A 54641-nucleotide genomic window follows, 5' to 3' on the forward strand; every position below is an offset into this window, starting at 1 on the left:
CGACCAGCAGCACGATCAGCACGATCTCGGGATGGTTGTGCGCGATCGCCTTGGCGATCGCCTGCAGCATCATCGTCTTGCCCGTGAACGGCGCCGCGACGATAAGTCCGCGCTGGCCTTTGCCGATAGGCGCGACCAAATCGATGATCCGGGTGGTCAGATCCTCGTGATTGTATTCGAGCTTGATGCGCTCCTCGGGATAGAGCGGCGTCAGGTTGTCGAACAGGATCTTGTCGCGCGCCTTTTCAGGATCCTCGTAGTTGATCGATTCAACCTTGAGCAGCGCGAAGTAGCGCTCGCCTTCTTTCGGCGGGCGAATCAGCCCGGAAACCACGTCGCCGGTGCGCAAATTGAACTTGCGAATCTGGCTCGGCGAAATATATATGTCGTCGGGGCCGGGCAGGTAGTTGTAGTCCGGCGCGCGCAGGAAGCCGAAGCCGTCGGGCAGAATTTCCAGCACGCCCTCGCCCAGGATCGAGCCGTTCTTGGCGGCTTGCGCCTGCAGAACCGCAAAGATCATCTCCTGCTTGCGCATGTTGGTGGCGCCATCGACGTTGAAGTCGCGCGCCATCTGCGCCAGTTCGGTTATCTTCGCGCGCTTGAGCGACTTGAGGTTGAGCACCCCTTCGTCGCTGATCACCGGCGCCGGTGGCGGAAGATTCGGATTGCCATCCAGATTTACCTGGCGCGGCGCCCCGTTTGTCGAACGCGAGTCGTCGAAGCGCCCCTCGTCGTTCTTCGCAGCCCCTCTGCCCTTGCCCATATGCCTTCCCCGCAACCTGAATCTCCATCACGTGCTTGACTGCTGCAACTCGCCGCCGTTTAAGCGTGCGCGCCGCAGGCTATGGACGTTTGCTTGTAAATGGCCTCCCACGACCGGAGATACCATTATAGATTCATGAGTTCTCGAGCGGCCGGGATTCGGAACAACTAACGCCTTGAGTTCAGGTTCGGAATTACGGACCGCGGGAAAACGGGACTCAGCACCCCACCCGTCTCAGCGTCCTCAGTGCGGAAGCTCTGCCAAAACGCTACCCAAGCAATGCCGCCGTGTCAACGGGGTTCGAGTCCGGGGTAAGCGGTTCGCACTTAGCTGCGCGCCCAAGGATCGATCAGCTCGATCCTCAGATCCATGAAGTGGCGAGCGTTACGGGTAGCGAGCGTCGCCCGCCTTGCGGAGACGATGCCGGCGATTTCGATCTCGCGGAAGTCCACGGGCTTCCCCGCTGCCCGCCGCTGTGCCGCGCGGCTTGCCGCTTCCCCGGCCGCCTCCTGGTCGAAGGCGAGAATTCGCCCCTGAAAATCTTCATCGACGACGCGACTGAACGCGTCCTCCAGCTGCCGTCTGCGGCGTCCGGGCGCGAGCAACTCCAGACCGAAGCGGATCTCGAAGACGGTCACTGCTGTAGTCCAGACTGATTCGGACGGCTGGAGATCGAGCCAGGCAACCACGGAAGGATCAGCCTCGCGTTGCATCAGTGCCGACAGGACGTTGGTGTCGAGAACGATCATCTACCGAAGACTATCGGACTTGCCTTCTGCCCACGGAGCTCCGGGAGGTCTTCGTTCAAGCCGATGCGCGCGAAGCGAGTCCGGATGCGGCTGCCAAGCGGCGCGGCTGCCCGTTCCTCAGTCCTCACGGCGTTACGGAGAATGTCACGCACTTCTTCCTCCATGCTGTGGCCATGACGGCTTGCCTGACGTTGGAGTCGCGCCTTGACGCCTTCTTCGAGATTTCTGACGACCAGTTGTGCCATGAGAATTCGCTACCTTTGATATCACGATATCATCTCGCAGGCCGCGCCTCAACATAAAATGAATGAACGGAGCGCCTTTGAAAGGTGAAGCGACGGATACGCTGTGTTTGCTTGCCGACATTGTGCGGATCGTGGACGATTGGGAGGGCGGAGCGGTTTGAGTTCTCCGGCGCTGTCCCAATGGCAGCGAGTGTTCCAAGTCCATCGCCAACTAGACACTACAGTAGCAATTCGCTACTAAAAAGAAGAGGCTGCTGTCGATGAACCGGGCAACAACATCAAAGTGGCTCTCCTACGTGATCGCCGGTTTTGCGATCGGATACTTGTGGGTGCACTTCGATCGGCTCAGCGCCGTGTACCCAGGGCTGAACGCAGCCGCGAGCAAATTGCTGAACATCGCCTGGTGGCACTGAACCGCGCGATACTTTTTCCAAACTGACCCACTACCCGCGCCCGCGCGTCCACCTGTATCAGTTCAGTTCGATCCATCGCCGCAGCTCGCGCGCATCGGGCCCCAATGACTTCTGCGCGAGAAATTCGACGAAATCAGTTGGCAACGGCGCGATGAATTCCAGCGGCGCGCCCGACCTCGGATGCGTGATCGAAAGCGCAATCGCATGCAGCGCCTGTCGATGAAAGAATCCATCGCATCCCGCCTTGCCGCCATATAGAGGATCGCCCAGGCACGGATGACCAATCGACGCGAGATGCACGCGAATCTGATGCATCCTGCCCGTGTCGGGTTTTACCCGCACCAACGATGCGCCCGCGTCGCCCGCTTGCGCGGGATCGAAGCGCGCGAGCACCGTCAGATGGCTGACCGCGTCGCGCGGCGCATGCGACCGCACCGACATCCGCTTGCGCTCCACGGGATGGCGCCCGACGGGCCGCTCGATCGTCTGCCGATCGCGCGCGACCTTGCCCTTGACGATCGCGAGATAGGTCTTTCTCACGCTGCGTTCCTTGAACTGCCGCGAAAGCGCGGTGCGCGAAAATGGCGTCCGCGCCACGATCATCACGCCCGAAGTGTCTTTGTCGAGGCGATGCACGATGCCGGGACGCAGCACGCCGTCGGGCTCGGCCATCGCGGCAAGCTCGGGAAACCGCGCCAGGAGAGCGTCCACCAGCGTGCCTGCGGGATGCCCTGGGGCGGGATGCACCGTCATGCCGGCGGGTTTGTTCACGACGATTATTTCGTCGTCGGCGAAAATTACCGAAATCTCCGGCGCGTCACCTTCTTTGTAATTTGAAGGATCGTACAGCGCACCGGCAGGCGCCGCGGCGACCTCGATCCTGTCTCCGGTCCGCACCGCGCCGGACGCGCGCGCGACCGCCCCGTTGACCGTCACCAGTCCCGCCTTAATCATCCGCGCCACCTGCGAGCGCGAGTACTCCGGCGCAAGCCGCATCGACACGAACACGTCCAGCCGCATGCGCTCGTGCTCGGCGCCCGCGGTGATCGTCCTATATGGCTCTTGAGTACCTATTAACCCTCGCCCGCTTGCGGGAGAGGGAACGGCGTCCCCGCCGGCGGTGAGGGTGCTGTTCCAGCGCGCCATCTCGATCTTCTACATTGGCCTCCCGTGCGAACGTACAGACTAACATCCAGATGAGCACAAGCGTGCAAAGAGCCTGCGCTACCGCCGCGACCCACGAATCACGGCATCGAGGGCGGGGGTAGCGGCGGTACGGTCGGCGGTGTCGGAGCGCTGGCCTCGGAGGGAGGGCAGTTCTCGCTGCTGGTCGAGGCTATCGCGACGCCATAGGTGGTCTTCTGACAGCCTGACGCCGTGTCAGGCCTCGAATAGAACCAGCATCCAGCCAGCGCCGTCGAGCACAGCGCGACGATTGTCATCGAGAAGATTGGTTTCATGCGATTTGGCACCTGCGATGAGTTTCCCCCCGCGGCGCGCGCGGCGCCAGCCTTTTTTTCAGGGGCTTTCCACTACCGTTGCCCCATTTCGCCCCCGCGATCCTTCTCACCGCCACGCGAACGTAAAGACTAACGTCGAGATGAGCACAAGTGTGCAAAGAGCCTGTGCCGCCGTCGCAACGGCTCTACTCGAAGCGATGCGGTAGTGGATGCGCTTTTTCGTACGCAAGGATCCGGTCCTCGTGCGCGAGCGTCAGCGCCACGTCGTCGAGACCCTCGAGCAGGCACTTCTTCTGGAACGGCTCGATCTCGAAATGCGCCGTCCATCCGAAATCGTCGGACACTGTCTGCTTTTCGAGATCGATCGTGAGCCGGTACGCCTCGTAGTCGCCGGTGGCGCGAAAAATATGCTCGACCTCGTTGGCCGGCAGCGTGATCGGAAGAAAGCCGTTCTTCAAACAGTTGTTGTGGAAGATATCGGCGAACTCCGGCGCGATCACCGCGCGGAAGCCCGCGTCATCGAGCGCCCACACCGCATGCTCGCGCGAACTGCCGCATCCAAAATTGTTGCGCGCCACCAGAATCGACGCGCCCTGGTAGCGCGGCTTGTTCAGCGCGAAATCCTGGTTCTCGGTGCCGTCGGGATTTAGCCGCCAGTCGATGAACAGCCCCTTCTTTAGCCCGGTGCGCACTACAGCCTTCAGAAACTGCTTGGGGATGATCTGATCGGTATCGACGTTGGCCCGATCGAGCGGCGCGACCATCCCGGTAAAACTCTTGAATGCCTGCATCTGTGTCTCCTAAGAACGACGCCCGCGACGTACCATCCTTCCTACCTTACTAACTTCCAACCGGGACGAAGTCCCGCATCTTTTCTTAACATCGAGTGGCAGGGCTCACCCCTGGCCATTGGCTCTTCCATCGTGTACTCGCGAAAAGATGCGCTGCGCAGATTTTCGCGTCTTCTCACTACCGGGTGCAGGGGTCACCCCTGCCGCCCACCGCGCAGGTGATTCTTCCTTCATGCCGCGCCCGCCAACGGCGGGCGGCCTTAATATTGAGTGCAGGGGTCACCCCTGCCACTCGCGCACATCGACGAAGTGTCCTGCTATCGCCGCCGCCGCCGCCATCGCGGGGCTAACCAGATGCGTGCGCCCGCCCTTGCCTTGACGCCCCTCGAAGTTGCGATTCGACGTGCTGGCGCATCGCTCGCCCGGCTGCAGCACGTCGGGATTCATCGCCAGGCACATGCTGCATCCCGATTCGCGCCACTCGAAGCCCGCTTGCGTGAAAATTCTGTCCAGCCCGAGGCTCTCCGCCTCCGCCTTGATCTCCTGCGATCCCGGCACCACCATTGCCCGCACGGTCGGCGCGACTTTGCGTCCCTTGACGACGGCGGCGGCGGCCTTGAGATCGCTCAGCCGCGAGTTCGTGCACGATCCGATGAACACGCGATCGATCTTGATGTCCTCGATTCTCGTGCCGGGCCGCAGCGCCATGTAGGTCAGCGCCCGCTCGACCGTCTCGCGCTGCTCCTTGTCGCCGATCTCCGCGGGATTCGGCACGCTTCCCCCAACCTCGGTGACCATCCCGGGATTCGTGCCCCACGTCACTTGTGGCGCGAACGTCGCGGCGTCGAACACTACGCTGCGATCGAACTTCGCGCCGTCGTCGCTGCGGCATTGGAGCCATCGCGCCGCCAGTTCGTCGAATTCCTTGCCGATGGGGATATACCGGCGCCCGCGCAGATACTCGACGGTGGTCTTGTCCGCCGCGACCATCCCGGCGCGCGCGCCGCCTTCGATCGACATGTTGCACACCGTCATGCGCTCTTCCATCGACAGCGCCTCGACGGCCGCGCCGCGGTACTCGATCACGTGCCCGGTTGCGCCGTTGGTCTTGATCCTGCCGATGATGCCGAGGATTAAATCCTTGGCGCCGACTCCCGCGCCGAGCTTTCCGTCGACGCGGATTTCAAACGTCTGCGGACGCGCTTCCCACAGGCATTGCGTCGCCAGCACGTGCTCGACCTCGCTGGTGCCGATGCCGAACGCCAGCGCCCCGAACGCGCCGTGAGTAGCGGTATGGCTGTCGCCGCAAACGATCGTCATGCCCGGCTGCGTCAGCCCGAGCTCCGGCCCGATGACGTGCACGATTCCCTGCTCGCGCGAGCCGATGTCGAATAGCCGCAGCCCGAACTCCGCGCAGTTGCGCCTCAGCGTCTCGATCTGCAGTTTCGAATCGGGATCGGCAATCGGCTTGCTCCGATCCGTCGTCGGCACGTTGTGATCCTGCGTGGCGTAGGTGCGATGCGGCGCGCGGACCTTGCGCCCGCTGCGGCGCAGGCCCTCGAACGCCTGCGGCGACGTGACTTCGTGAACCAGGTGCAGGTCGATGTAGAGCAGGGAAGGCTCATGTTGCTTTTCGCGGACCACGTGCGCTTCCCAGATTTTTTCGAACAGGGTTTTTGTGGCCATTGCGTTCAACTCCCGCCGCATCGGATCTGCATCCGGCGGCGCAACAATTTCTAAATCGGTAAAAGAGCGCCGTTGAAGTTCATCGCACCGCCGCCACGCGCCGCGCCATTTTCCTGCGCGAATAGCGGTCGATCCGATCGGACAGCTTGACCGCGAAACCGCTGAATGCGGCCAGCTCGTCGCGCGAAAATCCCGTCCAGATCGCCTCGATCGCCGCCTGGCGTGACGCGCGCAGCTCGCCCAGCACCCGCTTGCCCTTCGCGGTCAGCTTGTAGCGCCGGTTCCTGCGGTCGGCCCGCCCAATCGCGGCCGAGACCATGCCGCCGTCGAGCAGTTGGCGCAATATTTTCGATACCGCCGCCGCCGAACTGTCGCGGCTGCGCGCGAACATCGACGGAATAAAATGTTCGGTCGAGATTTCCTCGAGCACCCGCCACTGCTCGATCGTGATACCCGCGTCGCGGGCCAGCACCTCGCGCCGGCGCTCGAAGATCTCCGTCAGCGCGGTCATCGCTTCGATCGCGCGGAAGATTGGGTCGCGGCGTACAACTGCTTGCATCAGGCAAGATATTAACTATAGTTAAGTAATCTTTGCAAGCGGGGTTAAGGGTCATGTCCAAATTCTTCGACCGGCTCACTCCCGAATTGACCGGGTTCATCGGCGCGCAACCGGTCTTCTTCGTCGCCACCGCGGCGCCGCAGGGCCGCATCAATCTGTCGCCCAAGGGCATGGATACCTTCCGCGTGCTGGATGAAAAACGCGTCGCCTACCTGGACCTGACCGGCAGCGGCAACGAAACCGCCGCCCATCTGCTTCGCGACGGCCGCATCACGATAATGTTCTGCTCATTCGGCAACCACGCGGAGATCGCGCGCATCTACGGACGCGGCACCGTCATTGGTCCGGACCACGCCCGCTGGCCGGAACTGGCCGCCAGCTTTCCCGAGCTTCCCGGAGTGCGCCAGATAATGGAGATCGGCGTCGAATCGGCGATGACCTCGTGCGGTTACGCGGTGCCCCGGATGGGCGAGATGACCGGGCGCGACACGCTGGAAAAGTACTGGCTTAAACGCACCGAAGAAGAAAAGCGGGATTACTGGCAGACGCATAACCTGCGCAGCATCGACGGCCTGCCAACGGGAATCGCCGAGACCACGACTCCGGGCTCCGGCAGCTCATCGCGGAACCGCCGCTGACGCCCGCGTCATTTGATCCGCCGCGTCGGCGCGGCGCGCTCCGCGCGCGCCAGCCCGCGCGTCACTGCCTCATCGCCGAACTTCTTCGCGACGGCATCCAGCGCCCGGTTGAGCCGGTCCCGCTTGCGATCCTCCGCGGGCGCTGACTCGAACAGCCCCAGCTGCGCACCGTCGGCGCGCTCCAGCTGATGCACCTGCACGCCGGCCAGACGAATTTTGTCGCGCGTGCCGGCCTTCGACAGCAAACCCGTCGCGACGCGCGAGATTTCCGGCCCGTCATTGGTCGCGGCGTCGATCGAGAAGCTGCGCGTGATCAGCGGATAGCGCCCGCCGCCCAGTGGACGCGCCAGTTTCAGCTTCAGCGTGATCGTTCGCGCGCGCACCCCGTCGGCGCGAAGCCGCCGCGCCAGTGCGTCGCCATGCGCGATCAGAACGCGGCGGATTTCATCCGAGTCGAGCGCGACGTCCTGCGCGAAAGTATTTTCCTCGCCGTATGACTTGCGCTGCCAGTCGGCGATTACCGGTCGCGTATCGTTACCCGACGCCAGTTCATGCAGATGCGGTCCCATCGCGCCGAACAGGCTCTTGAGCTCTGCCGGATCGCACCGCGCCAGCTCGCCGACCGTCTTGATTCCGCATTCATGCATCCGCGCGAGCGTCACCCGTCCCACTCCCCACAGCCTTTCGACCGGCAGCGGGGTCAGAAATTCGCGCATTTTTTCGGGCGCCACCGCGAGCAATCCGTCGGGCTTCGACATGTCGCTCAGAATCTTTGCCGCCATTTTTGTTGGCGCGACGCCCACCGATGCGACCAGCCCGGTTTCTTCGAGCACCCGGCGCTTGAGATTGCGCGCCGCGTCAAGTGGCGGCCCGAGCAGGCGCTCGGTGCCGGTCAGATCGATAAACGCCTCGTCGAGCGAGAGCGGCTCGACGATCGGACTGAAGCTCTCGAACACGCGGCGCACCACCCGCGAGATTTCCACGTAGCGCTCCATCCGGCCCGGCACGAAGATCGCCTGCGGACACAGTTTGCGCGCCTGCCCGGTCGGCATCGCGGAACGCACGCCGAATTTGCGCGCCTCGTATGACGCCGACGTCACCACCCCGCGCGCGCTGCGCCCGCCCACTATAACCGGCAGGCCGCGCAGCGCGGGATTGTCGAGCACTTCGACCGAGGCGTAGAACGCGTCCATGTCCGCGTGCGCGATCACTCGCGGCCAATGCGCCGCCGAGCCGGCTCCGGCAGCCTTCTCGATGCTCACGGGCGCGCCATCATCGGAGTCTTATTTCGGCGTCGAGAGTTTGGCGAAGATCGTATCCGCCGCAGCTTCGCCGCTGCGCACGCAATCGGGACTCCCCACGCCGCGATAGGCCGCGCCCGCGATTGCGAAGCCGGGAATCGGGGCGATCAGCCGCTCGATCTCGGCGACCCGCGCCAGATGCCCGACGTCGTACTGCGGCATCGCGTCGGGCCATCGCCTGACGACCGTGATTCCCGGCGCCGCCTTCACGCCGAGCAATACGCGAAACTCGTCGCGCACGGCGGCGACCATCTCGTCGTCGCTGAGATTCATCATTTCGCGATGCAGCTCGCCGCCGATGAACGCGCGCGCCAGGATTGCGCCCGCGGGCGCGCGTCCCTCGAACTTGAAGCTCGAAAAGCTGGCCGCGATTATGCGCCGATGCTCGACTGCCGGCACCACGAAGCCGAATGCGCGCGGAGGACCCTCGAAGTCGCTCTCGCGAAAGGTCAGGTTGACCGTCGCCGCCGACGCGTAAGTGATCGCGCCGAGCAGCTTCGCAGCCGCCGGCTCATGCGGCGACACGATGCGCGCGGCCGCGTACGCCGGCGCCGCGCAGATTACCGCGTCGGCATCGATCGAGCCCGAGCCGCCGTCGGCCAGACCCAGCCGCCATCCGTCCGCGGTCGGCGTCATCCCGATAACTTCCGTCTCCGTGCGAATCGACTCGCCCAGCCGCCTCGCAATCGTCTCGGGCAGCGTCGCCATCCCGTTCCTGAAACTCTGGAACAGGCTCCATCGCGCGCCGCTGACCTCCGGACTCTTCGAGGCCCGCGCCCGTTCTGCCGCGCGCATTCCCTTGAACAGGCTGCCGTAGCGCCGCTCCATCTCGACAAAGCGCGGTATCGTCGCCGTGGTGCTGAGGTGTTTCGGATCCGCGGTGTAGATACCGCCGGCGAGCGCCTGCGCAACGCGATCGAGCACCTCGCGCCCCAGTCGCCGCGTCACGAATGAATCCAGGCTCTCGTCGTCGCCGCTGGTGCGCGTCGCGATGAACGGTTCCAGCGCCATCCGCAATTTTCCGAGCGGCGAAAAAAGCGAACTTCGGAAAACCGGCCCGAAGTGCGCCGTCGCCAGCATCATGAATCCCGCCGGAACCTCGACCAGGCGCCCCGCGCGCACCACGAACGTCTTGCCGTAGATCTCGCGGGTCGGAACCAGTTCCGCGCCCAGGCCAAGCCGCCGCGCGAGCTCGGCGGCCGAGGTTTTTTCCGACAAAAATGAATCGGCGCCGGTCTCGATCACAAATCCGTCGCGGCGAATCGTCTCCAGCGCGCCTCCACATCGCGCGCTGCGTTCCAGCAATTCCACTTCGAGCGGAAACTCCCGCGCCGCCGCCAGCTCGCGCAGCCGATACGCCGCGGCCAGCCCGCTGATGCCCCCGCCGATTACCGCAACCCGTTTGATATGTGTGCCGGAGTCCGTTTGAGCTTCTCCCTCGATCGATCCGTCACCCGCCCGCGTACGGGGTCAGTTTGAAATCTCCCGCCGTTGATTCGGCGATGCGTCTGCGCTGGCTCTGTGCAATACTCTTGGCATGGCGGACAGGCAAAGAAAACGTCCGCGCGATCCGTTAGCGTTAGCGAAAATGATCGGGGACATCGCCACGGGCCAAGCGTCAGACACCGAGCCGGACAAGCGCAATCCCGCTGCGGTCGAGATGGGGCGCTTGGGCGGACAGAAGGGCGGTCGAGCGCGCGCGGAACGATTGACGCCGGAACAGCGTCGGGAAATCGCCCAGAAAGCGGCACAAAAACGCTGGTCGAAGTGATCCAACTTGATTTACGTCTGACTCTAGTGCAAGTGTTTGGGACGGGGGCGGTGCGATTCGAACGCACGGGCCTGTGTCAGCAGGCCAACGGTTTTTAAGACCGTCGCGATAAGCCAGACTCCGCCACGCCCCCGTATTTTTCATTTCTTCATTAACAGTTTCTCCAACTCATTCAGCAGAGCTATGTGATCGGCAGTTCGCAAAGGCGCCTGCGAGTAATACCGGTTTTCTTCGTAACCCGCCCCTGCGCGCCGATCTACGAGGAAAGAACCCGCAAATGTGGGCGGATTTGTGAACTTACTGTTGTCAAAGAAGAGAATAAAAGAACTTGGTTCGTAGTCGGGACAAGCGGTAAATCCATAGCCTCGCACCAGCCCTGTGACAAGTTCAGCCAGGGGTTTCAGAATCATCAGCTGTTCCGAGATAGGTCGGTCCACAATGAATTCTAGTTGGCTGACGTAGTTCGTTGGAAATACCTGCTTCGCATTTACTTTGAAATCCGCAACGACCCATTGTTGCAAGTCTGCGAGCACTAAGTCTGAGTCGTCGGTTGAAGTCCGAGTTGTCACACTAACGCTCGTTGCGAGCGCAGCGTAATTTTGAACTTGCAAGCTCTCCACTGTGATAGTGCGCCCGCCTATGTGACACTTCCCCCAAAGAAAGTTTGTAGGTTGATTTGGCGGCGGATTGATCAACTCTTGACCCGTTGGAATGTGACGAAACCCGTAACGCGCCTTGAGTCCATCAACCAGATCAAAGACGGGCACGGTGGCGAAGATACTAGGCGGCATAGCATAGACGGATTGCGCGCGAGCGATGGCGGTTATTTTCATGGCGTCACCTGATGGGCGGGGTCATCGCCCAAACCCAAAAGCGGGGGATTCCAATTTTGCTGCGATTCTAGAGCGCTGGCTGATTGCGCTGCTGGTGGCGGATTGAGCTGTGGTAGCTGCGGCGGTGGCGGAGACGCTTTTTCTTCTTCCTCGATGTCATTTGCTGTCTGCATGATTAAATTGGCAAGCCGAGTAACCGACAATTCGTCTAGATCAACTCCCAATCCAAGGAGAAGATCGCTGATCGTCTCCAAAGTTAGGTTACTAGCGATGCTCAGCCACTGATTTACTTTGGATTTGTCTTTGTCGATGCGCTCGGCAAATTCCTTCTGAGTGAGTCCGGTTCTCTTTTGTTCGTCGCGAAATGCTTTGCGAAGTAGTCTCTGAACTCGGTTCTGTAATCGCCGCCGATACAGCAATCTTGTTCGTAGTGAGATAGGCTTTCCGTGCGCAATCTCATGCAGGATCGACGTTTGAAAGGTAGGCATTAATTTCATCTCCACCGGTCAAGGGATCAAAGCTGAAAATGCTTTGCCAAGTGCTGATACACGTTCGCTTAATAGGGTTGTGTCTGATTCTCCTACGAAAGAATCGCGACTTTTCGACGGGACCATATAGGATAATAAAGATATTTCGTTTTGCGAACCGTCCGTAGAATCTTAACTGGGGTTCAATATCCCAAATTCGCATTTCCCAGACTTCTTCCCGGGCTTCATCTAGTCGAGACATGCGGCAATAGAATTCATGCTCCGAGTGAAGAGAGACTTCGAAAGGCTCGCCAAAAACGAAGTCAGTAAAATCTGCGGATGCTGCTGGTGCTAGCGAATGGTCGCTCATCAGGAATTCATTAATCTCCGGTGTCACATAGAGGCTTCTAGGTTCGAAGGCTTCAGCGCCACGAGGACGGGGATAACTCTGCTCAACTTTGATTAAGCGCCCGTCTTCGCACAGCGCTTCTATTTCATCCATAATTGACATATAAGTCAATCGCAACGCATCGTGTTCATACTATAAAGACAATATCGGCTAAGTGACAGAAACTGACCCATATACTTGATAGTACAAGCATATGGGTCTATTATCAGATGCATGAACAAGTCATCCCCCGAACGGCGCGCTCAGATACTCGGCATGATGGTTGAGGGCGTTTCTATCCGCGCGATCTCCCGAATGACTAACGCTAGTAAGAACACGATTGTCAAGTTGTTAGCAGACGCTGGCAATGCGTGTTCCGAATATCAGGATCGCGCGCTCAGAAATCTATCCTGCAAGCGCATTCAGGCCGATGAGATTTGGAGTTTCGTTTACGCCAAAGCGATGGACGTTCCTGAAAAGTTGCGCGGTCAGTTTGGCGTCGGCGACGTATGGACGTGGACTACACTTTGCGCGGATACGAAACTCGTTCCGTCGTGGTATGTCGGGCCGCGCGATGCGGAATCGGCGCATCACATCATACAGGACGTGGCGAGTAGGCTAACGAGTCGAGTCCAGCTAACCACCGACGGATTTCATTGCTATTTGAACGCGGTGGACGCAGCCTTCCCGCATGGAATCGACTACGCGATGTTAGTCAAAATGTACGGCACCGATCCTCAAAACGAGACCCGATACAGCCCGTCAATCTGTTGGAGCGCGGAGAGTAAAATCATTCGCGGAAACCCTGATCGCGAGCACATCAACACCAGCTACGTCGAGCGCCAGAATCTTTCGATGCGAATGGGAACCCGTCGATTTACGCGCTTAACAAATGCATTCAGCAAGAAGCTGGAGAACCATATCCACGCGCTTTCGATCTACTTCATGCACTATAATTTCGTGCGCATTCATCAAACGCTCAGGGTCACGCCTGCGATGCAGGCTGGAGTCACGGATCGTCTCTCGTCGCTTGAAGACATGGTGCGAATCGTGGACGAATGGGAAGCCAAGCAGAAGGAAAAATCAAACTGACCCACTACCGCCGCGCGCGTACGCCGCGATTATCGACGCCATCATCTCGATAAACAACGGATCGTCCCCGACCGTCGGCGCCCGCTCCATCCTGATTCCCGCCTCGCGCGCGATTTGCGCCGCCTCGATATCGAGATCGTACAGCACTTCGACGTGATCGCACAAAAAACCGATCGGCACGACCACCGCCGCCTTCGCGTCCAGGCTGCGAAGCGTATCCTTGATGTCGGGTTCGAGCCACGCCTCGCGCGGACTGCCGCTGCGGCTTTGATAGGCAAGCTTCCAGCCGCCGATTCCAAGCTTGGCCGCCGTCATCCACGCCGACTGCGCAAGCTGCTTGACGTACGGCCCGGCCTGCGCCATCGCCAGCGGGATACTGTGCGCGGTGAAGATCAGCCGCGCGCCCGCTGCATCCTGCTCGCCGAGGCGCGCGTACGCCTCGCGCGTGCGCGCCGCAATCGCCCCGATGAACAGCGGATGGTCGTGCCAGGGCTCGGGATACACGACCTCGGGCGCCCCGTCGCCGATCGCAGCGCGCGCGTCGTTGACGATTGCCTGGTAACGCTCGAAGCTGGCTTCGCTGCGATGCGCCGCCATGATGAAGCCGAGCACGCGCCGCGCTCCACCGTCGGCGAGCGCGCGAAGCGAGTCGGCAACATACGGTTCCCACTTGGCCATCCCGACCGCGACCGGCACGCGCGCGCCTTTTTTCGCAAGCTCCTCGCGCAGCGCGGCCGCCTGGCGCATCGTGAGATCATTGTACGGCGAGCGCCCGCCGAGAAGATCGTAATGATGCACCACCTCTTCGTAGCGCTCGGGCGGGATTGGCCGTCCGCGCACAACATTGTCGAGAAACGGCCGCACCTGGTCGGCGCGCGTCGGTCCGCCGAATCCAATCATCAACACCGCGTCACAGGTTGCTTTCGTGGTCATGGCGTCACCGCGCGCTCATCTCGTGAACCATATCGACCAGCGCGATTGCGTGATCGACCGGCGTATCCGGAAGTATTCCGTGGCCGAGATTGAAGATATGTCCGGGGCGTCCGCCCGCCTGATCGAGAATCGCGCGCGCGCGGGTGCGGATTTCGGCAACGTCCGCGAACAGCGCGATCGGATCGAGATTGCCCTGCACCGCCACGCTGTAGTTGAGCCGCGCCCACGCGTCGGCGAGATCGACGCGCCAGTCGAGCCCTAAGACGTCGCCGCCCGCCTCGCGCATCTGCCCGAGCAGGTTTCCCGTCAGGGTCCCGAAATGGATTACGGGCACGTCGGCGGGAATCGCCGCGATTACCGACGCGGTATGCGGCAGCACGAAGCGCCGATAGTCGTCCGGGCCAAGGCTGCCGACCCAGCTGTCGAAAATCTGCACGATGTCGGCGCCCGCCGCGATTTGCATCTTCAGATAATCCGCCGTGATGCGCGCCAGCATCTCCATCAGGCGATGCCACGTTTCGGGCTGCATGTACATGAAAGTTTTGGTCGCCTGGTATTGCCGCGACGAGCCGCCTTCGATCAGGTACGACGCGAGCGTGAACGGCGCCCCGGCAAATCCGATCAGCGGAGTCGTCGCGCCGATCGCGCGATTCACCAACTTGATCGCGTCGCCAACGAAGCCGAGCGACGCCACGTCGACGGCCGGAATCCGTTCCAGGTCGGCCTCGGTGCGCACCGGGCGATCGATCACCGGCCCGTCGCCTTTTTCGAAATGCAGCCCGACTTCCATCGGGATCAGGGGCAGCAGGATATCGGCGAAAATGATCGCTGCATCCACCTTGAGCCGCTCGACCGCCGTGACCGTGACTTCGGCGGCCAAATCGGGCCGCTTGCACATCTCGAGAAAACCATGACGCTCGCGCACCCGCCGATACTCCGGCATGTAGCGGCCCGCCTGGCGCATCAGCCAGATAGGAGTGTAGGGGGCCGCTTCGCGCCGGCACGCCTTGAGCATCGGATGGTCGGCGAGCCGGGATCGCGGCGCGTTCGAAACTGCCGGCCGCCGCGGATTTGGCGCCGCGCCCGCTTCAATTCGATGCGTGTCAGCGCGGTTCGCGATTAAAATCGAAGCCGCTTGCGCCGCCGCCGCCTTGACCAGGTGGCCGAGCTTCGAATGCTCCGGCTCGAAGTCCACGCGCAGCCCGTAGTTGCGAATCTGCTCCGAGCATACCGGCCCGATCGAGCCAACCGCCATGCGCGCCAGTCCGCGCTTGACGCCGTCGCCGATTCCCTCGGCCTCCGCGAGCGCAATGACGTTCGTGACCTGGTTCGAGCTGGTGAAAATAGCCACGTCCGCCGCGCCCGCCGCGATCGCATTCAACGCCGCGCGCAGCGGCGCGCGATCGGCCGGCAGCGTCCATCTATAGACCGGAACAATCGTGACCCAGGCGCCGCGCGCCTCGAGTCCCGCGGTCAGCTCGTGATTGGAAACTCCGTATTCCTGGATCGCGACGCGCTTGCCCTTGAGCTCGACCTGCGACGCAAGCGCGCTGAGCACCTCGCGCCAGGTATTCGGCTCGGGCGCGACTATCGAGGGTTCGACGCCAAGATCACGCATCGCGCGAATCGCTTTCGGGCCGCGCGCCACGGTGGTGATTGCGGCCAGCGCCGCCGCTATCGGCGCCCGCTGATGGCGCGTTTCCATCGCCTGGAACAGCGCGCGCGTCCCGACCCCGGTCATGAAGATGACCACTTCGAATTCGTTCTTGCCGGCCAGCAGGCGATCGGCAAAATCCAGCGCCGCGTGATTGTCCTCGAGCGGCACCTCGCGCATCGCCGGCGCGATAATCGCGACGCCGCCGCGCCGCTCGATCATCGTCGCTACTTCAGCCGCCATGCGGCTCTCGAAGGCGACGACGCGAAGTCCGCCGAAGCCGGGCGTACTGTCCGAGGAATTGGATTGCGTCTCTTGGTTCATCTGAAGCTGGGGGTGTCTCGAGAATTGGACTCCGTTTCCGGGTTCATCGCGAGCGGCCCCGCCGCGTGGTTAATCTTGCCGTGAGCACGAGGCCCGCGTCCACTCCCCCGCCCGCTGCCTTTTCGCCTTGCGGGGGGCGGGTGCACGCCGGGCGGGAGCAACCGCATTGCCCGTTTTGCGATCGGTGTGTTAGCTCTCGATCGTGGCAGATGAATCAAACGTTACGCGGAGAATCGAGATGACTATGAGAATGCGGATTGGAGCCTGCCGGTTGGTCATGTCAATGATAGTCGCACTCGCCGCATTCGCGTGGATCTCGCCGCCGGCGCGCGCGCAGGTTGCGCTGGTCGCGGCACGCGTGGCTGAAAGCGCACCGATTCCCGCCGCGCAGATTCCCAAGGTGATCACCGACGCGATCAACTCGCCCGACCGGCCGGCCGCGGACAAGGCGCTCGACGCGGGACGCAGGCCCGATCAGATGATGGCGTTTTACGGAATCAAGCCCGGGATGAAGATTGCCGATATATTCGCGGGCGGCGGCTACATGACCGAGCTGTATGCGCGAATCGTCGGATCGACCGGCACGGTTTACTCGCAAAACGGTCCGTTTCCCGAGCAATTCAAGAAAAGCGAAGATACATGGAACGAACGGCTGAAAGAGCCGGCGCTCAAGAACGTCGTCAAGGTCAGCAAACCCTTCGATGCGCCCGACGTGCTGCCGGTGCCGCCGGACTCGCTCGACGCCGTGATCATCCATCTCAACTACCACGACATGGTCGGCTTCAAGCTCAATCGCGAGAACGTGAACGCGGCGGTGTTCAAGGCGCTCAAGCCGGGCGGGATGTACGGGATCGTCGATCACAGCGCGCAGCCGGGCACCAACGATACGGTGACCACCACGCTCCACCGAATCGACGAGAATTTTCTAATCAAGGATGTGGAGAAGGCGGGCTTCAGGCTGTCGGGAGCGTCGAGCGCGCTGCGCCACCCGGAAGACGATCGCACCTGGGTTGTGTTCAAGCATCTCGGTCAGACCGATCGCTTCATGCTCAAGTTCACGAAGGCGCCGGCAATCGCGGCGGGCAGAAATAGCTCGCGCCCGGGCCAATGAAAATCGGCCTGTTCGCGCTGGGCATCGGCACTGGCGCGCGTCCCGGCGCGATTGTGAAGACGGCCGAGGCGGCAGAGCGTTGTGGAGTTTCAACGCTCTGGGCGGCAGAGCACGTCGTGCTCTTCGACCGCCAGGATTCCAGGTATCCCTACGCGGAGAGCGGCGAGTTCCCCTTGCCGGGTGGTGCGGACTGGCTCGATCCATTTATCACGCTGACGTTTGCGGCTGCGGTCACCAAAACGATTCGGCTGGCGACGGGAATCTGCCTGGTGCCGGAGCACAACCCTGTCGTGCTGGCCAAGGAAGTCGCGAGCCTGGACCGGCTGTCTAAGGGACGATTCGCGCTGGGGGTGGGGATCGGATGGTCAGCGGAGGAATTTGCAGCGCTGGGGATTCCGTTCGAGCGGCGTGCGCAGCGGACGCGTGAGTACATCGAAGTGATGCGGCGGCTGTGGTCCGAGGAGGTGACGACCTTCCACGGCGAATTCGTGAACTTCGATGCGGCGAGAAGCTTTCCGAAGCCTGCGCGCGGCGCGAAGCTGCCGATAATCTTCGGCGGCGAAAGCGCGCCCGCGTTGAAACGCTCGGCAGACATCGGCAACGGATGGTTCGGCTTCAGCGTTGGACCGGACGAGGCGGCGCCGCTGGCGGACAAGCTTCGCGCGATGCTGAAAGCCAACGGACGCGACGCGAGCGAAGTCGAAATCATCGTGTGCCCGTACACCAAGCAGATCAACTCCGATGATTTGAAGAAGTACGGCGCGGCCGGCGTCAATGAACTGGTGATACCCTTCTATCCGCCCGACAACGAGTCGGATATCGGCCGATGGATCGAGCAGCTCGCGCGCGACTGGATCGAACCCGCCGCCAAAATCCGCTAGCGCCTAGGCCGCGGAGAGGATCTCGCGCACCTTGCTCAGGTCCAGAGCGATCTGCGCCTTGAGCGCATCGGCGTTGTCGAACTTGCGCTCGGCGCGGATTCGTTCGATCAACTCGAGCTTGATGCGCGTGCCGTAAAGGTCGCGCGTGAAATCGAAGATATGCGCCTCGATCGATCGCTCGGTCTCCGAAAATGTCGGACGCATGCCGATGTTGGTGATCGCCGGGTAGGCGCCGTCGTCGAGGATGACGCGGGTGGCGTAAACGCCGTCGGGCGGGATGCATTCCGTCTCGCTGGCGAGATTCGCGGTGGGAAATCCGATGGTCCGTCCGCGCTCGCGTCCGCGGACCACGGGGCCGCGTAAAAAGTGGTAACGGCCCAGCAGCCGGGCGGCGCCGCGCAGGTCGCCGGCGGCGATTGCCTCGCGCACCTTGGTTGAACTGACTTCGAGGCCGTCGATTTTGATCGGTCCGACCACCTCCGTATCGAAACCGAATTCGCGGCCGAGTTCGACCATCATGGCCGCGTTCCCCGCGCGATTGTGGCCGAAGCTTACGCTGTGCCCGACGACCACTTCGCGCACGCCGATCTTTGCGCGCAGGTAGTCGCGCACGAAATCGCGCGGCGAGAGCCGGCTCAGCTCGCGGGTGAAATCGAGCACGATGACGCCGTCGGTGCCCGACAGCCGCAGCATTTCGAGTTTGTCATCCGGGGTCAGGATCAACCGCGGAGCGCGGGCGGGAGCCAGCACTTTGGCCGGCAGCGGATCGAAGGTGAGCGCGAACGCGGTGCCGCCGGCGGCGCGAGCGTGATCGATGGCGGCCTTCAGGATCGCGCGATGACCGAGGTGGACGCCGTCGAAATTGCCGATTGCGGTGACCGGGTAGGTATGGCGCGCGAGCGCCCCGAGGTCGCGAATTATTTCCATTCAATCGTGCGCGAAGGCGACGCTTTAATCGCTCGCGAGGTCCTTCATCATCGTGTTTGCGGCATCCGCTTCCGGAGTCCCCGCGTGATCGGCGACCAGCTTCTGCAGTGTCAGGCGCGCGTCGATTCGATCGTTGAGCTTCACAAATGCCTGCGCCTCGCGCAGCAAGGCGGCGCTGGCGTATTTGCCCTTGGGAAAGCGCATCACGAGATCATTGAATTGCAAAATCGCCTGGTCGTAACTGCCGGTTTCAAACAGCGCGTTGGCGGCGAAGTATTCGGCGGGCTCGCTCAGCGCCGATTTCGGGTACGCATGCTGCAGCTTGGTGAACCTGGCAACCGCGAGCGGATACTTGGCGGCCTTCATCGCGTCGAGGCCTTCGCGGTAGATCTTCACGCCCGGCTCGCTCGAAGTCGCGGCGTCCGCAATTTCCTGATCGAGTTCGTTCGGCCAGGTAGGAGCGATCGCGGCGGGCGCGACGGGCGGAGCCGGACCGCCAGACGGCGCTCCCGGCGGCGGGATTGCCGGCGCGGGCGCCTCGCCTGCCGAGTCTTCCGGCGCGCCGGGAGGAGGAATCGCGCCGGGCGTCGCCGCCATGCCGGCCTGCAATGCTTTCACTTCGGCCTCGAGGCTCGCGACTCGATTGTTCATCGAGGACGCATCGCCGCCAGCGCCGGCGGCGCCGTGCTTGAGCTCCTCGATCTGATCGTTCTGACGTTGAATCTGCTGCTTCAGGGCATTGATTTCCTGGCGGTCGCTCGCGATCATCCCGCGCAGCGTGAACTCGTTTTGATTGAGTTGCTGCACGTCGCCCTGCTCGGCGCATCCCGCCAGCGCGAACGCCGCGGCAAGCGCGGCGGCGGCGCCGATCATCCAGTTCGTTTTTCGCACGCTTCTAATCCTTATTCGCTTACCGCAAAGTGATCGCGGCGGTTCTGCGACCAGCAGCTTTCGTCGTGCTCGGTGCAAAGCGGAAGCTCCTTGCCGTAGCTGATTGTCGAGATTCGGCTGCCGCTGATTCCGAGTGTCATCAGGTAATCCTTGGCGGCCTGCGCGCGCTTGGCGCCCAGCGCGATATTGTATTCCTCGGAGCCGCGCTCATCGCAATGACCCTCGACCTGTACCCGGGTCTGCGGATGCGCTTGCAGCCAGCTGGCATCGGATTTCAGCACGGAGCCATCCTGCTCCTGAATCGTGTACTCGTTGTACGCGAAGTGAATGTCGCTGAGCGGACCTTGCGCGCCGAATTTTCCGTTCTTCCAGTCCTCGAGCGAGTTGCCGCCGCCCTTGCCGACCCCATTTTCACCAATCTGACTTCCGTTGGGATTGTTTTCGCCGCCATTTATCGGCGCCGTCTTCTTCGACGAGCACCCGGCCATCGCCAGCATCACCCCAACACCCACAATCGCCATCGCCCTGGCCAATGTCGAACGACTACTCACCCAACCACCCCGACCATGCTGGACAGGAATCATTACCATTACCCTCCTTCAAAGCGGAAATAATTTTCCGGTTGCCGACCATCATTATATAGATTCGCGAGTTGTAGCCGCGTGTCGAGCTGAACGCGAGATAGCGTCCGTCGGGCGACCAGCTTGGATACTCGTTGGAGCCGTTGCCATCGGTCACTTGCACGGGTTCACCGCCGCCGGCGGGAATCGTCCAGATGTCGAAACGTCCGTTGTTGCGGCTCTGATATGCGAGCGTGTCGCCCTGGGGCGAAAACACGGGGGTGGTGTTGTAATCGCCGCGATAGGTCAATCGCTTCGGCGCACCGCCGGCCAGGCTCATCACGTAAATTTGCGGTGTGCCCGAGCGATCCGAGGTGAAGGCGAGCGTGGCGCCGTCGAGTGAAATCGCGGGACTGACGTTGATTCCATTGGTGTCGGTGAGCGGGCGAATCTCCCCGCCCTCGCGCGTGATCAGATACAGATTGGTGGCGCCGTCACGCTCGATCGCGGCGACGATGCGCTCGCCGTCGGGCGAGATCGTGCCGCCGATCACGCGGCCGCGGGGGCTGGTGATCTTCACTTCGCTCTGCGCCTTGAGATCCACCAGGTAAAGCGCCGGCGCCATGCTCTTGTACGAGAGATACAGCAGGTGGTTGGCGCTGCGATCGAAACTCGGGAACAGGTTGATGGTCGGATTGCCGGTCAGCTTGAACAGGTCCTGGCCGTCGATCGACTGCGTGTAGATTTCCTTGAAGCGACCGCCGCGCGTCGAAACCAGCGCGAGCCTGGAATCGAACGGGCCGCGCTGGCCGGTCGCAGCTTCAAGGATCGCGTCGGCGAATCGGCGCGCCATCCGCGCCACGTCACCGGCGTCGCCGTTGTAATTCTTGCCCATCATGCGCCGCTGCTGCGCCACGTCGTAGAGAAAAGCCGTCAGCTTCACGCCCGCGGCGCCGGCGGAAACCGAACCCTTGACGACAAAGTCGGCGTTGATCGATCGCCAATCGGCGAAATTGAACTGGCCGAGCTCGAAGCCCGACGCTTGCGGGTCCTCGATGTACGCGTGCGGATCGATAATTCTGAAGTAGCCCGAAAGCTCGAGGTCGCGCCGCAGCGTGCCGACAAACGTGCTGCCAACGCGATGGTCGTCGTCGCCGCCGAGATTTTTGAGCCCCGACACCGCGATCGTCGAGAGCTGCGAGCCGGGGCCCGCGATCGTGATGGTGATCGGCCCCCCACCAGCGGGCTGCGCGACGGCCCGGCCCGGTATCGACGCCAGCACAATCGCGCACAGAAGCGCGCAAGCTTGAATTATCCGCTTCATGCTTTGACACTGGAAAAACTGAAAGAGAAAAAGTTCATCCGCACCTCCTGCGCCATCACAACCTCAGGACTTCAGTTCGCCGAGCTGAAACAATGCTTTGATCCCGGAGGAAAACTGGTCGCGAAACTTTTCCGGCGGCGCGGGAAACGGCGCCGCCCGGCGAATCGCGCGGATCACGGAATCATCGAACGCCGAGTCGTTCGAGCTCGTGCCTATCTTCACGGCGCTCAGCGCACCGTCGGGGCCGATCGCGAAATCGACGGTCGCGGTCAGGTCGTTGGATCCGCCGGTAAACGTCCACGACTTTTTAATCTGTTCCTGCACGGTTTTATAGTACAGGATAAATTCCGGGTCCTGTAGAATCCCGACGCTGCCCTTGCCGCCGCCGACTCCGTAGCCCGAACCTTCACTCGCCTTGCTTGCGACGACGGGTCCTCCCCCTGCCGGACCGGTGGTAGCGCTGTCCGGTGCGGCGGAATCGTCGTCGTCATCTTCGTCTTCAGGCGGCGGGTTTTTCGCCAGCTCCTTGACGTGCTCCGCGAGCAACCGGCGCTTGAGCATCGCGAACCGCTGATCGACGCTTGGCGTCGATGCGATCTTTGCCTTGGCTACCGTCGATTCAGACTTGGGCGGATTGCGCGACGCCTTGTCGGGCGTGGGCTTTGGCTTCGCGTGTTTCGCCGGCGCCGCATTGGGCTGCGGGGTTGGCGCAATCGTCGGCGCGACCGTGGGCGCTATTGTCGGCGCGACAGTCGGCGCGACAGTCGGCTCGACAGTCGGCGCGATAGTCGGCGCGACAGTCGGCGCGACAGTCGCTTCAACAGTTGGCTCGGGCGTGGGAGTCGCGGTTGGAGCGTCGGTCGGCTTCACATTTATTTTGAGCGCGTTCTTATCGTCGTTGAGCGCGAGTTCTGTTTTGGGCGGCTCGATCTTGACCTTCGATTCTTCAGGCTTGGGCGCCGCCTCCTTCGCTTCGTCCGCCGGGTGCCGATTGATGCGCGGCAGATGCGTTCCGAGGTCGCCGGCCGGAATGTTATCGACGATTTTCACCGTGTATGCGGGCGGCGGGGCTTCTTCGGGATGCAAAAAGCGCGGCGCGATGAAGAACACCGTCGCGAACAGCGCAGCGTGCCCGAGTGCGGAGACGAAGATCGCCGCGAAATATCCGATTCGCGACGGCTGCTCGTCACCGTTATGGTCGCGCGATGCCACGCTCAGCGCTCACTTCGCGCCCGCGTCGGTGCCGCTGGCCGCCGGCATCTCCGTCACCATCCCGACGTTTTCGATTCCCGCGGCCTTAATCGCCGCCATCGTGCGGATCACCTCGCCGTACGGCACCCGGTCGTCGGCGCGGATGAAGACCTGCCGGTCGGGACGCTCATTGGCAATCGCCTTGAGTTTGCCGGTCAAGTCATCGGCCGAGAGCTTCGCGTCGTTGAGATAAATCTGGCTGTCGCGCGTGATCGACACGACGAACTGCTCTTCCTTGCCGGGCAGCGCCTCGGCCTTGACGCTGGGCAGCGTGACCTCGACGCCCTGCTGAATAATCGGCGCCGTGATCATGAAGATGACCAGCAGCACCAGCATCACGTCCACCAGCGGCGTGACGTTGATCTGGGAAACCATCTGGCCGCGCTGTCCTGGGTCGAATGCCATTGCGATGCCGCCTACGAAAGGAAATGACGCTCGGCGATGTTTAAAAATTCGGCGGTGAAATTATCCATCTCGGTCGCCAGCACGCGCACCCGCGCGATGAAGTAGTTGTAGAACATCTGCGCCGGGATCGCGGCGACCAGGCCGACCGCGGTCGTGATCAGCGCCTCGGCGATTCCGGGCGCGACCGCCTGGATACTCGACGTATGAGACGCCGACAGGCCCAGGAACGCCGTCATTATCCCCCACACCGTGCCGAACAGTCCGATGAACGGGCACGACGAACCAGTGGTGGCCAGGAAGGTGATGCCGGATTCGAGCTTGGTCAGCTCGACGTTTTCCTGGCGCTTCATCGCGCGCATCACGTTGGCGATTCCGCCGAGATCGGTCGAGAAGCCGCCTTCCGCTCCGACCGCCTGGCGCTTGGCGCGGGTGAGTTGCAGGAGCTCCTGGTAGCCGGCGCGGAAAACCTGCGCGACCGGGCTGAGCTTGAGGCCGACGCTGGCGGTATGAATCGCGGCGAGGTTCTTCGATTCCCAGAAGATCGCGATGAAGCCTTCGGACTGGCGCCGCGCTCGCGAAATCTGAATCAGTTTGTAAAGGATGATACCCCAGCTGCCGATCGAAAAGGCCACCAGCAGCCACAACACGACTGCGACCACCGGGCCCGTGCCCAGCACCAGTTCCACCACACCCAATCCGCCTGCACCACTCACCTGATGGAGCATAAAACCGCCATTCGGCCGAATAATCCGTTTATTATAAGGATATCGACGCGCCCAAAACCAGCACGGTCATCTGTCCGCTGGCGCGCCCGCGATTTATCCGGACTTCATGACCCGGGCCGAACCAAGGCTCGTGCGGCCTGCAACTCGGCCAGCGCCCGCTCGAACATCGCGTCGCTGACTTGGGTGAGGGCCGCCGCCGAGTCCTTAAGTTCCGCATGCTCGACGGTGCGCGAAAGGGTCTCAGCCGCCGTCGGTCCGCTACGCTGGCCGAGGAAGGGCTTGAGAATCAGGTGAACCACGTCGCGTATCGGCATGAAGCGCGTGAAACGGCGCAGGAGCCGAATGGTCTGCAGCGGATAATGAAGCAGCTTGTAACGGAATATTCTGCGGAAACCGGCGCTGCGCTCGCGGTTGATCACCTCGCCCGGCAGGCAGGAAGAATCGATCTCGGAGCACTTGAAAAACTTGAACCAGTCCCGGTCCTCGTCGACCAGGTTGCGGCGGATGTATTCATTCCACAACGGAGTGCCGCGATAGACGCATAGGCGGTTGAAGTTGAACGTGTCGAGCGGAAGCCTTGCGGCAAAATCAAAAGTCGCCCGCAGGTCGGCCACGGTCTCGCCGGGGCTGCCCACCACGAAGAAGCCGTGCACGATTTCGATTCCCGCCCGCTTGGCATTGGTGACCGCGGTTTCAACTTCCTTGAGGGTCTGATCCTTCTCGATCCGGTCGAGGACCTTCTGACTGCCGCTCTCGATTCCGAACATCACCGTGCGGCAATTGGCCTTGGCCATCAACGGATACAAATGCGCGGCGACCGAATCGACCCTGCCCTCGCAACCCCAGTGGATGGTCGGGCCGCTGTCGATCAGCCCGTTGCAGATGGCTTCGATGCGCTTGGGTTGCAGCAGGAAATGATCGTCGACAAAGTACACCGCACCGTAGCCTTGCTCCTTGAGATGTTTGAATTCCGCGAGCACGTGCTGGTGGCTGCGCGAGCGCCATTTGCCCTGGTTGAAGCTCGGTATGTCGCAGAAAACGCAGTGCTGCGGGCATCCGCGCGACGCCTGCATCGTGGTGAAACGGTCCATCGACAGAACCGCGGGCACATCCAGCGGCATCGACTCGATGAAGTCCAGCGCCAGGCTCTCGCGGTCGGGAAAAGGCCACTGGTCGAGGTTGCGCTCGATAGCGCGGTCCGGATTGGTTACCACCTGGCCGTCTCGCGTCCAGGTCAGCCCGGCGACGGCCGCGGGATTGTCGAGCTGCTCGAGCAGGTCGAGAATCAACTGCTCGCCGTCACCGCGGCAGACAAAATCCACTTCGCTGCATTGCATTTTCACCAGCTGCGCGTTCAGCGTCGCGAAGGCGCCGCCGACGGCGACTTTGACCTTGGAATCGACGGCGCGGATCTGGCGGGCGAGAATCTTGGCGTACGGATAGCTGGTCGTGCTCAGAAAACTCAACCCGACCAGTTGGGGCCGCCGGATGCGAATCTGCTCGATGATGACCTGGTTCGGAGTCTCGAGGTTGGCCTGATCGAACATCACGCATTCATGGCCGGCACGCTTGAGCACCGCGGAGAGCGACATGATCCCGATCGGCGGGAACCCCATGATGCGCAGGTTGCCGTTTTTCGCGCGTCCGTCGGCCGGCACGGCGTAAAATTGCGGATCGCGAATATGGATTAGAAATACCAGCATGGCCACCTCTGGTCGTTGCCAACGCTCCGAGCCCGTGCTGTGCCCGCGTTGCCCCTCGCCAGCAGGTGAGCTTACTCGCCGGAATCATTCGGCTGGGAATCGACCAATTATAACGCTATCAGCGCGACCAAAACCATCACGGCAGGAAGCCGGTCCATGCGCCCGCATCGGCCTTGGCCCGCCGATGAGCCCACTTGCCGGAATACGTGCTATAAGAGCGGACGTGGTCACGTTCGATCCCCTGAAAAACCTGCCGCTTCACCGGGTTTGTTTTGCGCTTGCAGCGGTTGGACTAATCACAATCTTAGTCCAGCTCTTTTACCCAAACGCTTATCTACCCCTGATGCGCCAATGGCCTTACGTTCTCGGGATCGTTCCATTAATCCTGTTGACGGTCTTTTACTGTCTCATTGGGATCTCCGCGCGGCGATTTGCAAAGAGCCAATATCCGCCGCCGGCTCCAGACCGACACAACAGCCTGCTAAATTGAACCAGTGCCCAACTCCGACTTGAACCCACGCAACTGGCAGACCTCAGCAGTGTCGATCGCCACCCCTGAGCCGGCCGGCCTGCCTCATGCGAGGAGTCTCGCATGGCAGATCGTGCGCGATCTCGGCCTGGTTGCGATCCTCGCGATCGTCTCGCTGGCGGCTGGACTCGTGATTAACCGGTCTTCGGCCCATCCACTTCCTGTCGTCTATCAAACGCCGGAGCAGCGGTTCGATGCCGAGCTGACGACGCTGGTTGCGGCGCCGCCGTTTAAGATCGCGCCGGCCGCAACTGTCGGGCTTGACCAGTTCCGTTCAGCCGTCGAGAGCAAAAGCGCGCTCATCCTCGATGCCCGGCCGTCCCTGTTCTTCGAACAGGGGCACGTGCCGGGAGCGCTTAATCTCGCGCGAGACGACTTCGCGCACGACTATCGGGACCTGGCCGGCGTGCTGCAGGCCGCGATCGACAAGCCGATCATCGTGTACTGCTCCGGCGGTGAGTGTCATGACAGCCGGCTCGTAGCGAACGCGTTGCTGAGTCTCGGCTTCGGCAACGTCAGCGTCTTCACGGGAGGGTGGGATGCGTGGTCGGCGGCGGGGCTGCCTGCCTCCAAAGGGAGCGTACGATAATGCCTAACGATAATTCGCGCCGGAACTATGCGGTGCTTGCGGTCAGCATAGCCGTGGCTGCCGTATTCATGTATGCGGGCCTCGGCAAGGTCCGCGAGCCGCTGCAGTTCGCCGATAGCACTGCCGCGTTCGCGATCCTGCCTGCGGTGTTCATCAACCTGTTCGTGATGGGTTTGCCGCCATTCGAGTTCGCGTGCGGCGTCCTGCTGCTTGTGCCGCCGACCAGGCGGGTCGGAGCGCTCGCGGTCGCCGTCGTTTCTCTGATGTTTTTCACGGCGTTGGCGTCCGCACTGCTTCGAGGTCTCACGCTCGACTGCGGATGCTTCGGGGTGGGCGCGCCGTCGCGACCGAGAATGTGGATAGAGCTCGTGGTGGACACGGTGCTGTTCGCGGGCGCGATCTTCGTGTATTTGCGCTCGATTACCCGCACGCCGTCGCCCGCGCCGGCACCGTGAATTCTCCCCTTCACCCCTTCTAACCGGCCGTCAGGCCGCATCTTTTCTCAATACTAAGGAATACTAAGGTGGGCAGGGGCCGCGCGCGACAACGGAGCGCGGCCTTAATACTGGGTGCAGGGGTCACCCCTGCCCCTGCCCCCTGCCCACTGCATTCGCGACCCTTCTCGGCGTAGAATTGACAGTTGAAGGCGCCCTTGCACATCGGACCCGGACTTATTTAAGGTTCGGGTCGTTGTATTTCACGGGTTCACGGTTTGAATTGTACGCAACGCACTCTCGGGAGGATTGATCGGTGGCGATAAAAGTCGGGATAAACGGATTCGGCCGGATCGGCAGAATGTTCCTGCGCGCGGCCCTGGCCAAAAAGGAACTCGAGATCGTGGCCGTCAACGACATCACCGACGCGGCCACGCTCGCGCATCTGCTCAAATACGATTCCATTCACGGCACGCTGCGCCATGAGGTCAGGGCCGAAGGCGGGGTTATTTTCCTCGATGGCAAGCCGCTCCAGGTGCTGGCGGAACGCGATCCCGGCAAATTGCCGTGGAGCAAACTCGGCGTGCAGGTGGTCGTCGAATCCACCGGCCTGTTCACCGCGCGCGACAAGGCCGCGATGCATCTTTCCGCAGGCGCCAAAAAAGTCGTAATCAGCGCGCCCGCCGACGGCGCCGACGTCACGCTATGCCTGGGCGTCAACCAGAATGCTTACGACGCGAAAAAGCACGACGTGATATCCAATGCCTCATGCACGACCAACTGCCTTGCGCCGGTTGGCAAGGTCCTGCATGACAGTTTCGGAATCGTCCACGGCCTGATGACCACCGTGCATAGTTACACCTCGGATCAGAACCTGCAGGACGGGCCGCACAAGGATCTGCGGCGCGCGCGTGCCGCGGCGCTCTCGATGATCCCGACCTCGACCGGCGCCGCGAAAGCGATCGGCCTGGTGCTGCCCGCACTCAAGGGCAAGCTCGACGGACTCGCGATTCGAGTGCCGACGGCGAACGTCTCGCTGGTTGATCTGACCGTGACGGTTGACAAGGACGCTGACGTAAAATCCGTCAACGCCGCGATGAAAGCGGCGGCCGATGGGCCGCTCAAGGGGATTCTCGCCTACAGCGAGGCGCCGATCGTCTCGGTCGATCTCAACGGCGATCCGCATTCGTCGATCTTCGACGCGCCGTTGACCAAGGTGATTGGAAACAGGCTGGTGAAAGTATTTTCGTGGTACGACAACGAATGGGGCTACTCGAACCGGCTCGCGGATGTCGCTGCGTTCGTCGCGGCCCAGCTTTAGCCGCGCGGGCAACCGAGCTGAACCGGGAGTGAGTGGCTGCGATGCCTGTGTTACCGATCACGCGCCTTGAGTTTAAGGACAAGAAGGTGCTCGTGCGATGCGATTTCAACGTGCCGATCCACGAGGGGAAGATCCAGGATCCGGCGCGAATCGACGCGAGCCTCGACACTATTCGCTACATCCTCGAGCATGGCGGGTCGGCCGTGCTCTGCTCGCATCTGGGGCGTCCCAAAGAGCGCAGCGCCGAGCTCAGCCTCAAGCCCGTGGCCGAGTATCTATCCAAGGCGCTCGGGCAGAAGGTCGCGCTTGCGCCTGACTGCATTGGCGATCACACCGGCAAAATGATCGAGGCGCTCAAGCCGGGCGACGCGATTCTGCTCGAAAATCTGCGCTTCCACAAAGAAGAGGAAGCCAACGATCGCGACTTCTCGCACGAACTGGCGCGCCACAAACAGGTCTATGTGAACGACGGCTTCGGCTCCGCACATCGCGCGCACGCCTCGACGGTCGGAGTCACACGATTCATCTCGGAGCGCGCGGCCGGATTCCTGATGATGCGCGAGCTCGAAGCGTTGCGCGCGGTCACCGAGAATCCGCAGCGCCCGTCGGTCGCGATCCTGGGCGGCGCAAAAGTCTCCGACAAGATCGGCCTCATCAGAAATCTGCTGACCAAGGTCGATGCGATCCTGATTGGCGGCGCGATGGCGTACACGTTTCTCAAGGCTCAGGGCGTCGCCGTCGGCCGCTCGCGCGTCGAAGACGACAAGCTCGAGCTGGCAAAGGAATTGCTCGCCGAGGCCGCGCGCAAAGGCGTCAAAATCGTGCTGCCGTCGGATCATATTGTCGCATCCGCTCCCGAAGCCGGCGCGACGCCTCATACGGTCAGCGAAATTCCCTCCGAGATGATCGGGCTCGACATCGGACCGGATACCGCGGCGGCGTTTATCGCGGAAATCGCGCGTGCCAAAACCGTCATATGGAATGGCCCGCTCGGACTCTTCGAAATCCCGGCGTTCGCGGGCGGCACGATGCGAGTCGGTGAAGCACTCGCCAATCAACCGGGCGTCATTTCGATAATCGGCGGCGGCGACACGGCTGCGGCCTTCGCGCATGCGCCGTGGGCCAGCAAGTTCACCCATATCTCGACCGGTGGCGGAGCCACGCTCGAATATCTGGAAGGCCGCGAGCTGCCCGGCGTAAAGGCGCTCGAAGTTTGACATCGTACCGACAGGAAGGACGCGCGTGCGCAGGAAACTAATCGCCGGAAACTGGAAGATGCATCTTGGGCCGGCCGAGGCCCGCGCGCTTATCGCGGCAATCCGCGCCGAGATCGATCGCGACGCCGCGACGCTGGCCAAAGATCGCGACGTGATGGTCGCGCCGCCCGCGATTCTCATCCCGGCCGTGGCGCAGGCGCTGGCAGGCTCGTCGATCCTGCTGGGCGCGCAAAATATGCACTACGAGGACAAAGGCGCGTTCACCGGCGAGGTGTCGCCGCCGATGCTGAAGGCCTATGGCGTGACCCACGTCATCGCCGGCCATTCCGAGCGCCGCCACGTTTTCCATGAAACCGACGAACTGATTAACCGCAAAGTGCTCGCCGCGCTCAAGCACCGGATGGCGCCGATTTTGTGCGTCGGCGAAACCCAGGACGAGCACGACAGTGGCCGTGCGCTGGATGTCGTCCTGCACCAGCTCCAGCGCGGCCTTGAGAGCGTTGGCGACGATCATATGACCGCGGTGGCGATTGCGTACGAGCCGGTGTGGGCGATCGGCACCGGGCGCAACGCGACGCCCGAACAGGCCGAATCGGTGCACGGCGCGATCCGCGGCGCGATCCTCGAACGATACGGCTCCGAGCGCGCGGCGGCGGTGCGGATAATTTACGGCGGCAGCGTAAACGCCGACAATGTTGACTCGCTCGTCTCCAAGCCCGATATTGACGGGGCTCTGGTCGGCGGGGCAAGCTTAAAGGCTGACTCGTTCGCGCGCATCGTCAGGGCGCGGACTCGCTGAAGAAGACAAAATGGTTTCAATCGTTGTTTCGATTCACGTGATCGTTTGCGTGGCTATGTGCATCATTATCCTGCTGCAGCAGGGCAAGGGCGCGGAGGTCGGCGCCGTTTTCGGCGGTTCGAGCCAGACCGTCTTTGGCGCCAGCGGAGCGGGCAACGCGCTGACCAAGGCGACGTGGACACTGGCGATTATTTTTTTCGCGAGCTCGATCTTTCTGGCACTGGCTTCTGCGCGGCGCGTGACCGGCAGTATCTTCGATCGGCCGTTCTCCTCGGCGCCGTCGAGCGTGATGCCGGCGTCGAAGCAGGCGCCCAAGAACGCGCTTCCCGCGGCGCCGGCCCCGGCCGCTCAAAATCCGGCCGGACCCGCGACGCCGTCGTCGGCGAAGTAATAGAAGCAGTAGCTGTACTTTCGGATTTGCGCCGGAGCGCTCAGACCCTCAACCTGGCTCCGGCCGTTACGCATGATGCGCGGGTGGTGGAATGGCAGACACGCCAGTTTGAGGGGCTGGTGGTAGCAATACCGTGCGGGTTCAAGTCCCGCTCCGCGCACCACCAGGGGTGACCCCTGGACCCAATGTTAAGGCCGCCCGCCGTTGGCGCGCGGCAGGGGTGACCCCTGCACCCACCGTTTAGGCCGCGCTCCGTTGTCGCGCGCGTCCCGTGCCGCGAGCGCGCAGTCTCTTAATACTGGCCTCCCTTGCCAACGGGTCTTCCATAGCGTGGTCGCGAAAAGATGCGCCGCGCAGATTTTCGCGTCTTCTCACACCGGGTGCATGGGTCACCCCTGCCCAGGGAAGTGTGAAACCCACGGCGGGTTTCACATTCATTCAAGTGAATTTCCTCCTCACCCTTGCACCCGGCACTAGGAAAACAACGAGCGCTGTTGGGGCGGCTCCGGTGCGGCGGTCGCCTGGGCCGCCATGCATCGTTCATGCTCGATGGGGAAGCCGTAGCGCGCGCGGATACGATCGAAAATCACCCGCATCCGATCGTCATACACATGCGGAACGTACTCGGCCCGCGCGTAAAACATGTCGATACGCTCCGCCAGATGCGGGAATCGCTCCTTGACGAATGGAATGAACCGGCGCGCCGCCGCGGGTTTCAGAAACAGCGAACGCCACCACACTCCCGACGCGCCCGCGCGACGCGCCCCGCGCACCACGCTCTCGATCGCCGCGGGATCGTCCGTCAGTCCCGGAATCATCGGCATCATGAGCACGTTGCAGCGGATTCCCGCCCGCGCCAGCTCCAGCAGCGCTCGCAGCCGCAGGCCCGGGCGCGGCGCTCGCGGCTCGAGGATTCGCTGCAGTTTTCGATCGAGCGTTATCAGCGAGAAGTTCACCGACAGCTTCGAGCGCCGATTAATCTTTTTCAGCCACTCGAGATCGCGAACAATCAAGCTGGATTTGGTCGTGATCGACAGGTCCAGCCCCGACAGTTGCGCGAAAACTTCGAGCATCGAGCGCGTCAGCCCATACTTTCGTTCGGCCGGCTGATAAGGGTCGGTCGCCGTGCCGATTGCGATCGCGTCGGTGCCGATTGGCGTGCGCGAGAGCGTACGCGCCAGGACCTCGGCCGCCATCCGCTTGACGAATATTTTGCGCTCGAAGTCCATCGGGTCGCGCAGTTCGAGAAAATCGTGCGTGTAGCGCGCGTAGCAGTACACGCATCCGAACTCGCAGCCGCGATACGGGTTGATCGTCCATCGAAACGGCATGCGCGGGCTGTCGCATCGATTGAGAATCTGCCGCACCGGCATCTCGATAAACTCGACGCCGCGAGTGGCGTCGAGCTCTTCGGGTGGCGGCGAATAAAGCGGCAATGTGGCGACGGCATTCATCTGACGGCTGGCCATTTTCGCTTTTTCTTCGCTAGCGGTCAAGGGGCAGGGATTGCGGCGTCATCCGGGGCTATGCAGGAGTATCTGATGGGGCAAAGCTGCTAGGTTCTGGATCGCAGCGGGAGGAAATCGTGATGGCGGACAATGGGCGCAAATATCGTGAGAAGTACGGCGACTGGGCTCTCGTGACGGGCGCGTCGGCGGGAATCGGGCTTGAGTTTGCGCGCGCGCTGGCGCGCGAGGGCATGTCGATAGTGCTGACGGCCAGGCGCGAGGATCGGCTGAACGCGCTCGCCGCGGAACTTCGTCAGAATTTTCACGTCGATACGCGGGTGGTCGCCGTCGATCTCGCGGCGCCGGACGGCGCGGATCGTCTGGCCGATGCAGTCGCGGATTTGCCGATCGCATTTCTGGTCAATAACGCCGGCTTCGGCTACGCGGGCCGTTTCGACAAGCTGGCAATAGACCGGCTGCGCGCGATGGTGGTCGTAAACTGCGTCGTGCCGGTGGTGCTGACCGCCCGCATCATGCCCGGGATGGTCAAGCGCGGCCGTGGCGCGGTGATCATTGTGGGATCGGTGGCGGGACGCCAGCCGCTGCCGCTGCACGCGGTTTACAGCGCAACCAAGGGATTCGATTTGCTGTTCGGCGAGGGGTTGTGGGGCGAGTTGCGCGGGACAGGCATCGATGCGCTCGTGATAGAGCCGGGGTCCACGAAGACCGAGTTCCAGGCGGTGGCGGGAGAGAGCGTGGGTCCTGACCACGGCGAGCCGGCGGAAAACGTGGTGCGGGTCGCGCTCGACGCGCTCGGCAAGCAGCCGAGTGTTATCTCGGGATGGTTCAACTGGGTACGCGCCAATGCGACGCGGCTGGTGCCTCGATCGACGGCGGTGATAATCGCGAAGAAGGTGACCGAGGGGTCGACTCCGCAAGAGCTGCGATAGAGGGGATAGCCAGCTTGCTCGAGCCGCCGGCGGCTCGCTCATGGAATTGTCGCGAGGTCGTAGGCGGGCGGCAGTTTTTCCGCGATCGTCGCGAGTGACGACCCGTCAGCGGAGGCGCGAACGATGGCGCCGTCGTTGCAGACCGCGAAGAAGCCGCCGCTTTCCGGATCGGCCTTCAGCCGCATCACCATCCCCCGCCCGAAACTCTGTTCGGTGGAGATCGGCGTAAAACTTTCGCCGCGATCGCCGCTGCGGAACAGCATCGCGTCGGCGCCGGCCGGTCCGACCCGCCAGGTGGGCGGCGGGCCCATCGCGGCCACGGTGAAAACGTTTTCGCTGTCCGGCCTGCTCACCAGCAGCGGAACAGTATAGCTGCGGTTGAGCCCGTGGGTTACGTGATGCCACGATTTGCCGGCGTTGCCGGACAAGTAGAACCCGTTGCCGGTAGTGGCGTAGAGCCGGCGCGAATCAAGCGAGTCCACCGCGACGGTATGAACATCCCAATGGAGACCGTCGTTGAGCGGCTCGAAGGTCGCGCCGTCGTTGCGCGAGCGGAACACGCCGCCCTCCTCGACGCCGACGTACATCGTGGAAGGCTCATGCGGATCGAAGACGATGGAGCGCACGTGCGGGATATGCGGCGGCGGCGGAAACGTCCAGCGGTCGCGCCCCGGAATTTTCAGGAAGCCGTCGGATTCCTTGAAGATGCGCCCGCGATCGTCGCTGCGGAACAGGCGGGCGTGCGACGTCCCGACGAACACGCGATCTTTCACGGCGGGAGAGGCGGCAATCGACCAGACCTCTTCATCGCGCGCCAGCGGGGGAGTGATGTCGGTCCAGGTTCTGCCGCCGTCCGTCGAGCGCGCGAGCGTCCCCTTGCCGCGGATGCTCTCGGTCGAGCCGGCATAGATGAGCGTGGGATCGACGGCGTCCTGCGCCATGCACCAGATGGCTGACGGATCGGCAAGCACCATCAGCGGAGTCCCACCGCGCGAGGGATCCAGAATCACAATGCCCTTGGCCGTCCCGATGCACAGACGCATCCCGGTAAACCTCTCGTCAACGCGACAAATCGTAGCGCAAAGGACTCAGACGCAACAGCGGGCGGCACGGGCGGTTCGCGATCTTCTGCTTCCCGGCGTGGCTTGATCTTGATAGACAGGCGCGTATGAAGTCCCGCCATGGCGCCGCGCTCGCGATCGTTGCCTGGTATCTGATGATTCCGCCGATCAACGCCGACAACCGAGTTGACGCCGGTGCGCCCTTGTCGGATTGGAGGAGGAGCGTGAGCTTTGACTCCGCGGATGAATGCAAGGCGTCGCTAAAAGACGCAATCGAAAACCCAATGACACCATCCGAATATCAGGCAACTGCGCAGGCCACGCTGAAGGCCAGGATGCTTCCGCTTAGTCAGTCGGAAATGACCAGACGGATGCAGGAATCCGTGTGCGTCTCGGCCGACGATCCCCGCCTCAAGCCAAAGGCAAAATAAGGGCGGCGCGGGCAGCTTACGTCAGCTTGGCGCCGGCGCGGAGATCGCCTGAAGCTGCGAGCTCGGCGGGTGCTAGCTTCTTTGGATTTGGATCGATTCGCGCTCGCTTGACCGTGATCGTCCCGCCCGCCAGCGCGATCTTCATTCCGTCCGCATCGATCACCGTTAACGTTCCCGGGGCGCTTTCGATGCCTGAGCGGCCGGCTTCGAAGCCGGCTTCGTAGAGCCGCACCCGTTTGTCGCCGATGCTCGCGAACGCGCCGGGCTGCGGGTCGCATCCGCGAATCAGGTTGAAGACCTCGCGCCCCGGTTTTGCAAAATCGATCTTCGCGTGCTCGTCGCGGCACGGCGGCTCGTAGGTCGCCTTGCTCTGGTCCTGCACGAGCGCGGGCGCGTTGCCGGATTTGATCAGATCGACCGCTTCGATCATCGCGGCGATTCCCATCGGGAAGAGCGTGTTGAAGTAAATCGAGCCGACGCTGTCGCTGTCCGCAATCGCCGCGCGCTTCTGAACCAGGATCGGTCCGGTGTCGATACCCTTATCCGGCCAGTACCAGGTGATTCCGGTTTCCGTGTCGCCCTGGATTATTGCCCAGTTGATTCCGCTGGCGCCGCGATGGCGCGGGAGCAGCGAAGGGTGAAAGCAGATCGCCTTGTAGCGCGGCGCGTAGAGAATTCGCTCCGGAACAATCAGGGTGACGAACGCGAGGATGGCCAGCTCGGCGTCCAGCGCTTTGAAATGCTCGCAGGCGGCGTCGTTCTTGAACGACTTGGGCTGGCTCAGCGGGATGCCCATCGCGCGCGCCTTGGCGGCCAGCGGATCCGCCTTGCCGGCGGGCTGATCGGGCGGTGCGAAGACGTGAACGATTTCGTCGCCGTGATTGACGAGCGCCTCGAGCGCTTTTTCCGCGAATGCAGCCTGGCCGAGCAACGCGATACGCAAAGTGGTGATCCTCCAAATTTCTGCGCCCACGCTACCAAATCAAAATTGGAATTGCACCGCAGGGCTGAGCCCTGCGCCCAGTGCTAAGGCCGCGCTCCGTTGTCGCGCGCGGCCACTGCCGCGGGCGCGATTCTGACGGATAGAATCGAGCTGGAAAGAGCAAATTCTACCATCGGTAGTGGTTTTGGGACGGCGCCGCTCTAAGGGTAGTTTCGTTCCGTCAGAAATTATTTCCACCGCAAGCCGGTGTCGCGCGATTTCAGGCGAGTCCGGCGAGCGTAAGGTATCCTGGCGGTTGACCATAGGGTACGAGTAGCACGCCAAATCCGCCGGCATCAGGCTGAACTCGTTCATCCCTGAACCCGGCCTTTCCACTTCACCCGCCGCCGCTGGAAACATCGTGTGAACAAACCCGGATCTTGTCCGTTGGCGCGGCTAATCCGGGAGCATAGCAGGGAGAGTCCTTTGTCCTAGCCGGTTGCGGCGCGATCACGGCGAGATTGCGCGCGAGAAGGCGGCGGCCTCGATCATGGTTCCTAACCCATCCGTCGGCACGCCGAGCGCTCCAAGCCCGGTTAGCTACCAGCGATCCTCTTGAACTCGATAAGGATCGCCTCGCGGGCGACACGCTTAAGGAAGTGCCACGTGGGCAAAAGCTTGAAATATAGGTCCCTAAACCTCGCGGCTTCCTCCACATCCGCGACCACCGAGTGAATGTCGAATAGGTCTCCTGTCTTAACGCCACCGGATGATTGCCTCTTGATAAAGGAGATTCCTTCCACGGGGTTTAGGTAGTTCATCCCGGAGTCTTCAGCGGAGTTGACTGTCAGGGTGACGGTGTTGGGAAATGGCAGGCCCAGATGAACAAATTTATTCCGATACTGGTACGCGCTGTAAAGGCAGGAAAACGTCAGCCGAGCTTGTTTCTCAAGTGATTGTATGCGCTCTCGCAGCACATGATTTTCGCTGCATCGCGTGGTCGCGACTTGCTCGGCCAAATCCAGTCGCCTCTGTTGGTACGCAGCTACGCCAGCGACTTTTTCGTACACCTCGCGGTTGAGAGCCGGCGAGATTTCAGCCGCCGAGAGAGCAAACTCGTCCGCGCTCCAGCTTTTGGTGATTGCGTCAACAATTCGCAGGAGGCCTAGATAGCTCTCGTTATGAAAGCTTGGGAAAAGGATTCGCGAGTTGTTATATGCCTGCAGGAGATAATTTGTGCGAAGGGCCAACGATTCGCTCTCGGAGTTGTCCGATTGATAGTGCCGATCGAGCGCTGAGACGAGCCAGTCGAACAAATCGGCGTCGTAATCCGCCTGGGTGACCTTTCTCCTCGATTGCGGTGGAACGAGGCTTTGCCCGAAATAAAAGCCGCCTCGCGCGAGCCATTTTGTTCTTCTAATGCCGATGTCCAAGACAAAGCCAAGTGCAGCATCGATGTCCGCGACTCTATGCGGTGTCGATTCCGTGGTTGAAGGTGACACATAAGGAGAGTTGCGGAATAAAATTATGTGGTCGTCGTCACTACGGTAAATCTTTATCAGGCCGCGTTTCTCGCCAAGATTGATCTGCCCCTCCAGCGCGAAGGGCAGAAGGTCGTAGGACTCGAAGGTATCCATAAATCTAGGCGTCGTTTCTCGTGAGAGTCCGCGAAGCGTCAACCGCTTCTTACCGCCTTTCAGTACCGACTATACACGCGAACGATCAGCGTCTTATTTATCTCACCGATTTGTTGCTTGATGGCATCCGCAGTCGCGTCTGGGGAATCCGCATGGTTGACATAGAACCAAAACTCACCGGGCGGCACCTGCGTCCTGCGTTTTTCTTGCAGCCACCGCTGGTAGTTGGCAGGGCTTCCCGGGCCGCAGTCCTTCAACAGCTCTTCAGAGAATCCCATTCTTTTCTCAACGTCCATTTGGTTGCTCATCAGCGCTCTCTTTTCTCTCAGGCTGGCGCTTTTCCGCCGCCCCATACTCCGAGGATGCGCGCGGTAGGCAGTGCTTTCAATTGGGCGGCGCGAGATTCGTCAACAATTTCGTTAACAATCTGTCCACAGTCGCCGATATCGGCCGAAAACGGTCGAGACCCGTTTGACCGCATTCGATCTCATTCGGCCCAAACCGCGCCCGACCTTGCCGGATGCCCTTACATTATCTCTGCTAAAATGGCGCATTTTTTGGTGGGCAGCTCACCGTGAGAGTGGCGCAGAACCCTCACCTACCTCGCTACGCTCGGCCTCCTCTCCCGTGAAGTAACGGGCGAGGTAAGGAGCGGGATTCTTCGCTTCGCTCTAGAATGACACAAAAATTGGACCCTGCGCAGGATGACACACAAAAGCGAGCGGGCTCTTTCTTAATCAACCCCTTCTAACAGGGCGCAGCCCGCATCTTCTATTCTTCCTCGCTAAGGTGCAGGGGTTACCCCTGCCCAAGGAAGTGTGAAACCCACGGTGGGTTTCGCATACAATTGAGTTCTCCCGTCGAACGCTCCGGCGTCCGGCGTTAGTTGCGCACGGCGTGCGTTCAAGCCGATGCTGCGCGGAAATTCATCGAAGAACGATTGACACGGTCGGTCGCGGGCCGCTTTGATGATCGATTGGATGTTCTCCACTCGACGCTTGTCTAAAATTCTCGCTTTTCATCTCTTTTTTATGGTTGCGACAGCCGCGTTTGTGGCCGTGCCATCCCTGGCGCAAGACCATTTTGATGCGCATCGTGGCCGCGGCCGTATCGTGGTGCTGATGGTATGGGATGGGCTGCGGCCCGACTTCGTCACCCAACGCGACACGCCGAATCTGTACCGGATGGCGCGCGAGGGCGTGCGCTTCGACAAGCATCATTCGATCTTCCCGACGCTTACGATGGTAAACGCCACCGCGCTTGCCACCGGCGCGCCGCCCGGCGTCAACGGACTCGAGGGCAACGTGTTCTACTTGCCGCCCTCGGCAGATACGCCGGCGTCCGTCAGCAACCTTGCTCCCGGTGAGGCCAAGCCGGGGGCGCCGACGATTGCGAAAGACGCGCAGGGTCGGATGGTCTGGACGGAGGGCGCCAGGGCGATCGTTGGCTTAAACGGGGCCGATGGATTCAAGGGGCGCTTGATCGGGTTGGACACAATCACGCAGGAGGTCGCGCGCGAGGGCGGCTACGTTGCCGTGATCGGCAAGCAGGGACCGACCTCGGTGTTTGACAATCGCGTTGAAACGGTCGTCGACGGCAAGGATATTCTCGGCGAGCCGCACCAGGATTACCTGTTCGCCTCGGACGATCTGGTCGAGCCCAAATCTGCGAGTCAGAAAATTAGCGCCGCGATGCCGCCCGATTCGAAAACCGCGATCGCCGATGGGCAGCGCGATATGTACTTCGCGCGGCTGGCGGTGGAAGACGCCCTGCCTGCCGCCAAGCGCGCAGCGGATGCGGGCCGGCCTGCGTTGGTCGTCTTCTGGCAGCACAATCCCGATCTCACGCAGCACATCGCCGGGTTGGGCACGTTGCCCGCGGCGGAGGCACTGAGCCTTTGCGACGACAACCTGATGCGTCTGCGCGCGGCGATCGAAGCGTTGGGCATCGCGGACAAAACGGACCTGATCGTGGTCTCGGACCACGGCTTCGCGACGATTAAGTTCCGAATCGTTCTGTCGGAAATGCTGGTGTCGGCGGGAATCAAGAAATCGCACGACAGCACCGACGTTATCGTCGCCCCCAACGGCGGCACGGACCTGATTTACCTGTCGCCGACCGAATTTCCCACGCCGCAGTCGCGCCATGCGGTGCTGCAGAAGATCGTCAACTTCGCCGAGGCGCAGGAATGGTGTGGGCCGATCTTCTCGCGCGAGTCCGCTCCGCCTCCCGATGAGCGCAGCCGTCGTGGCCGCGGCCGGCGCGCGCCGAAACCGTACCTCGGATGGATCGACGGCACCTTCAGCCAGCGCGTCGTGGGTCTCTACAATCCCGCGCGCTCACCGGACCTGGTGATTTCATTTCGCGAGGAGCCCGACGCTGACAACAAGGGCCTTACCGGGCCGGCCAATCCCGCATTCCTGATCGGCGAAATCGGGCAGGTCTCGACCCCCAACAAGTCGGCCGAACTGGTGCATCCGGTAAAGGGACTCGTGTATGCGGATAACGGGACCAGCAAAACGTTCACGACCGGGATGGGGATGCATGGCGCGGCAGGCGAGCGCGAGATTCATAATTTTTGCGCCGCGATTGGCCCGGACTTCCGCCACGGGTTCGTCGATTTCAATCCCACCGCCAACACCGACGTTGCGCCGACGATCACGCAGATACTGGGTATGATGCCGAATATCGGCCCCGGCGGTGCGGTGCCCGCGGGACGCGCGATGGCCGAGGCGTTGACCGATGGCCGCCGCAGCGCGGGAGGCTCGCATACGCAAACGATGACGACTGACCTGATGCTGCAAGGCGTCGAGGCCGTGACGACGATTCAAGTGAGCTGGATCGGTGACGAGCCGTATCTCGACGGCTCAACCGTCGTGCACAAGCCGCTGGGCAGTTCACCATAGGCAGGGGTGACCCCTGCACCCAATGTTAAGGCCGCGCTCCGTTGTCGCGCGCGGCCACTACCCCGGGCGCGAGTATCTTAATACTGGCCAGCCGTGCCAACGGCCAGGGCTGACCCCTGCACGCAGTGAAAAGAGAATCGGCACCGCCGCGGGATGCGGGACTTCGTCCCTGTTAGAACTGGTTAAGAGGAGACGGGGCGCCCTTTTTTTGTGTCATTCAGAGCGCAGCGAAGAATCCCGGTTCCTTGCTGGATCGGTGTTAGTCGAGCGCGGTGATTGAGCGGGCGCGCGTCTCGGGAATTATCCAGACCATCAGGGCGCCCAGCGTCGAGAAGACTGCGCCGAGCGAAAGCGTCGCGCCGAATCCAAACCGCGCGCCGAGCGCCGCAATCAGGATCGGCGTGAAGAACTGAAATCCGCGCGTGACGTTGAGTAGCAGTCCCAGAGACGTATTGCGAATCCGCGTCGGCAACAGTTCGGCGATCATCGGCGCGATGCCGGCCCAGATACCGGTGCCGAATCCCGCCGTGAACATCGCAGCCGCGATGAGTCCGGGCACCGCCCGCGCTGAACTCCATAGTATCGTCGGCGGGATGGTGCCGGCCGCCATCAGTATCCCGTATGCGCAAAACGCGGGGCGGCGGCCGAATCGGTCCGCGACGCGGCCAAACGTCAGGTAGCCGAGCACGCCGCCCGCCTGCATGGTGATCATCAGGCGGCTGGCGCCGGCGGCGGTGAGCCCGCGCTTGAGTTCCAGGTACCCCGGCATCCAGGTGTAGATGAACCAAAACGCCTCGGAGTTCAGCAGCACGACTACGAACAGCAGCGCGAAGATTCGCCGGTGAACGAGAATCGCGCGCAAGTCGACGCCGCGGTTAAGACTCGCGCGCGTGCGCTGCCATACGTCGCTCTCCGGCATCCACTTCAGCACGGCGGCGACGACAAATACGGCGGGGATGGCGGAAACCATGAACGTCAGACGCCATCCGATCGCGGGTGCGAGATAACCACCGGCCGCCGCCGCCAACAAAACCCCGAGCGGCGATCCCGTCTGCACGTATGCTGCGTATCGCGCGCGGCGCTCGGCCGGCACGCTTTCGGCAACCAGACTTTGTCCGGGGGCCCATCCACCGCCCATCCCGAGCCCGGTTATCGATCGAAACACGATCAGTTGGGGGAGGGTATGGCTGAAGCCGCACAGCGCGGTGCCGACGCCGTAGATCGCGACGGTGGCTGCGATCGTTGGTTTGCGTCCGAAGCGATCGCCGAGGAAGCCGAAAATGACTCCGCCGAGCGCCGTCATCAGCAACGATGTACCCAGCGCAATCGACGACTGCTCCGGCGTCAGATGGAGTTCGCGCGCAACCGGGACCAGCAGGAACGAGTAGAGAACCAGGTCATAGAAGTCGAAAATCCAGGCGGCGAAGGCGAGCGCGATGATCCTCAGATGAATCGCGCCGGCCGCGCGCTGGTTCATCAGCAGTTCGCGCGGATTGCCCGGGACGCCGGGCCTGGGCGGCTGTATATTGGCGACTGGCTCCATGGAAGCGGGTATGGTTGGCTATTCATAGGCAGTTGCGACTGTCAAGGGAACGCGCGCGGCGGGTAGTGATCTAATTTGCCCGCTCACTCCGCTTCGTTCCTGTCCCTAAATTGGAGACAAATCAATGTCACAAATAAGCCCATTTATGGCTTGTATTGAATTGGCGCGTTATGCTAGTGTCGCTGGTGTGAGCTTTCGAATCTTAGCAGACGGCACGATAGAAACCGATTCAGTCGAGGATGCGCTAAAACTCCGTACCGCGCTTCTGCGGCAAGAAGCGCGTCGCCAACTGCCTGACCCGGATGATCTTCCGTTGAATGCGCAAAAGTTTTTATTTGTGATCGAAGCCAATCCTTCGGGACTCACTTCGGAAGAGATTTCCAAAAAGACGGACATCCCTACAAAAAGTGTTCCACCCCTCATACGCGGATTAGGCTACTGGGCAACTCGCCACGGTTTCAAACTTGACAAACTTCTCGTGCGCAAACAGAGCTTCGAGAAGGGCAAGCCGATTTCAACCTACACACTGACGGTTGAAGGACGCCGAAAGTTTCAGAAGTTTTTGAAACAGTCACCGCTGATAATTCACCTCGATCCACCGGACAAGGTGCCCGACTTCGATCCATTCGAGAAAAAGCGGGGAACGCTAAAGCCGATGGATGAGGACGAACTTCTATTTAAGGCAGCACAATTAAAGAACGTCAGATGGACCCGACCGAATCAGAGCTTCGTTGCCCCCTGCCCGATCAATAGCGATCACAAACTGGCGGCCTCTCTTGGCGGAATGAAGTGCTTAGGGGGCTGTACGAACGATGCGATCGCTGCGTTCTTCGCCAAACAGGACGATGAATAATCTTGCGGACAGAGACGCGCGCAACCGGCCTCCAAAGCCGGAGCAATGCATCTGTGCGCCTGTGAAGGCTTGGGTCACGGATTGGCGTGATCAACCGCCGTGGCCCAAGGCCGGATTAATTGAAACGACCGACGCGAGTGCTGCTAACACCCGCGTCAGTCATAGCCTTGACGTGCCCGAGCTACCGGACACAATCGCAGCCTCACGCAGATTGTCTCTCCGAGTTCGCGGCCCGTCAAGCAGACGGGAGCAGAAACGCGAACACACTCAGTTTGGAAAGGCAATCGCAAATTCTTTCCGCCCTCGTAGAGGGCAACAGCGTCCGCAGCACCTCACGCATGAGCGGCGCGCATATCGGCACGATCCTGAGCCTGCTTAGGCGTGCAGGCGACGGATGCGAGCGCCTGATGGACGGCATGATGCGTAACCTTTCCTGCAACCGTCTGGAATTGGACGAAATCTGGGCTTACGTCCAGATGAAACAAAAGCGGGCCGCACAGTACCCTGAGCGCAAACCGGAAATCGGAGATTTCTACACTTTCGTTGCGCTGGATGCTGAGACTAAATTGGTCCCGGCCTTTCGGGTTGGCAAACGGACGTGGAGCGAATGCGATGCGTTCATTAGCGATCTACGTTCGCGCCTGGTCTCGCGTCCGCAGATTTCGACGGACGCATTCGCCGGTTACTACGGCTCGATCCGCCGGGCATTCGACAGCCAAGTCGATTACGCCCAGATCACGAAAGTCTTTGCGTCTGACGCGAATTGGGGGCGCTACTCGCCTCCAATATTGATCAACTCCATCAGAGAAAACTTAATCGGAACGCCAGACGAAGATTTTATTTCCACGTCATACGTGGAGCGGCAGAACCTTACGATGCGCATGAGCATGAGGCGCTTCACTCGCCTGACCAACGCTTTCAGCAAGAAGCTGGAGAACCTAAAAGCGGCGGTCGCCCTGCACTTCGCGCATTATAATCTGGTTCGGATTCACAAGACGCTGCGTTGTACGCCCGCGATGGCCGCTGGCGTGGCGGATCGGCTATGGTCGATGACGGATTTACTCGAAACTGTATCCGCGGAGGGATAACACAATGGCCGATTCCATCAACGACGTTGATATTACGCTGACCCAAATCCGAGACGTGCTCATTTTAATAGGGGTGATACTTGGGGAAAACGGGGATGAAAAACTTGTGGCGAAAAAAAAGCTGTGGGAGTTAGCGCAACAGCAAAATATAGTTTGAAGTCAAATTAGATCACTACCGCGCGGCGGCGCGTCATTTTGACTCCGCCAAGGCGCAGCGGCGCGCGACTTGCAGTTCGGAGGAGTGAATGTTCAGAAGATTTTTTCGATGGGTTGTTCGAACGGTGATCACCTTCGCGGTGCTGTTCGCGATCATCGCCATCTCGGATTACATCTCGCATCGGGTGCAGCCCAACTCGGTTCTGGCAGTTGAACTTAAAGGACCGGTAGCCGAGCGCGGCGGCAGCGGCCTGCTCGGCCTTCTCAGTACCCATCAGACGGGGCTCAACGAGCTGCGCAATGCGATCGACCAGGCGGCGAAGGATCCGAAGATCGTCGGCCTGGAAATCAAGGTTATCGACCCGCAGATGGAACTGGCGCAGGCGCAGGAGATCGTCGCACTGATCCAGTCGTTCAAGAGTCACGGCAAATGGACGGCCGCGTATATCGAGACCGCCGGCGAATCGGGCGCGGGCAATCTGCCCTACATCGTTGCGGCCGCCGCCGATGAAGTCTCGCTGATGCCGCGGGGAGACCTCAACCTGATGGGCGTGCAACTGCGCGAACTGTTCATGCGCGGCACGCTCGACTGGCTGGGGATCACGCCGAACTTCGCCTCGGCGGGGCAGTACAAGAGCGCGGCCAACATGTTCACCAACAAGGACTTCACGCCGGCGCAAAAGGAAGAGGACGAAGGGCTGGCCGGGAGCCTGTTCGATCAGATCGTCGCGGCGATCGGGGCCGAGCGCAAGCTCAGTCCCGACGCGATCAAGGCCTTGATCGATCAAGCGCCGTTGAATGCGGACGAGGGCCTGAAGGCGCGGCTGGTGGATCGACTCGAGTACGAGGACGAATTCAGCGAGCGCGTGAAGCATCACGGCGGCTCGCTTCACAAGGTGATTGACTACGACAATTACGCGCGTGCGAGCCTGTTCTCCGGCTTTGGCGCCGGAGATCAAATCGCGGTGATTTACGGAGATGGAGAGATCCAGCGCGGCGGCGAAGGCTTCGATCCGTTTTCAGGTCCCGAGACCGAAGCGATGACCGCCGACGACATGACCAAAGCGTTCAAGTCCGCGCGCGAGGATGACGACGTTCGCGCGGTTATTTTGCGGGTCAATTCACCCGGAGGCTCGATGCTCGCGTCGGAACTCATCGACCGCGAGGTCGAGCTCACGGCGAAGAAAAAGCCCGTGGTCGTCAGCATGTCGGGATACGCCGCTTCGGGCGGATACTTGATATCGGTTCCAGCCGCGAAGATTATCGCCGAACCTGGCACGATCACCGGCTCGATTGGCGTGCTCGGCGGCAAGTTCAACGTCTCGCCCGCCGTGCAAAAGATTTACGCGAACACCGACGCGGTCAGCCGCGGAGCAAACGTCGGGATGTTCGACATGTGGACCGACTTCACGCCAGCACAATCGAAGCAGTTCCAGGATGAGATCATGCGCGACTACCAGTACTTCCTGAAACTGGTCGCGGCCGGCCGCCATATCACGGTGGAGCAGACCGATGCGGTCGCGCAGGGACGGGTCTGGACCGGAGAGCAGGCGCTCAAGCTCAAGCTGGTCGATTCGCTTGGCGGACTCGATGAGGCGATGGCGGCCGCGAAAGGATTGGCGCGCCTCGCTCCCGATCAGCCGGTCGGAATCATCGAGCTTCCCGAGCAGCCGGGACTGCTGCAATCGCTCGGCAAGGGCAAGATGGTCGCGTCGATCACGCAGCGCCCGGCGGCGCGATTCGTCGAGCCGGTCATCGACCTGATTCGCCTGGCGCTCAGCGGTCACGCGATTTTCAGCGCCGCGTATTGCCCGGTGGTGCCGATGCTCTGATCGCCGGCCATGGCCGGAGGCAAGCCAGTGGATTCGCAACTCGAAGGATTTCTCAATTTGTTGGGTGAAGCCGAGCGCGCCGGTGGCCGCGTCCTGCACGATCTCGCCGAGCTGGCCCATTCGCTCGAGCTGCGCGAGATGCTCAAGAAGGTCGGCCACGACGAAGGCTACTATGCCGGAGAGCTGGCGGCGCACGTGCGGCGCCTGGGCGGCAGCCCATCGACCAGGACCGGAGACTTTGTCGAGAAGGTGCGCGCGGTCGGAGATTTTCGCGGCAAGCTCGAGTTGCTCAATCGCGGCCAGCGATGGGTGATTCGCAAGATCGAGGAAAACGTCGCGACCGCCGGCGATGCGCCGCTCAAGGCATTTCTGGCCGTGATGGCCGAGGGGCATCGGGTCAATATCGGCGCGCTCGAAGCGGCGCTGAAGGAAGGGCTCGTCTAACCGCAGCGCGGCAGCTTGCCGGTCACGCGGTTGGCGGCTGCAATACGTTCGGAGCAAGTCTGGTGCGGCAAACAATTATCGGTCTGCTGATGGTGGCGTTGACGGCGGCGTTTTTCTATCTCGTGGGAAGGCGCCGCTACAAGTGCCCGTTGTGCGGACGCGTCGTCAGGTATGACCACGTCAACTGTCCACACTGCGGCAACGACATGAAGTATCGCCATCGCGCCGGTCCCGAGCCGGTTCCCAGGGCCGCGGCGGACCTGCGGCCGGCCAGGCGCCGGCCTTCCGGCGGACGCTCTTCACGGAGATGAGGTCGGCTCGGGCGCGGCGCGACCGGCGGATTGCCCGGAAAATCGCGGCTACATTGCCGGCTGGGCGTGGCAGTCGGAGCAGAGTCCGTACAGTTCCATCTTGTGCCGGGTCAGCGTCACGCCGAGATCGCGGGCGACGATGTTTTGCATGCGCTCGATCGCGGCGTTCTCGAACTCGATGATCCGGCCGCATCGCTCGCAGATGAAATGATCGTGATGGCGCTCGCCGACGGCTTCGTAACGCGCCTGCCCCTCGTCAAAATGGCGTTCGTACAACAGCGCGCATTCCTTGAGCAGGCGCAGGGTCCGGTAAATCGTCGCATAGCCGACGTGCGGGTTGATCTGCTTGACCTTCGCGTGCAGTTCTTCGGCGCTGATATGATGCCCGAGCTCGAAGAATACGCGTGCGATGTCGTCGCGCTGGCCGGTGGACTTGAGCCCGCGCTCCTTGAGCCGGACGTGGAAGGCGCGCATCCGCTCTTCCGTGCTGATCGCGGGTTTGCGATCGATTACGGTGTGACCAGCCGACGCGATTTCGCCGGAACGCGGCATCTCGGTGCTCAGGCCGGGGCGTCTCCCAGGTGAACGACGCGCCGTGCCGCGGGCGACAGGTACAAGGATTCGAGATCGCGCAAGCGCAGCGCCTCGGCAATCACTTCGAGCTGCTCGGCGGCAGGCTGATCGCGATCGATAATGACCAGGTTCTTGTCGCGCAACCGGCAGGCGCCGCCGCGGGTGCGGTAGCCAATTTCGCGCATGATCTTTTCGCGGCGGACCTCGAGCCCGACGCGCTGGGCAGCCTCGGTGAGCTCATCGACGATTCTCATCATCCGCGCCTCGCTAAGTTCGCTCATTTCACCCGCCTGCTTGCGCAATCGATTGTGGCTGCGGCCGCGTCCCCTCTTGAGACAGCACTGCGCGGCATGTTATCGCGATAATTGACTCGGAGGTCACACACTTGATCAAGAAAATCCTCGTCGGCATCGACAACTCCGAGCACTCTCACAACGCACAGGCGTACGCCTTCTATTTTGCCCGAATCTTCAATGCGTCGGTGATTGGATTGCATGTCGTCGATATCGTGTCGATCGAAGGATCTTTTTTTCATGATATATCAGGTTCGCTCGGGCTGGAACCATATCTGGATTTCTCGTCCAAGATGCGCGAGGTGCTTACCGCCCGGGGCCGCGCCGCGCTCGACGAGTTTGCCGCCGCGGCAGGGCGCGAGAATATTGCGGTCGAGACCGTGATCGACATGGGGATCGTCGCCAACCAGATTTGCGAGCGGGCGCGCAGCGCCGACCTGGTGATGATTGGGCATCGCGGCGTCAACGAAAAGTTCTCGACCGGGCTTTTGGGTTCGACGGCGGAAAGCGTGGCGCGCAAATCTCCACGCCAGCTGTTCATCTCGCCGAGACGATTTCGCGAGGTCAAACGCCCCGTGCTGGCGTACGACGGCAGCGAACGGGCGTCGCGCGCGATGCGCTCGGCGGCGGAAGTCGCCCACGGCCTCGGGGTTCCGATAACCGTCATTACCTGCGCGCGCGATCCCAAGCTGGGCGAGCGCACCCTGGCCGAAGCGCGCACCTACTTCGAGAACTACACGCCCAAGGCCGAGTTCAAGCTGCTGCAGGGGCACGCCAACGAGGAAATTGTGAAGTTCCTCAAGGAGCACGATGCCGACCTGCTGTTCATCGGGGCATACGGGCACAGCAGGATTATCGAGATGGTGCTCGGCTCGACCACCGAGTTCGTGCTGCGCAACGCGCCGTGCCCGGTGTTCTTGGCGCGCTAGGCGTGCGGTTCCGCGGCGCGCTGACGGATGAAGCGGCCGAGCAACAGGCGCATCGATTCGATCGGCTGTATCCCGATCATCGGAAAGTCGCCCAGGATAAACGTCGGGAAACCGAGCGCGGAAAACTCGTCGGCCTCGCGCTTGTGCCCGGCAATCCGCGCTGACATCGCTCCGCTGTCGAGCGCCGCGCGAAACTTCGAGCGATCGATGCCGGCGCGCTGTGCAATCGCGTCGAGCACCCCGCGCTCCGCGATATCGGCGCCTTGCTCGAATGCCGCGCGAAAGACCCCGTCGTGATACGCCGGGAAAACGCCCGCGTCGCGCGCGATTTCCGATCCCTGCAGCGCGGGAATCGAATCGAGCCAGCTCGGCGGCGGCGCGACCGCAATGCCCGTCTCCGCCGCGACCAGCAGCACCTTTTGCCGCTCGCGCTCGCCCAGCACTCGGCCGGGCTTGAAGCGAAAATCGCGCGTCGCGATAGGCACGCCCTTCCACAGCGCCTCGAAGCCGAGTTCGTCCTCGAGCTCGGCGACGATTCGCCACGCGATGTAGCAAAGCGTCGAGGCGTAATCGAAGTAGATTGGAATGCGAATCCGGTTCATATTTTCGCGACGCCGTCCGCTCGCGCTGACTCCGATAATCTCCCGTTCAAGCATCGCCTGCAATTGGCTCGGGCCTCCCGGCGCGGCGCTTGCGCGGCTCACGCGGCTCGCACATTCTTGATGCACCATGTCTTCAAATCGCCGGCCAGTTCTCAAATTGGGTGTCGTTGATTTCGGCGTCGAGAGTGCGACGCTGCCCGGAGGCGTGCAGGTCGATCTCCCGGTCATCAGGCATCCCGGAGCCAGCGCGATCGTCGCGCTTTACCCCGACCTGAATATTGCGATGCTGCGCCAGTATCGGCACGCGATCGGCGGCTGGCTGTGGGAGATTCCCGCGGGATGCCGCAACGCCGGCGAGGACGGGCTCCAATGCGCGCGGCGCGAACTCGGCGAAGAGGCAAGAGTCGCGGCCGCGCGATGGGACCATCTTGGGTCGATTATCACGATTCCAAGTTTCTGCGACGAGCGAATCGAGATGTACCTGGCGCGCGAGTTGTCAGCCGGAGAGGGCACGCTCGATCACGACGAGGTGATCTCCGTCAGCCGCGTGCCGTTCGAGGAAACGTTTGCGATGATTGGTCGCGGCGATATCGTCGATGCGAAATCAATCGTCGCGCTTTATCGCGCCCGCGACTTTCTCGAACTGGAGCGCCGCGGCTAAGACTCGCTGACCGGCGCATCCCTTGGGTGTGAACAGTGAGAGGTGAACGGCGCGGTGCGCCGCCCCCCGGCTACTGGATTACTACTTCGTCCGGAAAGAGGAACGTGGTGGCGCCGTCGTCGAATTGCACCAGATACATGCGCCGGTCCAGATTATTTACCTCACGCAGGATGCGTGGTTGTTCGCTGAATCGACTGCGCCCATCGTGGTCGCGCACCGGTTTCTGGAGCTTGCAATGCCTTCCGACTAGTTTTTCTGTGCTTAGGCCGCTCATCATATTTTTACCCCTCCACTCCCTCCTAGCCATCGACCATCCCCATCATCCTGACTCTAATACTAGCAATCTTTGGGCCTAATATTTAGACGCTTGGGAGGGGTCCGCGTTACATTTATCCAGAGGTGTGGAAAGCCCTGCAAATCAACGGGTTTCATGTTTTTTCGACGAAACTTGAGCATTGACGGCCTGGTCTGCGTTACCGATTCGCGGCGCCGCAGTGACCGAATACAGGCACCTTTTTGCTAAGTTGGGGACCGGATGTTCAAATAAGCACCGGGGAAATAATTCGCGAAGAACCGCATTCCGGAGCGATCCCGTAACGAAACCCGGCCCAGGGGGAAAATTTCACAGGGAAAAATTACCCAGATGTCCACAATTTACCCGCTCATAATGGGTCGGCGCGCGATGCTTGCGACGGAGCACTATCTGTCCGCCTCTGCCGGTGCGCGAATCTTCGCCGGTGGCGGAAATGCCATCGACGCTGCCGTCGCCGCAACCTTCGTCGAGGGTGTCGTCAACCCGCACATGCATACCATCGGCGGCGAGGCGCCATTGCTGATTTATTCGGCATCTGCCCGCCGCGTGGTCGCAATCAACGGCAATATGATGGCGCCGCAGCGCGCGACGATTGCCCATTACCTGTCGCTCGGCCTCGAACTGATCCCTGCGGCGGGGCTGCTTGCCGCCGGCGTCCCCGCCGCCTTCGACGCCTTGGTGACTGCGTTAAGAGATTTCGGAACGAAATCTCTGGCCGAGGTTCTCGAGCCGGCGCTGGAGCTTGCCGGCGACGGTTTCCCGGTGCACGTGGGACTGTCTGGCGAGGCTGGCGGCCCTGACGATGCCATCGCCGGGGCGGGCGCGTCGATCCGGAGCAACGCCAGACGGTTCCTCACCAAATGGCCGTCTTCAGGGCGCGTTTATCTGCCCGATGGCCAAGTCCCGCAGCCCGCAAGCGTGCTCAAGAATCCCGCGCTTGCCAATTTTTTCAAGCGCGTGCTCGATGCCGAGTCAGGCGCAAGGAATCGTGGACGCGACGCAGGCCTCGACGCCACGCGCGAGCGCTTCTATCGGGGCGACATTGCGCGCGAAATCGTCGCCTGGTCCGACGCCAACGGCGGCCTGCTCGCCGCCGGCGACCTCGCGCGCTTCACCACGCGAACCGAATCGCCCGTGAGCGCGGACTATCGCGGCGTCACAGTCTTCAAGTGCGGGCCATGGTCGCAGGGTCCGGTCTTCCTTCAGCAGCTCAAGTTGCTCGAAGGCTTCGAGCTGGCCGCGATGGGCCACAATTCCGCCGGCTATATCCACACTGTCATCGAGGCCGCCAAGCTCTCGTTCGCCGATCGAGAGGCTTATTACGGAGATCCCGAATTCATCGACGTTCCGCTTGCCGGATTGCTGAGCGATCGTTATGCGGCGATTCGTCGCGAGCTTATCGATTCCGGGCGCGCCTCGATGGATCAGCGGCCGGGCGATCCGGTTGCGATGCGTGCGTTGCGCGACGGTCCCGCCGCCGGCGCGCGCCCATGGGGTGCGGGCACGATTCACGTCGCGGCGGCAGACCGCGCGGGCAACCTGATCGCCGTCACGGCCAGTGGCGGATGGATTCCCAGCTCGCCGGTGATCGACGCGCTTGGCTTTCCGCTGGGAACGCGGATGCAGACTTTTTATCTCGACGCGCGCCATCCCAACGCGCTCGAACCCGGCAAGCGCCCCCGCACCACGCTGTCGCCGTCGCTCGCGATGCTGAACGGCGATCCGTACCTGGCGTTCGGCACGGAAGGCGGCGATCAGCAGGATCAATGGATGCTGCAATTTTTTCTGAACGTGGTCGATTTCGGAATGGACCTGCAGGCCGCCATCGAGGCGCCCAAGTTTTCGACGCCGCATTTCCCTTCGACGTTCTATCCCCACGGCAGTCGTCCCGGCGTCGTGCGCATCGAGGATCGAATCCCCGCAATCGTGCGCGACGTGCTCGCCGCCCGTGGCCATCAGATCGAAGTCCGGCCGCCGTGGTCCGAGGGTCGCGTGCTCGCGGTGCAGATCGACACGAAAACCGGCGTGCTCTCAGGCGGCGCCGATCCGCGCGGCCAGGCCGCGCCCGTAATGCCCGCGCAAGTGATCGGCTGGTAGCACGGGTGACCCCTGCACCCAATGTTAAGGCCGCGCTCCGTTGTCGCGCGCGGCCCCCGCACCCGCATCGGGAAGAAGCGAAAATCTGCGCAGCGCATCTTTTCGCTACTACGCACTGGCAGGGGTGAGCAGGGCTGAGCCCTGGCCGGGACGCTTGCGGCAACTGCGGAAGATGAATATTCGTTTATGATGCACGACAATTTCGGACATGGGCGCGAATTCCATGCTACGCTCGATGCCCGGAATGGTTGATCGCCCACGCAGAAGGTAGAAAACTGGCGGGGGCAAACGAACTCGCCTGTTGTTGGCTGGAGGAATATTCCAGCCGTTGACAGGCATGAAAACTGCTCCCCGTGGAAGGAGGAAGCTCGTGCGGACAAACGTGGCGTCATTGATTAAAGGTCTGCTCGTGGCGATTGCGATCGTGGCGGTTGTGGGATGCTCGGGACAGCCACTTTCGACACGTGAGAAGGGCACATTCATCGGCACCGGAGTCGGAGCCGCAACCGGTGCGATTGTAGGCGCCGCTGTGGGTAACCCGTTGGCAGGCGCGGCAATCGGCGGCGGCATCGGCGCGCTAGGCGGATACGTGGTCGGCAACGAGATGCAGAATCAGGAAAACGCCAACAAGCAAACTCAGACACAGATTCAATCGCAACAAAAGCAGATCGAAGGTCAGCAACAGCAGATTCAACAATTGAAGCAACAGCAGGAAACCGAATAGCTCGGCTGACGTATCAATTATTGGAAGATGGAGGTTCTCATTATGCGCAAAAGCATTGCACTAATCATGACTCTGGCGCTGGCGGGAACGCTCGTTCTTGCAGGATGCACAGGGCAGCCGATGTCCACGCGTGAGGAAGGCACTCTCGGCGGCGCGGCGCTGGGCGCAGGCGGCGGTGCGCTGATCGGGGCGGCCGTAGGCCACCCTTTGGCGGGTGCGGCGATCGGCGGTGTTCTGGGCGGTGGTACCGGCTACGTAGTCGGCAATTCGATGCAGAATCAGGAAAACGCCAACGCACAGACCCAGCAGCAGGTGCAGCAGCAACAGCAAGAAATCGAGAATCAACGTCAGCAGATTCAACAGCTCAAATCGCAGCAGGAAACCGAGTAATCGGACAGCGAGATCGGCTCAAAAGGGCGGTGCCGCGTTCGGCGCCGCTCTTTTTTTTCTCAGCCGGCCTGATTCACGCAGGCTTGCACAGCTTGCATGCTCTCAGCCCCGCGTGACTCGCGCACTTGGCATCCGCGAATATCAGCATCTTTGCCGGATCCGCGCGGCGCGCCGCCGAGCAGTCGGGCCGGCAGAAGATTCCGGTGCGTCGATGCCCCATCACGGCGAGTGCCGGCAATCTTAGATCGCGCCCGAGTTCGAATCCCTCCGCGCGCAGCAGCTTGACCTTGTTGTCCACGCCGCCGCCGTAATTGCCGATCGTTCCGTCGGAGCGAATCACGCGATGGCACGGCACGAAGATCGGGATCGGATTCGACGCCATCGAGTTGCCGATCGCGCGCTGGCTGTCGGGCTGTCCAACCGTCGCGGCCAGGCTGTGATAGGTGATCACCGCGCCGGGCGGGACTTTCCGAAGCGAGATGTACGCGCGGCGCTGGAAGTCGCTCTCGACCAGGCTCAAATCCACCGGATGCGCCGTCGCATTGAAGTCGCCCGCGAATACGCGATCGATTTCCGCGCCGATCCGGCGGGCACTCGGCTCATTCTCGATCAGATCGAACTTCTTGCGCAGGATCTCGAGCGTTCGCTCGCCGCCGCTTATGAAAAGAAAGTGAAGCGCCGCGAGGCCGCGGTCGCTCTCCGCGATCAGCAGACGCCCAATTGGCGACGAAATCACTCCGACCCGCACTTGCGGCCGGCGGATAATCTTCATCGCGCGCTCGATGCGCGGCCGCGTCTGCCGGATCAATGCGTCGAGCACCCGGTCCTCGATCGGCGCACTGTGCTTCGCTTGCGTCGCGATTGGATTGGTCTTCATCTTGATGACTCGTCTAATTGACTACTCTTCGAGCCTGAGTTTCTTCAGTTTTTTCACTGCCTGATAGACGCTTGCCCGCGCGCTTTCGGCCGAGCAATCCAGCACCGTGCCGATCTCCGCATATTCGAGCCCCGCGAACTTGCGCATCATCAATGCCTGGCCCTGCTTGCCGGGCAGCCGCGAGATGGCCCTCTTCAAATGAAGCGCGCCTTCGGGTCCGGCGCCGAGCTGATTGGACGCGCGATCGGCCGGCGATCCGCCGTCGGCGGTATCGCCCGCGATCACGCGCCCGCGGCGCATCCTGTCCCGCGCGCGATTGCGGCACAGGTTCGATGCGATTCGAAAAACCCACGGCCGCAGTCCGTCTTCCGATTGCAGCGTGGGGTAGGCGCGATAGGCGCGCAGCCACGTCTCCTGGAACAGGTCCATCGCATCCTCGCGGTCGCCGGTCGAGCGCATCAGGAAGCGCATGATC

62 protein-coding genes and 2 tRNA genes (1 of these 64 running past the window's edge) are annotated in these 54641 nt (G+C 61.9%); 27 read left to right on the top strand and 37 right to left on the bottom strand.

What is annotated here, in order from left to right:
- From ABSB13_RS03635 to ABSB13_RS03645, 3 genes are all read right to left on the bottom strand, one after another.
- The coding region (locus ABSB13_RS03635) for a Rho termination factor N-terminal domain-containing protein (protein WP_428105674.1) at positions 1 to 571 on the bottom strand (571 nt) is incomplete at its 3' end.
- A 518-nt stretch (positions 572 to 1089) separates the two neighbouring features.
- On the bottom strand, positions 1090 to 1512 hold the full coding sequence (locus ABSB13_RS03640; protein ID WP_428105581.1) for a type II toxin-antitoxin system VapC family toxin: 423 nt from the start codon (positions 1510 to 1512) through the stop codon (positions 1090 to 1092).
- Positions 1509 to 1757 (bottom strand): FitA-like ribbon-helix-helix domain-containing protein, encoded by a 249-nt coding sequence (locus ABSB13_RS03645; protein ID WP_428105583.1) that lies wholly within the window; start codon positions 1755 to 1757, stop codon positions 1509 to 1511. The genes ABSB13_RS03640 and ABSB13_RS03645 overlap by 4 nt, the downstream gene beginning before the upstream one ends.
- Before the next feature lie 260 nt (positions 1758 to 2017).
- Here ABSB13_RS03645 and ABSB13_RS03650 point away from each other — a divergent pair, with 260 nt between their 5' ends.
- Entirely contained in the window at positions 2018 to 2170 is a 153-nt protein-coding gene (locus ABSB13_RS03650; RefSeq protein WP_428105585.1) for a hypothetical protein, read from the top strand.
- Between the two features lie 57 nt (positions 2171 to 2227).
- Here ABSB13_RS03650 and ABSB13_RS03655 read toward each other — a convergent pair whose 3' ends face one another.
- The 5 genes from ABSB13_RS03655 to ABSB13_RS03675 form a co-directional block, all read right to left on the bottom strand.
- Positions 2228 to 3190 carry an RluA family pseudouridine synthase gene (locus ABSB13_RS03655; protein WP_428105587.1) on the bottom strand — a complete coding sequence of 321 codons (963 nt, stop codon included), beginning with the start codon at positions 3188 to 3190 and terminating at the stop codon, positions 2228 to 2230.
- A 224-nt stretch (positions 3191 to 3414) separates the two neighbouring features.
- The gene (locus ABSB13_RS03660) at positions 3415 to 3630 is read right to left on the bottom strand and encodes a hypothetical protein (protein WP_428105589.1); all 216 of its coding nucleotides are present in this window, start codon (positions 3628 to 3630) and stop codon (positions 3415 to 3417) included.
- A 185-nt stretch (positions 3631 to 3815) separates the two neighbouring features.
- Entirely contained in the window at positions 3816 to 4421 is a 606-nt protein-coding gene (gene leuD / locus ABSB13_RS03665) for a 3-isopropylmalate dehydratase small subunit (protein WP_428105591.1), read from the bottom strand.
- A gap of 279 nt (positions 4422 to 4700) precedes the next feature.
- A complete protein-coding gene (leuC, locus tag ABSB13_RS03670) occupies positions 4701 to 6107 on the bottom strand; it encodes a 3-isopropylmalate dehydratase large subunit (RefSeq protein ID WP_428105593.1) in 1407 nt (468 codons plus the stop codon).
- 79 nt (positions 6108 to 6186) lie between these two features.
- Complete coding sequence (locus tag ABSB13_RS03675; protein WP_428105594.1) at positions 6187 to 6666, bottom strand: MarR family winged helix-turn-helix transcriptional regulator; 480 nt, start codon at positions 6664 to 6666, stop codon at positions 6187 to 6189.
- A 53-nt stretch (positions 6667 to 6719) separates the two neighbouring features.
- Here ABSB13_RS03675 and ABSB13_RS03680 point away from each other — a divergent pair, with 53 nt between their 5' ends.
- Positions 6720 to 7304 (top strand): pyridoxamine 5'-phosphate oxidase family protein, encoded by a 585-nt coding sequence (locus ABSB13_RS03680; RefSeq protein ID WP_428105595.1) that lies wholly within the window; start codon positions 6720 to 6722, stop codon positions 7302 to 7304.
- A gap of 8 nt (positions 7305 to 7312) precedes the next feature.
- Here ABSB13_RS03680 and dinB read toward each other — a convergent pair whose 3' ends face one another.
- Complete coding sequence (gene dinB, locus ABSB13_RS03685) at positions 7313 to 8566, bottom strand: DNA polymerase IV (RefSeq protein WP_428105597.1); 1254 nt, start codon at positions 8564 to 8566, stop codon at positions 7313 to 7315.
- 21 nt (positions 8567 to 8587) lie between these two features.
- A complete protein-coding gene (hemG, locus tag ABSB13_RS03690; RefSeq protein ID WP_428105676.1) occupies positions 8588 to 10048 on the bottom strand; it encodes a protoporphyrinogen oxidase in 1461 nt (486 codons plus the stop codon).
- A 94-nt stretch (positions 10049 to 10142) separates the two neighbouring features.
- Between hemG and ABSB13_RS03695 the strand changes: the two genes are divergently transcribed.
- On the top strand, positions 10143 to 10376 hold the full coding sequence (locus tag ABSB13_RS03695) for a histone H1 (RefSeq protein ID WP_428105598.1): 234 nt from the start codon (positions 10143 to 10145) through the stop codon (positions 10374 to 10376).
- A gap of 42 nt (positions 10377 to 10418) precedes the next feature.
- Here ABSB13_RS03695 and ABSB13_RS03700 read toward each other — a convergent pair.
- From ABSB13_RS03700 to ABSB13_RS03715, 4 genes are all read right to left on the bottom strand, one after another.
- Positions 10419 to 10509, bottom strand: a tRNA-Leu gene (locus tag ABSB13_RS03700).
- Between the two features lie 7 nt (positions 10510 to 10516).
- On the bottom strand, positions 10517 to 11209 hold the full coding sequence (locus ABSB13_RS03705; RefSeq protein ID WP_428105600.1) for a hypothetical protein: 693 nt from the start codon (positions 11207 to 11209) through the stop codon (positions 10517 to 10519).
- Positions 11206 to 11697, bottom strand: a complete 492-nt coding sequence (locus tag ABSB13_RS03710) for a helix-turn-helix domain-containing protein (RefSeq protein WP_428105602.1) — start codon at positions 11695 to 11697, stop codon at positions 11206 to 11208. Before ABSB13_RS03710 ends, ABSB13_RS03705 begins: the two co-directional genes overlap by 4 nt.
- A complete protein-coding gene (locus ABSB13_RS03715) occupies positions 11666 to 12178 on the bottom strand; it encodes a hypothetical protein (RefSeq protein ID WP_428105604.1) in 513 nt (170 codons plus the stop codon). The genes ABSB13_RS03710 and ABSB13_RS03715 overlap by 32 nt, the downstream gene beginning before the upstream one ends.
- 120 nt (positions 12179 to 12298) lie before the next feature.
- Here ABSB13_RS03715 and ABSB13_RS03720 point away from each other — a divergent pair, with 120 nt between their 5' ends.
- The gene (locus tag ABSB13_RS03720) at positions 12299 to 13156 is read left to right on the top strand and encodes an IS1 family transposase (RefSeq protein ID WP_428105605.1); all 858 of its coding nucleotides are present in this window, start codon (positions 12299 to 12301) and stop codon (positions 13154 to 13156) included.
- Here the strand turns inward: ABSB13_RS03720 and hemH are convergent.
- Both hemH and hemE read right to left on the bottom strand, forming a co-directional pair.
- The gene (gene hemH / locus ABSB13_RS03725) at positions 13148 to 14089 is read right to left on the bottom strand and encodes a ferrochelatase (RefSeq protein WP_428105607.1); all 942 of its coding nucleotides are present in this window, start codon (positions 14087 to 14089) and stop codon (positions 13148 to 13150) included. The genes ABSB13_RS03720 and hemH overlap by 9 nt on opposite strands.
- 4 nt (positions 14090 to 14093) lie before the next feature.
- Positions 14094 to 16067: a uroporphyrinogen decarboxylase gene (hemE, locus tag ABSB13_RS03730; protein WP_428105609.1), complete on the bottom strand. Its 1974-nt coding sequence runs from the start codon at positions 16065 to 16067 to the stop codon at positions 14094 to 14096.
- 277 nt (positions 16068 to 16344) lie between these two features.
- Here hemE and ABSB13_RS03735 point away from each other — a divergent pair, with 277 nt between their 5' ends.
- Both ABSB13_RS03735 and ABSB13_RS03740 read left to right on the top strand, forming a co-directional pair.
- Positions 16345 to 17178, top strand: coding sequence for a class I SAM-dependent methyltransferase (locus ABSB13_RS03735; protein WP_428105611.1), 834 nt, complete (start codon positions 16345 to 16347; stop codon positions 17176 to 17178).
- Complete coding sequence (locus ABSB13_RS03740) at positions 17175 to 18059, top strand: LLM class F420-dependent oxidoreductase (RefSeq protein WP_428105612.1); 885 nt, start codon at positions 17175 to 17177, stop codon at positions 18057 to 18059. The genes ABSB13_RS03735 and ABSB13_RS03740 overlap by 4 nt, the downstream gene beginning before the upstream one ends.
- A gap of 3 nt (positions 18060 to 18062) precedes the next feature.
- Here the strand turns inward: ABSB13_RS03740 and ABSB13_RS03745 are convergent, their stop codons facing one another.
- The 9 genes from ABSB13_RS03745 to ABSB13_RS03785 form a co-directional block, all read right to left on the bottom strand.
- Positions 18063 to 18986, bottom strand: a complete 924-nt coding sequence (locus ABSB13_RS03745; protein ID WP_428105614.1) for a bifunctional riboflavin kinase/FAD synthetase — start codon at positions 18984 to 18986, stop codon at positions 18063 to 18065.
- Between the two features lie 24 nt (positions 18987 to 19010).
- Positions 19011 to 19877: a tetratricopeptide repeat protein gene (locus ABSB13_RS03750; protein ID WP_428105615.1), complete on the bottom strand. Its 867-nt coding sequence runs from the start codon at positions 19875 to 19877 to the stop codon at positions 19011 to 19013.
- An 11-nt stretch (positions 19878 to 19888) separates the two neighbouring features.
- Entirely contained in the window at positions 19889 to 20428 is a 540-nt protein-coding gene (gene pal, locus ABSB13_RS03755) for a peptidoglycan-associated lipoprotein Pal (protein WP_428105616.1), read from the bottom strand.
- The gene (locus ABSB13_RS03760; RefSeq protein WP_428105618.1) at positions 20421 to 21761 is read right to left on the bottom strand and encodes a DPP IV N-terminal domain-containing protein; all 1341 of its coding nucleotides are present in this window, start codon (positions 21759 to 21761) and stop codon (positions 20421 to 20423) included. The genes pal and ABSB13_RS03760 overlap by 8 nt, the downstream gene beginning before the upstream one ends.
- A 63-nt stretch (positions 21762 to 21824) precedes the next feature.
- Positions 21825 to 22973, bottom strand: coding sequence for a TonB family protein (locus tag ABSB13_RS03765; RefSeq protein ID WP_428105620.1), 1149 nt, complete (start codon positions 22971 to 22973; stop codon positions 21825 to 21827).
- Positions 22974 to 22982: 9 nt separating this feature from the next.
- Positions 22983 to 23417, bottom strand: a complete 435-nt coding sequence (tolR, locus tag ABSB13_RS03770) for a protein TolR (RefSeq protein ID WP_428105622.1) — start codon at positions 23415 to 23417, stop codon at positions 22983 to 22985.
- An 11-nt stretch (positions 23418 to 23428) separates the two neighbouring features.
- Complete coding sequence (locus ABSB13_RS03775; protein WP_428105624.1) at positions 23429 to 24130, bottom strand: MotA/TolQ/ExbB proton channel family protein; 702 nt, start codon at positions 24128 to 24130, stop codon at positions 23429 to 23431.
- A 116-nt stretch (positions 24131 to 24246) separates the two neighbouring features.
- Positions 24247 to 25845, bottom strand: a complete 1599-nt coding sequence (locus tag ABSB13_RS03780; protein WP_428105626.1) for a B12-binding domain-containing radical SAM protein — start codon at positions 25843 to 25845, stop codon at positions 24247 to 24249.
- Positions 25846 to 25981: 136 nt separating this feature from the next.
- Positions 25982 to 26107 carry a hypothetical protein gene (locus tag ABSB13_RS03785; protein ID WP_428105628.1) on the bottom strand — a complete coding sequence of 42 codons (126 nt, stop codon included), beginning with the start codon at positions 26105 to 26107 and terminating at the stop codon, positions 25982 to 25984.
- 232 nt (positions 26108 to 26339) lie between these two features.
- Here ABSB13_RS03785 and ABSB13_RS03790 point away from each other — a divergent pair, with 232 nt between their 5' ends.
- The 7 genes from ABSB13_RS03790 to ABSB13_RS03820 all read left to right on the top strand — a co-directional run bounded on the left by ABSB13_RS03790 (position 26340) and on the right by ABSB13_RS03820 (position 31288).
- On the top strand, positions 26340 to 26963 hold the full coding sequence (locus tag ABSB13_RS03790) for a rhodanese-like domain-containing protein (RefSeq protein ID WP_428105630.1): 624 nt from the start codon (positions 26340 to 26342) through the stop codon (positions 26961 to 26963).
- A complete protein-coding gene (locus tag ABSB13_RS03795) occupies positions 26963 to 27418 on the top strand; it encodes a MauE/DoxX family redox-associated membrane protein (protein ID WP_428105631.1) in 456 nt (151 codons plus the stop codon). The genes ABSB13_RS03790 and ABSB13_RS03795 overlap by 1 nt, the downstream gene beginning before the upstream one ends.
- A gap of 295 nt (positions 27419 to 27713) precedes the next feature.
- On the top strand, positions 27714 to 28718 hold the full coding sequence (gene gap / locus ABSB13_RS03800) for a type I glyceraldehyde-3-phosphate dehydrogenase (RefSeq protein ID WP_428105633.1): 1005 nt from the start codon (positions 27714 to 27716) through the stop codon (positions 28716 to 28718).
- Positions 28719 to 28759: 41 nt separating this feature from the next.
- The gene (locus ABSB13_RS03805; RefSeq protein ID WP_428105635.1) at positions 28760 to 29935 is read left to right on the top strand and encodes a phosphoglycerate kinase; all 1176 of its coding nucleotides are present in this window, start codon (positions 28760 to 28762) and stop codon (positions 29933 to 29935) included.
- 25 nt (positions 29936 to 29960) lie between these two features.
- A complete protein-coding gene (gene tpiA / locus ABSB13_RS03810; protein WP_428105636.1) occupies positions 29961 to 30734 on the top strand; it encodes a triose-phosphate isomerase in 774 nt (257 codons plus the stop codon).
- 10 nt (positions 30735 to 30744) lie between these two features.
- Positions 30745 to 31125 carry a preprotein translocase subunit SecG gene (gene secG, locus ABSB13_RS03815; protein ID WP_428105637.1) on the top strand — a complete coding sequence of 127 codons (381 nt, stop codon included), beginning with the start codon at positions 30745 to 30747 and terminating at the stop codon, positions 31123 to 31125.
- Between the two features lie 77 nt (positions 31126 to 31202).
- Positions 31203 to 31288, top strand: a tRNA-Leu gene (locus tag ABSB13_RS03820).
- Positions 31289 to 31598: 310 nt separating this feature from the next.
- Here the strand turns inward: ABSB13_RS03820 and ABSB13_RS03825 are convergent.
- Positions 31599 to 32594 (bottom strand): SPL family radical SAM protein, encoded by a 996-nt coding sequence (locus ABSB13_RS03825; protein ID WP_428105638.1) that lies wholly within the window; start codon positions 32592 to 32594, stop codon positions 31599 to 31601.
- A 119-nt stretch (positions 32595 to 32713) separates the two neighbouring features.
- On the opposite strand from ABSB13_RS03825, the gene ABSB13_RS03830 reads away from it, so the two are divergent.
- Positions 32714 to 33523 (top strand): SDR family NAD(P)-dependent oxidoreductase, encoded by an 810-nt coding sequence (locus ABSB13_RS03830; protein ID WP_428105640.1) that lies wholly within the window; start codon positions 32714 to 32716, stop codon positions 33521 to 33523.
- Between the two features lie 38 nt (positions 33524 to 33561).
- Here the strand turns inward: ABSB13_RS03830 and ABSB13_RS03835 are convergent, their stop codons facing one another.
- Complete coding sequence (locus tag ABSB13_RS03835) at positions 33562 to 34566, bottom strand: WD40/YVTN/BNR-like repeat-containing protein (protein WP_428105641.1); 1005 nt, start codon at positions 34564 to 34566, stop codon at positions 33562 to 33564.
- Positions 34567 to 34691: 125 nt separating this feature from the next.
- Here ABSB13_RS03835 and ABSB13_RS03840 point away from each other — a divergent pair, with 125 nt between their 5' ends.
- Positions 34692 to 35015 (top strand): hypothetical protein, encoded by a 324-nt coding sequence (locus ABSB13_RS03840; RefSeq protein ID WP_428105642.1) that lies wholly within the window; start codon positions 34692 to 34694, stop codon positions 35013 to 35015.
- Positions 35016 to 35031: 16 nt separating this feature from the next.
- Here ABSB13_RS03840 and ABSB13_RS03845 read toward each other — a convergent pair whose 3' ends face one another.
- The 3 genes from ABSB13_RS03845 to ABSB13_RS03855 all read right to left on the bottom strand — a co-directional run bounded on the left by ABSB13_RS03845 (position 35032) and on the right by ABSB13_RS03855 (position 37882).
- Positions 35032 to 35958 (bottom strand): methionyl-tRNA formyltransferase, encoded by a 927-nt coding sequence (locus ABSB13_RS03845; protein ID WP_428105643.1) that lies wholly within the window; start codon positions 35956 to 35958, stop codon positions 35032 to 35034.
- Between the two features lie 575 nt (positions 35959 to 36533).
- Positions 36534 to 37574 (bottom strand): hypothetical protein, encoded by a 1041-nt coding sequence (locus ABSB13_RS03850; protein WP_428105645.1) that lies wholly within the window; start codon positions 37572 to 37574, stop codon positions 36534 to 36536.
- A gap of 59 nt (positions 37575 to 37633) precedes the next feature.
- Entirely contained in the window at positions 37634 to 37882 is a 249-nt protein-coding gene (locus tag ABSB13_RS03855) for a hypothetical protein (RefSeq protein WP_428105646.1), read from the bottom strand.
- Between the two features lie 750 nt (positions 37883 to 38632).
- On the opposite strand from ABSB13_RS03855, the gene ABSB13_RS03860 reads away from it, so the two are divergent.
- The gene (locus ABSB13_RS03860) at positions 38633 to 40480 is read left to right on the top strand and encodes an alkaline phosphatase family protein (RefSeq protein ID WP_428105648.1); all 1848 of its coding nucleotides are present in this window, start codon (positions 38633 to 38635) and stop codon (positions 40478 to 40480) included.
- Between the two features lie 259 nt (positions 40481 to 40739).
- Here ABSB13_RS03860 and ABSB13_RS03865 read toward each other — a convergent pair whose 3' ends face one another.
- A complete protein-coding gene (locus ABSB13_RS03865; RefSeq protein ID WP_428105649.1) occupies positions 40740 to 42023 on the bottom strand; it encodes an MFS transporter in 1284 nt (427 codons plus the stop codon).
- A 124-nt stretch (positions 42024 to 42147) separates the two neighbouring features.
- Between ABSB13_RS03865 and ABSB13_RS03870 the strand changes: the two genes are divergently transcribed.
- The 6 genes from ABSB13_RS03870 (at position 42148) to ABSB13_RS03895 (ending at position 46707) form a co-directional block, all read left to right on the top strand.
- Positions 42148 to 42876 carry a hypothetical protein gene (locus ABSB13_RS03870; protein WP_428105650.1) on the top strand — a complete coding sequence of 243 codons (729 nt, stop codon included), beginning with the start codon at positions 42148 to 42150 and terminating at the stop codon, positions 42874 to 42876.
- A gap of 272 nt (positions 42877 to 43148) precedes the next feature.
- Positions 43149 to 43964: an IS1 family transposase gene (locus tag ABSB13_RS03875; protein ID WP_428105651.1), complete on the top strand. Its 816-nt coding sequence runs from the start codon at positions 43149 to 43151 to the stop codon at positions 43962 to 43964.
- A 4-nt stretch (positions 43965 to 43968) separates the two neighbouring features.
- The gene (locus ABSB13_RS03880) at positions 43969 to 44121 is read left to right on the top strand and encodes a hypothetical protein (protein ID WP_428105653.1); all 153 of its coding nucleotides are present in this window, start codon (positions 43969 to 43971) and stop codon (positions 44119 to 44121) included.
- Positions 44122 to 44209: 88 nt separating this feature from the next.
- Entirely contained in the window at positions 44210 to 45952 is a 1743-nt protein-coding gene (gene sppA, locus ABSB13_RS03885; RefSeq protein ID WP_428105654.1) for a signal peptide peptidase SppA, read from the top strand.
- A gap of 27 nt (positions 45953 to 45979) precedes the next feature.
- Entirely contained in the window at positions 45980 to 46396 is a 417-nt protein-coding gene (locus ABSB13_RS03890; RefSeq protein WP_428105655.1) for a DUF6306 domain-containing protein, read from the top strand.
- 62 nt (positions 46397 to 46458) lie between these two features.
- Positions 46459 to 46707: a hypothetical protein gene (locus tag ABSB13_RS03895; RefSeq protein WP_428105657.1), complete on the top strand. Its 249-nt coding sequence runs from the start codon at positions 46459 to 46461 to the stop codon at positions 46705 to 46707.
- 48 nt (positions 46708 to 46755) lie between these two features.
- Here the strand turns inward: ABSB13_RS03895 and ABSB13_RS03900 are convergent, their stop codons facing one another.
- Positions 46756 to 47259, bottom strand: coding sequence for a Fur family transcriptional regulator (locus tag ABSB13_RS03900; protein ID WP_428105658.1), 504 nt, complete (start codon positions 47257 to 47259; stop codon positions 46756 to 46758).
- 8 nt (positions 47260 to 47267) lie between these two features.
- Complete coding sequence (locus tag ABSB13_RS03905) at positions 47268 to 47561, bottom strand: hypothetical protein (protein ID WP_424671702.1); 294 nt, start codon at positions 47559 to 47561, stop codon at positions 47268 to 47270.
- A gap of 104 nt (positions 47562 to 47665) precedes the next feature.
- On the opposite strand from ABSB13_RS03905, the gene ABSB13_RS03910 reads away from it, so the two are divergent.
- Positions 47666 to 48502 (top strand): universal stress protein, encoded by an 837-nt coding sequence (locus ABSB13_RS03910; RefSeq protein WP_428105660.1) that lies wholly within the window; start codon positions 47666 to 47668, stop codon positions 48500 to 48502.
- Here the strand turns inward: ABSB13_RS03910 and ABSB13_RS03915 are convergent.
- A complete protein-coding gene (locus ABSB13_RS03915; RefSeq protein WP_428105661.1) occupies positions 48499 to 49206 on the bottom strand; it encodes a DsbA family oxidoreductase in 708 nt (235 codons plus the stop codon). The two genes, ABSB13_RS03910 and ABSB13_RS03915, sit on opposite strands and share 4 nt — an antisense overlap.
- A gap of 55 nt (positions 49207 to 49261) precedes the next feature.
- Between ABSB13_RS03915 and ABSB13_RS03920 the strand changes: the two genes are divergently transcribed.
- Entirely contained in the window at positions 49262 to 49765 is a 504-nt protein-coding gene (locus tag ABSB13_RS03920) for an NUDIX hydrolase (RefSeq protein ID WP_428105662.1), read from the top strand.
- A gap of 70 nt (positions 49766 to 49835) precedes the next feature.
- Here ABSB13_RS03920 and ABSB13_RS03925 read toward each other — a convergent pair whose 3' ends face one another.
- Positions 49836 to 50042 (bottom strand): hypothetical protein, encoded by a 207-nt coding sequence (locus ABSB13_RS03925; RefSeq protein ID WP_428105663.1) that lies wholly within the window; start codon positions 50040 to 50042, stop codon positions 49836 to 49838.
- Positions 50043 to 50408: 366 nt separating this feature from the next.
- Between ABSB13_RS03925 and ABSB13_RS03930 the strand changes: the two genes are divergently transcribed.
- The 3 genes from ABSB13_RS03930 (at position 50409) to ABSB13_RS03940 (ending at position 53289) form a co-directional block, all read left to right on the top strand.
- Positions 50409 to 52175, top strand: coding sequence for a gamma-glutamyltransferase family protein (locus tag ABSB13_RS03930; RefSeq protein ID WP_428105665.1), 1767 nt, complete (start codon positions 50409 to 50411; stop codon positions 52173 to 52175).
- Between the two features lie 337 nt (positions 52176 to 52512).
- Positions 52513 to 52899: a YMGG-like glycine zipper-containing protein gene (locus ABSB13_RS03935; RefSeq protein ID WP_428105677.1), complete on the top strand. Its 387-nt coding sequence runs from the start codon at positions 52513 to 52515 to the stop codon at positions 52897 to 52899.
- A 42-nt stretch (positions 52900 to 52941) separates the two neighbouring features.
- Positions 52942 to 53289 carry a YMGG-like glycine zipper-containing protein gene (locus ABSB13_RS03940; protein ID WP_490338401.1) on the top strand — a complete coding sequence of 116 codons (348 nt, stop codon included), beginning with the start codon at positions 52942 to 52944 and terminating at the stop codon, positions 53287 to 53289.
- Between the two features lie 73 nt (positions 53290 to 53362).
- Here the strand turns inward: ABSB13_RS03940 and ABSB13_RS03945 are convergent, their stop codons facing one another.
- Positions 53363 to 54166: a methylated-DNA--[protein]-cysteine S-methyltransferase gene (locus ABSB13_RS03945; protein ID WP_428105668.1), complete on the bottom strand. Its 804-nt coding sequence runs from the start codon at positions 54164 to 54166 to the stop codon at positions 53363 to 53365.
- 21 nt (positions 54167 to 54187) lie between these two features.
- A protein-coding gene (locus ABSB13_RS03950) for an RNA polymerase sigma factor (protein WP_428105669.1) crosses the window boundary here: on the bottom strand, positions 54188 to 54641 show its 3' portion. It continues 182 nt past the right edge of the window; 454 of the gene's 636 nt are visible here — the last part of the coding sequence; its start codon lies off the right edge, out of view; its stop codon occupies positions 54188 to 54190.

Source organism: Binatus sp. (SeqCode) (genome assembly GCF_050013435.1).
Taxonomy (GTDB): domain Bacteria; phylum Desulfobacterota; class Binatia; order Binatales; family Binataceae; genus Binatus.

Coding starts and splice junctions, on each gene's coding strand:
- ABSB13_RS03640 (WP_428105581.1), bottom strand. CDS start 1,512: ATGATCGTTCTCGACACCAACGTCCTGTCGGCACTGATGCAACGCGAG.
- ABSB13_RS03645 (WP_428105583.1), bottom strand. CDS start 1,757: ATGGCACAACTGGTCGTCAGAAATCTCGAAGAAGGCGTCAAGGCGCGA.
- ABSB13_RS03650 (WP_428105585.1), top strand. CDS start 2,018: ATGAACCGGGCAACAACATCAAAGTGGCTCTCCTACGTGATCGCCGGT.
- ABSB13_RS03655 (WP_428105587.1), bottom strand. CDS start 3,190: ATGCGGCTGGACGTGTTCGTGTCGATGCGGCTTGCGCCGGAGTACTCG.
- ABSB13_RS03660 (WP_428105589.1), bottom strand. CDS start 3,630: ATGAAACCAATCTTCTCGATGACAATCGTCGCGCTGTGCTCGACGGCG.
- leuD (WP_428105591.1), bottom strand. CDS start 4,421: ATGCAGGCATTCAAGAGTTTTACCGGGATGGTCGCGCCGCTCGATCGG.
- leuC (WP_428105593.1), bottom strand. CDS start 6,107: ATGGCCACAAAAACCCTGTTCGAAAAAATCTGGGAAGCGCACGTGGTC.
- ABSB13_RS03675 (WP_428105594.1), bottom strand. CDS start 6,666: ATGCAAGCAGTTGTACGCCGCGACCCAATCTTCCGCGCGATCGAAGCG.
- ABSB13_RS03680 (WP_428105595.1), top strand. CDS start 6,720: ATGTCCAAATTCTTCGACCGGCTCACTCCCGAATTGACCGGGTTCATC.
- ABSB13_RS03695 (WP_428105598.1), top strand. CDS start 10,143: ATGGCGGACAGGCAAAGAAAACGTCCGCGCGATCCGTTAGCGTTAGCG.
- ABSB13_RS03705 (WP_428105600.1), bottom strand. CDS start 11,209: ATGAAAATAACCGCCATCGCTCGCGCGCAATCCGTCTATGCTATGCCG.
- ABSB13_RS03710 (WP_428105602.1), bottom strand. CDS start 11,697: ATGCCTACCTTTCAAACGTCGATCCTGCATGAGATTGCGCACGGAAAG.
- ABSB13_RS03715 (WP_428105604.1), bottom strand. CDS start 12,178: ATGGATGAAATAGAAGCGCTGTGCGAAGACGGGCGCTTAATCAAAGTT.
- ABSB13_RS03720 (WP_428105605.1), top strand. CDS start 12,299: ATGAACAAGTCATCCCCCGAACGGCGCGCTCAGATACTCGGCATGATG.
- hemH (WP_428105607.1), bottom strand. CDS start 14,089: ATGACCACGAAAGCAACCTGTGACGCGGTGTTGATGATTGGATTCGGC.
- hemE (WP_428105609.1), bottom strand. CDS start 16,067: ATGAACCAAGAGACGCAATCCAATTCCTCGGACAGTACGCCCGGCTTC.
- ABSB13_RS03735 (WP_428105611.1), top strand. CDS start 16,345: ATGTCAATGATAGTCGCACTCGCCGCATTCGCGTGGATCTCGCCGCCG.
- ABSB13_RS03740 (WP_428105612.1), top strand. CDS start 17,175: ATGAAAATCGGCCTGTTCGCGCTGGGCATCGGCACTGGCGCGCGTCCC.
- ABSB13_RS03745 (WP_428105614.1), bottom strand. CDS start 18,986: ATGGAAATAATTCGCGACCTCGGGGCGCTCGCGCGCCATACCTACCCG.
- ABSB13_RS03760 (WP_428105618.1), bottom strand. CDS start 21,761: ATGAAGCGGATAATTCAAGCTTGCGCGCTTCTGTGCGCGATTGTGCTG.
- tolR (WP_428105622.1), bottom strand. CDS start 23,417: ATGGCATTCGACCCAGGACAGCGCGGCCAGATGGTTTCCCAGATCAAC.
- ABSB13_RS03780 (WP_428105626.1), bottom strand. CDS start 25,845: ATGCTGGTATTTCTAATCCATATTCGCGATCCGCAATTTTACGCCGTG.
- ABSB13_RS03795 (WP_428105631.1), top strand. CDS start 26,963: ATGCCTAACGATAATTCGCGCCGGAACTATGCGGTGCTTGCGGTCAGC.
- ABSB13_RS03805 (WP_428105635.1), top strand. CDS start 28,760: ATGCCTGTGTTACCGATCACGCGCCTTGAGTTTAAGGACAAGAAGGTG.
- secG (WP_428105637.1), top strand. CDS start 30,745: ATGGTTTCAATCGTTGTTTCGATTCACGTGATCGTTTGCGTGGCTATG.
- ABSB13_RS03825 (WP_428105638.1), bottom strand. CDS start 32,594: ATGGCCAGCCGTCAGATGAATGCCGTCGCCACATTGCCGCTTTATTCG.
- ABSB13_RS03830 (WP_428105640.1), top strand. CDS start 32,714: ATGGCGGACAATGGGCGCAAATATCGTGAGAAGTACGGCGACTGGGCT.
- ABSB13_RS03835 (WP_428105641.1), bottom strand. CDS start 34,566: ATGCGTCTGTGCATCGGGACGGCCAAGGGCATTGTGATTCTGGATCCC.
- ABSB13_RS03840 (WP_428105642.1), top strand. CDS start 34,692: ATGAAGTCCCGCCATGGCGCCGCGCTCGCGATCGTTGCCTGGTATCTG.
- ABSB13_RS03850 (WP_428105645.1), bottom strand. CDS start 37,574: ATGGATACCTTCGAGTCCTACGACCTTCTGCCCTTCGCGCTGGAGGGG.
- ABSB13_RS03855 (WP_428105646.1), bottom strand. CDS start 37,882: ATGAGCAACCAAATGGACGTTGAGAAAAGAATGGGATTCTCTGAAGAG.
- ABSB13_RS03865 (WP_428105649.1), bottom strand. CDS start 42,023: ATGGAGCCAGTCGCCAATATACAGCCGCCCAGGCCCGGCGTCCCGGGC.
- ABSB13_RS03870 (WP_428105650.1), top strand. CDS start 42,148: ATGTCACAAATAAGCCCATTTATGGCTTGTATTGAATTGGCGCGTTAT.
- ABSB13_RS03880 (WP_428105653.1), top strand. CDS start 43,969: ATGGCCGATTCCATCAACGACGTTGATATTACGCTGACCCAAATCCGA.
- sppA (WP_428105654.1), top strand. CDS start 44,210: ATGTTCAGAAGATTTTTTCGATGGGTTGTTCGAACGGTGATCACCTTC.
- ABSB13_RS03900 (WP_428105658.1), bottom strand. CDS start 47,259: ATGCCGCGTTCCGGCGAAATCGCGTCGGCTGGTCACACCGTAATCGAT.
- ABSB13_RS03905 (WP_424671702.1), bottom strand. CDS start 47,561: ATGAGCGAACTTAGCGAGGCGCGGATGATGAGAATCGTCGATGAGCTC.
- ABSB13_RS03925 (WP_428105663.1), bottom strand. CDS start 50,042: ATGATGAGCGGCCTAAGCACAGAAAAACTAGTCGGAAGGCATTGCAAG.
- ABSB13_RS03930 (WP_428105665.1), top strand. CDS start 50,409: ATGTCCACAATTTACCCGCTCATAATGGGTCGGCGCGCGATGCTTGCG.
- ABSB13_RS03935 (WP_428105677.1), top strand. CDS start 52,513: ATGAAAACTGCTCCCCGTGGAAGGAGGAAGCTCGTGCGGACAAACGTG.
- ABSB13_RS03940 (WP_490338401.1), top strand. CDS start 52,942: ATGCGCAAAAGCATTGCACTAATCATGACTCTGGCGCTGGCGGGAACG.
- ABSB13_RS03945 (WP_428105668.1), bottom strand. CDS start 54,166: ATGAAGACCAATCCAATCGCGACGCAAGCGAAGCACAGTGCGCCGATC.